Here is a 48,045-nt window from a genome sequence, read left to right as displayed (position 1 = left end):
CATACATAGCAAAAAACACTATGAATCTCCTACAAGAAAACTACAAGCTATCATTAAAAGCTTTGTACAAGTATTTGATCTGTATAAACCACACATCTCTGTTTTTTATCAGGAAAATGTTTATTTAAAAGCCAACTATGAAGAATTAATCAAAAAGAAACGAGACCAATTCAAAGATATTATTATCGATACCATCCGTGAAGGGAAAGGATGCGGAGAATTTCGTGAGGATCTATCAGAAGAAATCACTGGCATGGCCATCCTTGGTATGGTGAACTGGACCTATAAATGGTACAAAAAGTCAGGAGAAAAATCCATTGATGAAATTGGAGATATTTATGTTGACTTGATCATGAGGTCTATTTTAAATAATTCAAATGAAAGCGCTATTATTATAACGGAATAGTTTACACTGAAGGTTTATTTTTTAGTAACAAACAGACCAACCAGTCGGTCTTGTTGAATATATGAGGAGGGGAAGTAATGGATTTCAATTTAACAAAAGAACAAGCGATGATTCGCAAAATGGTTCGAGATTTCGCTGAAGGGGTAATAGGTCCAAGAACAATAGAAATTGATACAGAAGCAAAATTTCCTTTAGATATCTTTGAACAAATGGGTGAACTAGGATTATTAGGGATACCATTCCCAGAAGAATATGGTGGTTCTGGAGGAGATACTTTATCTTACGCTATTGCTGTCGAAGAAATAGGGCGAGTATGTGGGAGTACTGGACTAAGTTATGCTGCCGCAGTTTCTCTAGGGGCAAGCCCAATTTACTACTTTGGTACAGAAGAACAAAAAAGGGAATTTCTAACACCATTAGCATCGGGTAAAGCCTTAGGATCATTTGGACTAACAGAGCCGAATGCAGGCTCTGATGCAGGTGGTACGAAAACCACTGCAGTAGTGGATGGAGATGACTTCATTATTAATGGTGAGAAATGCTTTATTACGAATGCAAGCTTTGCCAAAACACTGATAGTTACAGCAGTAACGGGAAAAAACGAAAAAGGTAAGAACATAATCTCTGCTATTATCGTTCCAACAGATGCACCTGGCGTTACGATTACAAGTAATTACGATAAAATGGGTGTTCGTGGATCAGACACAGCGGAAATAGTACTGGATAACGTACGTGTTCCAAGATCTAATCTCTTAGGTGATGAGAAAAAAGGATTTAGCCAATTCTTATATACATTAGATGGTGGTCGAATCTCCATTGCTGCTCTTGGATTAGGAATTGCACAAGCATCATTGGAAAAAGCGCTTCAGTATGCTAAAGAACGTAAGCAATTCGGTCAATCGATTTCAAATTTCCAAGCTATTCAATTCAAGCTAGCTGATATCGCCATGGAAGTGGAACTGGCGCGAAACATGGTGTATAAAGCCGCATGGTTAAAAGATAATGATAAGCCGTTTACGAAAGAGTCTGCTTATGCGAAATTATTTGCAACTGAAACGGCATTCCGAGCTGCTAACCAAGCTATCCAAATTCATGGTGGATATGGCTATATGCGTGAATACGAAGTAGAGCGTTATCTACGTGATGCTAAACTTCTAGAAATCGGGGAAGGTACTTCAGAAGTACAGCGACTTGTCATAGCTAGACAGCTAGGATGCTAGTTATTTTTTAGGAAATATTCGGTTAGGAGTGGAGAGATGATTTCAAAGGTATTGATTGCAAACCGAGGAGAAATCGCATTACGAGTTATGAGAACCTGTAAAAAGATGGGTATCCAAACAGTTGCAGTGTACTCCGAGGCAGACGAGAAAGCTCCATTTGTTCAAATGGCAGATGAAAGCTATTTGATTGGACCGCCTAGAGTGAATGAAAGCTATTTAAATGCTGATAAAATCCTTGCCGTTGCAAAGGAATCTGGTGCTGATGCCATACACCCAGGCTATGGTTTTCTAAGTGAAAATGGTAGGTTTGCTGAGAAGTGTGAGGATGCTGGCATTATTTTTATCGGTCCTACAAGTAAGGTAATGGATTTGATGGGAAGTAAGATAGAAGCTAGAAAGGCAATGAAAAAAGCTAATGTTCCAATTGTTCCTGGAACAGAAGAAGCTGTTAAGTCGACTGAAGAGGCAATTGAGATAGCTAACACGATTGGTTATCCAGTTATGCTAAAAGCATCTGCTGGTGGCGGAGGCATTGGTATGCAGATTGTAAACAGTGATGACGAATTACGGAAAGCATTTGATAGTAATGCTAAAAGGGCAGAGACTTTTTTTGGTGATGGTTCTATGTTCTTAGAAAAAAAGATTGATCATGCTCGACATATTGAGATCCAGTTATTAGCTGATCAGCATGGGAATATTGTTCATTTATTTGAACGAGAATGCTCGATACAACGTAGAAATCAAAAAGTAATCGAAGAAGCACCTTCCGCTTTTATCTCAGAGTCTACTAGAGAAAGAATGGGAAAAGCAGCTGTAAGTGCCGCTAAAGAGCTGGGCTATACGAATGCTGGTACGATTGAATTTTTGGTGGATAGTAACCAGAACTTTTACTTTCTAGAGATGAATACTAGAATTCAGGTGGAACATCCTGTAACAGAAGAAATTACAGGCATCGATATTGTCGAACAACAAATCAATATTGCCAATGGGAGAGAACTATCCTTTACGCAAGAGGAATTACGAATTCATGGTCATGCTATCGAAGCACGGATATATGCAGAGGATCCAAAAACGTTTTTCCCATCACCTGGTTACATTTCAACCTTTGAGGTACCAGAAGGCGAAAACATACGACTAGAGTCGGCAGTTACAAGTAATTATGATGTAACACCGTTTTATGATCCAATGATTAGTAAGCTAATTGTGAAAGGGACTTCACGAGAGGAAGCTATTAATCTATTAAGGGAAACGTTAATGAATACTAGAATTGAAGGAATTAAGACGAATGTCCCGTTACTAATAGAAATTACCAATCACCAAGAGTATTTATCAGGTAATACAACAACTAAATTCATTGAAGAACATTTTAATTTATTGAAAAAATAAGTACTTAGGAGGAATTAATATGCAAGAAGTTAAAGCAATGATGGCGGGTAATGTATGGAAGATAGTAGTAGCTGTAGGTGATACCGTAGAAGAAGATCAGGATATTGTTATTTTAGAATCTATGAAAATGGAGATTCCAATCGCGGCTGAAGAATCCGGTACAGTTAAAGAGATTAAAGTTGCTGAAGGAGACTTTGTAAACGAAGGTGATGTTATCGCCATTATTGAAGCGTAAAAATCTAGGAGGTAATCATGAGTTTCGTAAACTTAGAGGTATTGGATAACCATGTCGCTATTGTTACACTTAATCGCCCAGAAGCTGCTAATGCTATGTCGAAAGCATTATTAGAGGATTTATATGGCATTATTCAGGAAATAGATCAAAACAAGCAAATATACTGTACGGTTATTACAGGTGCTGGTGAGAAAGCTTTTTGTGCAGGTGCTGACTTAAAAGAGCGAAGAGGGATGAGTAACGATCAAGTTATTGATGCGGTACGTTACATTGGAAAAACTGTTGATGCAGTAGAAAAGATGAAATCCCCTGTAATCGCTGCATTAAACGGGGTTGCATTTGGCGGAGGACTTGAATTGGCATTAGCGTGTGATATTAGAATAGCGACCGATACTGCAAAAATGGGGTTAACGGAGACATCATTAGCTATCATCCCAGGAGCAGGTGGAACGCAGCGCTTACCTAGACTAATCGGTATTGGCCGTGCAAAACAATTAATCTATACAGCAAAAGCAATAACTGCTGAAGAGGCAAACGCCATCGGTTTAATAGAAGGGATCACATCGCGTGATAGTTTACGTACAACAGTACTTGATCTGGCAAAAACGATTGCAAAGAACGGTCCAATTGCATTGCGTCAAGCTAAAACGGCTATTAACCAAGGAATGCAAGTCAGTCTCACTAACGCATTAGAGATTGAACATCTATGCTATAAAGAAACCATTCCGACAAATGATCGTCTAGAAGGGTTAGATGCCTTTAAAGAAAAACGAACCCCAAATTATCAGGGTAATTAACGAAGAAGGAGGTTTTATCATGTCCTATATAGAAGAATTACAAAAAAGGATAGCACACATCGAAAAAGGTGGTCATGAAAAATACCATCAGAAAAATGAAGAAAAAGGAAAGCTATTTGTCCGTAAACGGCTTGAACTATTATTTGATGAAGGTATAGATATTGAGGATGCATTTTTTGCAAACTGCATGGACGATTCCCTTCCATCGGATGGAGTCGTTACAGGAATCGGAAAAATTAATGGCCAGGACGTCTGTGTAATGGCAAATGATTCTACTGTAAAAGCTGGTTCTTGGGGGAAACGAACAGTAGAAAAGATTTTAAGAATACAAGAAACAGCTATGACACTAGAATTACCAATGTTGTACCTTGTTGATTCAGCAGGTGCTAGAATTACAGACCAAATTGAGATGTTTCCGGGTAGACGTGGGGCAGGACGTATTTTCCACAACCAGATTAAGTTATCTGGTCGTGTGCCTCAAATCTGCTTACTATTTGGACCATCGGCAGCAGGCGGAGCGTATATCCCCGCTTTCTGTGACATTGTGGTCATGGTTGATGGGAATGCCTCGATGTATCTTGGTTCACCACGTATGGCTGAAAAAGTAATTGGCGAGAAAGTAACACTAGAAGAAATGGGTGGCGCGAGAATGCACTGTTCTGTTTCTGGTGTTGGGGATGTTTTAGTAAAGACGGAGCCAGACGCAATTGACTATGCTCGAAAATATTTAAGCTATTTCCCGAAAAATTTTAGAGAAAAACCACAACCAATGGAACCGAAAGATGTAATGAAATTTGAGAAGTCAATAGAGGAAATCATACCAGAAAATCAAAATGCACCGTTTAACATGTATGATTTTATTAATCGAATCATTGACGCAGATACCTTTTGTGAGATAAAGAAAAAATTTGCACCTGAATTAATAACTGGATTATCAAGAATGAATGGTAAACCAGTTGGCATTATCGCCAACCAGCCTAAAATGAAAGGCGGAGTGCTTTTCCCAGATTCTGCAGACAAAGCAGCAAAGTTCATTCAATTATGTGATGCGTTCAATATACCGCTATTATTCCTAATGGATGTTCCCGGCTTTATGATTGGAACGAAGGTAGAACGGGCTGGTATTATTCGTCATGGAGCTAAGATGCTTGCAGCGATGAGTGAAGCAACTGTGCCAAAAATCTCTGTTATTGTGAGAAAGGCTTATGGTGCGGGATTATATGCTATGGCGGGTCCTGCATTTGAGCCAGATTGTTGTTTGGCATTGCCAACAGCTCAAATCGCTGTTATGGGACCAGAAGCGGCAGTGAATGCAGTATACGCGAATAAAATTGCGGAACTTCCAGAAGAGGATAGAGCTGCATTTATAAAAGAAAAACAAGATGAATATCGCGATGATATTGATATTTATCGTCTTGCTAGTGAAATGGTTATTGATGCCATTATAGAACCGAATAAACTTAGAGAAGAATTAATTCAACGTTACCGTATATATGATGCAAAGAATGTAGTCTTTACAGAAAGAAAACATGGTGTGTATCCTGTATAATGACGATGCCTCATTTGGAGAAATCCTTATGAGGCATTTTTAATTATCCACCGTTTATTTTGTAAACATATACTAAAGTATAAAAACCACATCTGTTCACCATAATTTTATTATGTAAACTAAAAGGGTTATCTATATTAAAAAGTAATAATTGGAACAAAATAATATTGTATAAGGTAAATTGACTTTGGAAATAAATTAGTGGTAATGACTGTTAATAGAAAGAATATGTAACAGCCATGGTGCAAGTATAACAAAACTGACACAAGATGGTGAGACGATGAAGGTAAAAGAATTTATGATAACCGATGTGATAAGTATCAAAGAAAACACTTCTATAAAAGAACTCTTAGAGATTTTAGTATCCTATAGAATCGGTGGTGTTCCGGTAGTTGATTCGAATAATAAACTTGTAGGCGTCGTAAGTGATGGAGATGTCATTCGTTACCTTAAGCCAAATAGCCAGACAGTGTTTGATATGTTTTCGATTGTTATGGTAAGTGAACCAGAGAAGCTTACAGATAAATTACAATATGCATTAGAAAAACCTGTTTCCATTATGATGAAGCGTAAAGATATTAAGACGATTGATGCTGAATGTGAATTAGATGATGCGTTAAGACTATTCTCGAAATATCATTTTAAGAAAATTCCTGTCCTAGATAATACCGAAACAGTAATTGGTGTCATCAGTAGGGGGGATTTACTTCGCCATATTACGAATGAAATTATCCTGCGTGATAATTCTTTATAAGTCCATTAGGTCCTCTAAATATAGTGTATTATTTCATAATAAACTGAACGTGTCACTTATCAAACGTTCGGTTTTTTTATTTACACGACATTACGTTATTTCCAATTTTAGTGTGTACTTTAATGGGTAGTAAAACCGTATAGTAATACGTTATAATAAACACATATTATATGGAACAAAGGGGTTAATTTAAAGGTGAGGGCAATTAAAGAAAACGCTTCCGTACTAGAATATGAGAATTTAATAGGTATTTACCATGTACTACAACAAAATGGTGATGTAAAAAATGCGAATAAAATAATTGATCTTTATAAGAAGAAGCAAATCGATGAATATGTACTCAGCTTTACAGGTCATTTTTCAGCTGGTAAATCTTCTATTATTAATGCAGTTATTGGTACAGAAATATTACCAAAGAGTCCCATTCCAACCAGTGCAAATATCGTTAAACTTACATCTGGTGAAGGGGTAGCAAGAGTATATTTTTATAATGATGAACCTATCGAATATGATGAACCTTACGATTTGGATATGATAAAAGAATACTGTAAAGATAAGGATATCATTAGCAAAATTGAAATTAGTTCTAAGCAGGACATCATTCCTAATAATTGTGCAATTCTTGATACACCTGGTATTGATGCAGCCGATGATACCGATAGAATCATTACGGAATCTTCCTTACATCTTGTGGATGTTTTGTTTTATGTGATGGATTATAACCATGTTCAATCTGAAATGAACTTAACCTTTTTGAAAAATATTCAATCTATGAATATTCCATTTTACATTATCATTAACCAAATTGATAAACATAATGAGAAAGAACTAACCTTCCAACAATTTGAGGAAAGTGTCAAACAAACGTTTGAACAATGGCGATTATCACCTGAAGAAATCTATTTTTCATCGCTAATGAAGATGGATTCACCTCATAATCAATTAGCAATGATAAAGGAAAAAATCAGCCAACTTTTCCATGATCAGCGGATACAACGAATTGATGCATCTGTTCGACACATCATGGCTGAACACAAGAAATACTTAGAAGAAATGCATCAGGTTGAGGCGTCAACATTATATCAAGCACAACAAGATGAGAGTGTTTTGATAAAAGTAGAAGACATACAGCATAAACTCGAGAGACTAGAAAATATTCCTAATGAACTTAAAAAAGATTATAACACTAATCTTGACCAAACTCTAAAAAACGCATACCTTATGCCGGCTAATATTCGTGATCAGGCATTGAACTTTTTAGAATCGCAACAAAAAGAATTTAAAGTCGGTCTAATCGGATCCAAGAAAAAAACTGAGGAGGAAAAAGCGCGAAGAATGGCAGATTTTCTGGCAATGGTTCAGGAAGGTATGCAAACAAATATACAATGGAAGTTACGTGAGAAAATAGGTGAACTACTAAGATCCTATTCAATTACAAATCATGGCATCCTAGCAAAAGTACAACATCTATCTGTTTCCTTATTAGAAGATGATTTAATGAAATTAATCAAACGGGGGGCAAAAATAAATGGTGACTATGTACTTAATTATACCAATGAGCTAGGACATCTAATCAAAACTAAATATCGAATTGCAGCTAGAAACATTTTAACTGAAATACTAGCTACAATAGAAGTTGAACTGTCAGACAAAATAAACCAATATCAAAATGAATTGAAGAAACACCAAAAAATACTACATTCGCTGGAACAATATAAGTTAATGGAACAACAATTGCATAATCGAATTAATCTCCTTGAGGAACAGCTTTATGCGCCAAATTACCCGAAAGAAATAGAGAATATCCTTGAAAAGAAGTTAGCACCAATTGATTATATAAAAGGAACTAATCAACTAAACATAAGTTCTAATCCAATCGAATTACAGGAACATTTAAATGAAACAGTTTCCGATAGTAATGGATCTGTACCTACAACACAACAGGTTATCAATGCTTTAGAAAAAACGATTCATTTTATACAAGAATTACCACCATTCCAATCACTTGTAACGGAATTAACTTTTAGAAAGGAAAAATTACAAAACCGACAGATGACGATTTCTTTATTTGGCGCGTTCAGTGCAGGGAAGTCTTCCTTTGCTAATGCGTTAATTGGGGAGGGAATATTACCATCATCCCCTAATCCAACTACAGCTGTTATCAATCGTATAATACCAGTTACAGAGCAATATAAACACGGAACAGTTCGCATCCATTTAAAGAATGAGGATACAATTAAAAAAGATTTGATTTCTATCTTAAAGTACTTTAATCCACCAGAGATGAATGACTTAGAGAATTTCATGGATTGGATTGATCAACATAAAATTCACCAGCAAGATAAACTCAGTAAGATGTTTCAATCGTATGTACTTGCAATTGTAAAAGGCTATAATGATCATCGAGATACATTGGGTCAATCTCTGACAATCGAATTATCTGACTTTGTAGGTTATGTAACGGATGAATCAAAGGCATGTTTTGTTGAATCAATTGACTTGTATTATGATTGTTCGATTACTCAAAAAGGCATTACTTTAGTTGATACACCAGGAGCTGATTCAGTCAATGCAAGACATACCAATGTTGCATTTGATTATATTAAGAACGCAGACGCTATCCTTTATGTCACCTATTATAATCATGCCATTACGAAAGCCGATAAAGACTTTGTTATGCAATTAGGAAGGGTAAAAGATTCATTCCAATTAGATAAAATGTTCTTTATTATTAATGCTGCTGACTTAGCTAAGGATGATTCAGAGCTGACCCTAGTTGTAAATTATGTAAAAGAGCAATTACAAAAACTTGGCGTTCGAAATCCAAGGTTGTATCCCGTTTCAAGTAAGGTTTCTTTAGAAGAAAAACTCGCAGCTAAACCAGTAAATCAACAGATTACTTCATTTGAGCAGGATTTTTATTCTTTCCTTGATCATGAATTATCTCAATTAGCTGTGAAGTCTGCCATACATGAAATAGAAAGGACAGAACGAACATTCCGTCACTACCTACAAAAAGCAAACTTATCGATACAAGAAAAAGAAAATTACAAATCTGAATTAGTAACTAGAAAAGAGCAATTAGTTAGCACAGTAACATCAACTGATGGCAGAATTTACTTTGAACGGATTCAGGATAAAATTTCCAAACAACTTCACTACGTGATAGAACGAAATAGTATAAGGTTTCATGATATGTTTAAGGACAAATTTAATCCGACTACTATCACAGAATCTGGTCGGAAAGGGATGGAACAGTTTGAAATCAATTTGATTGATTTACTAGATTATATCGGGTATGAGCTTCTACAAGAGGCTAGAGCAGTGTCGCTAAGGGTCGAAGCATTTATACAGGAACAGTTTGATAACCTTATCGAAGTATATCAATTGGCATGTACAGATATTGATCATGATTTTACAATTCCTGCATTCGAGATAGAGGCAATCCTAACACCCGAGTATAAGCAGCCGCTTCAACAATTGGATATACAAATTTTCCAAAAGGCGTTTTCCCTTTTCAAAGGTACAAAATCATTCTTCGAAAAAAACGAAAAGGAAAAGGTAAAAGAAGAAATTTATCGAATACTATTACCAGAAATACACCATCATATCCAACAATTACAACAGGAAATGATAAATGCATATGATACACAGTGGAATAAGCTGTTCGAACAGATGGGGATATTCTTACAGTCAAAAATAGAAGAATATGTTAATAACAGTTTAGCTGTATTAGATGATACAATAGATATAAATGTTTTAGAGCAAAAACAACTGAAAATAGTTGAATTATTGGCTAGTATACGATAAAGGACGTGTCAGAAAATGCAGCAGAAAATATTATTAGTAGACGGAATGGCATTACTGTTTCGGGGCTTTTTCGCTACATCTTACAGAGGAAACTTTATGCTAAACGAAGATGGGGTACCTACAAACGGAGTGTATCAATTTTTCCGCTATCTACTGGATGCCGTGGATACATTTCAACCATCTCATGTCATTTGTTGCTGGGATATGGGGAGCAAGACTTTTAGGACAACAATGTATGATAACTACAAAGCAAATCGCTCTGAACCTCCAACAGAGCTTATACCTCAATTTGACCTTGTGAGAGAAGTAGTGGACGCATTTGATATGCCGAACATAGGCATCGAGAACTTCGAGGCAGATGATTGTATTGGCACATTAGCAAAGCAATTTTCACATGATCATGAAGTGATGATATTGACAGGTGATCAAGATATTCTTCAGTTAATTGACCCGGGCATAAGTGTCATTATTATGAGAAAAGGCATGGGGAACTATGAAGTATTTGATAGTGAGAACTTCTATGAGAAGAAAGGACTCCAACCGAGACAAATCATTGATTTAAAAGGTTTAATGGGGGACACCGCTGACAACTATCCAGGTGTAAAAGGTATTGGTGAAAAAACTGCTTTGAAGCTTCTCCAAGAATACCAATCAATTGACGGTTTATTGGAAAATATTGATACTCTCCCTAAGGGTATCCAAACAAAAATAAAGTCAAACTTAGATTTGTTGCACCTATCTAGGAACCTTGCAGAAATCCGTTGTGATGTACCGGTAGAAGTTTCCTTAGAAAAAGCCCTATGGAATGTTAACCGAGAAAAGGTTAAACAAAAACTAACTCAATTAAAGATGAACCATTTAGAAAAGCTATTATCTTAAAGAAAGAAACCTGTATGTATTATACAGGTTTCTTTCCTACATACCGCTATTAACGGTTGTTGTTATTGTTGCGATTTTTGTTGTTATTGCGATTTTTGTTGTTATTGTTGTTGTTGTTATCTAAATTATCATTTAGAAACTCATTCGCAAACTCAACATTATCATTGTTGTTATTGTTGTTGTTATTGTTGTTGTTGTTGCGGTTATTGTTTTTCGCCATTTTTGACCCTCCTAATAAATTTTTAAAGTGAAATTATAACGATATAGTTCAATTTCACCTTACAGAATGTATGATACCCCGATAAACATTTTTAATTCGTTTTTTCGACAAAAATTTCATTTTATCTTTCACACCAGCTTGATGTAAAGATAATTTAGGATTTGTGTTATTTCTGGTCATGATGTTTAACTTATAACTCAGTATCTAATAGGAGATCTAATATGAAAAAGAATACAATCTTTATAATGGTTAGTACGCTTGTTACTTGTTGTCTGCTTGCTTTCATTGAACATGGGATTGAAACCAATTATCTTATCAAAACAGGTATTAAGGTTACACTCTTCTTCTTAAATGTTTGGATTTATATAAAGATATTTCAAAATTTCCGCTTTCGAGATGTACTAAGTATGGAAAAAATAACTCATAAAGAGTGGAAACGAATTGTAACCTTAGGTGCATCTTCAGCTTTTATACTATTGGTCGCTTATATCATATGTTTACCCTATATTAATCTGGATTCGATAATGGATGATTTAACGAATAGGTTAGGTATTACAACAACTACATATATAATAGTTGGAATCTACATCACATTTGGTAACTCGTTTTTGGAAGAGTTTTTCTTTAGAGGTTTCATCTTCTTTAATTTACCTAGAAGATTAGCATATCTGTTTAGTCCATTATTATTTGCTGCTTACCATATCCCAATGATCATGCTTTGGTTTAGTCCTTTGATTATTGTCATATGTTTTATAGGACTTTGGTTAATTGGTGTAGTATTTCACTTGGTTAATGAGAGAACTGCAACGATTTGGGCTTCTTGGATTATTCATATCTGTGCTGATGTCATGATTATCCTTATTGGGTTAACGTTATTTTACTAAATCTTAAGGATGTAAGACTTCTTACATAAAGTTCCAATTAAATTTATGCATTAGTACAGGGGCATTAGAAAAAATAGAAGCAGGGGATGACAATAATAAAAAATAAATTGAGGTGTATGTGAGATGCTAAAAAGAATTATTCCCTTGCTGTTAGTAGTATTGCTAGCCTTTCCAGTAGGCGCTAATGCTCAAATAAAAATGTTCAAGGAACCACCTTTTGATTTTTATAAAGTTTCCAAAGGAGATTCCTTTTGGTTTATAGCAAAACGATATGGTTTAGACTATCGCGAATTAATGCGATTGAATCCGAATGTAATCCCAACCAACATGCAAATAGGATCAGTTATTCGTTTAAGACCGACTGCAACTAGTCCAACAACCTTTGAAGAACAAGTTGCACAGTTGGTTAACCAAGAAAGAGCCAAACACGGGTTGTCTGCTTTGACTCACAGGGCAGACATTAAGAATGTTGCTGAGAAAAAAGCGATGGATATGATTAACTCCAATTACTTCTCGCATACAAGCCCCAACTATGGTTCTCCGTTCGATATGTTAAAAACATTTGGGATTCGTTATCGTACGGCAGGTGAGAATATAGCAAAGGGTCAAAAAACTCCGCAAGAGGTTATGAATGCATGGATGAATTCATCTGGACACAGAGCCAATATTCTAAATGGGAATTATGACTCCATTGGAGTTGGTTATTATAACGGAGCGTGGGTTCAAATGTTTACTGGTTCTTAAATAGAAGTAACAAGTTTAGGTCCATTTAGGGTATCCTGATTGGACCTAACTTATATAAGGGTGTGTATGCATGATATCGAAACTGATAGAAGAATTAGAGAAAAATCGAGACAATCATAATGCAATTCAAATGGAGAAGTATATGAGGAACTTATTTCCTTTTTTAGGAATCAAAACACCAGATAGGAAGAAGATTTCAACCGAGTTCTTTAAGGATTTAGAACTAAATAAAAAACCGTTTCAGGTCGATTTAGTCTTAGACTTGTGGGAAATGAAGGAACGCGAATATCAATATATTGCACTTGACTATATGGATAGAAATCTAAGTAAAATCGAACTAGAACACACTGATTTATTTCAAACACTTATTACTACTAAGTCATGGTGGGATACCGTTGATATGCTGGCACAAAAACCCGTTGGTCAATTAGTAAGACAGCATCCAGAAATAATTGCGAACAAGATTAATAAATGGTCAACAGATGAGAACATATGGCTTAAAAGAACAGCAATCCTATTTCAATTAAAATATAAGGAAGACACCAATGAAGATCTATTGTATACATACATAAAACGTAATGTAGATAGTAAAGAGTTCTTTATTCAAAAAGCAATCGGTTGGGCACTACGGGAATATTCTAAAACAAACCCAACTTCCGTTCAAGAATTTATAAAAAGTCATGAACTAGCAAAACTTAGTATTCGAGAAGGTAGTAAATACCTTTAACCATTATTTTGTAAAACGATTCGCATAGGAACTTGCAACAAATGAATCAGGCTTGATTTTAGGTTCAATGCCTAAGGATTCCATTCTTCCAACCATTTCATTTACAAAGACCCTTGTTTTGTTTTTAGTAGAGGAGCCAATATCGATATGACCTTCAATGGTAAAGGATGACCCTTTATAAATATGAGGGAGGACGATATTGATTAGCTGCTCTTTTTTCTCTTCTGTAAACATGGAAACAACCTCTTCCGTCAAAGTGGTCTCATAGGAAATTCGTTCATGTAAGTTCATCATTTTTCTTGGAACCATTACTTTACGTATGCATGCCCAAGCTCCTTTTGACTCACACTGAATGACTATCCCTGTTATAAATCGGGTATATGTGGTATGAACTTGGGAATCTGTTCCAAATATCAACCGGTATCTACCGGTAGGATCTTTTTTCATAAATCGTATGATATGATAATAAACCTCATTAAACGTCATACTCTTATTCGTTAGATTTTGAAAACTAAAGTCATATAATCTAAGATTTGTCATGATAGACCCTCCTAGGAATGAGCTTTATTCTTATTTTAGCAAAATTTCCAATGACTATTCTCTTCACCTTCACTTTTTACATATTCTTTATTATCTATTGCCCAACAGCTTGACGAATTTTCTCACCATCAGAAATAAGCTCTTATGTATAGAAATGCAGTGTATCCATAAAAGGTTCCGTTGCTTTATATCGTATTTAAATCCATTCCTATTACGGAAAAATCTGTAAATAGTAGATTATTTTTTATATTCATTATGTTATAGTTAATAAAAATACTATATTTTTTCATGAGAAAAATATTCAGTTCTGTATGTTACTAGGAGGGTCATTCGTGCGATTAATAAAGAGATTATCATTACTTTTATGCTTACTGTTTTTACTGGCACCAGTAGAAGTTCCTGCAGAAGATTCGTTAGAAATCTCCATTACCTATGGAGTAGATGGAAAGGTTCAATTAGGAAAGGGATACCCTGCAACTGTCACTGTGAAAAACAATGGTGAAACCATTTCGGGTGACTTAGTATTCTTTACGAATCCTAACTATGAAACGGCTGGAAATATGGTCGTACCCGTTGAATTTCCAAAAGGAGAGGAAACCACATTACAAGTTTCTATCCCAGGATTAAATGAAAACTATCATTATGGAACGCAAAATAACAAACAACAATTAGTCAAGTTTTATGAAGAAGGATGGGAAAGTGGAAAAGAGGTATCGTTAAAAGGGAACACTACGAAACGACCTACTTTCTTTCAAGAAAACAGAGTGGTTATTGGTGTACTGACAGAAAATCCTGACGAGCTTAATGTATTAAAAACAGTTAGATATAATAATGATTCTATTGAATTGTTGAATCTTACGAAAGAAAACCTCCCATCAGATGCTACAGCTTTAGAAATTTTCGATGTCATGGTAATTAATAATTATCAAGTTTCCACTCTCAATGATCAACAAGCACAGGCAATTCAGGATTGGGTCCGAGCCGGTGGTCATATCATGCTGGGAAGTGATCCGTTGTTAGAACAGCATGAAGCTTTACATAGACTCTTTTTAATGGAGATAGAAAAGCAAACCTCATTTGAACAATTTAAACTTTTTTGGAACCTCAGATGAGGAGGAACTACCAAATTTCAATAAAGTAGAAATCAATACAGGGAAGTTACTTGATAATGTAAATGTTATCTATTCGGACCATAACCTACCAATGGTCATGAATAAGTCATTCGGCTTGGGAGAAGTTACACAATTTGCATTTAATATTAGTAGTGAGACGCTAACAAAATGGGAGGACTATGACCAATTCTGGTCTAAATTACTTCAGAAGACAGTTGATAAAGATGTTAACAGGGCATATATGAGAGATGAGATTCCGTATCGCCTTAGCAATATCGTAGAAATATATCCATCTTCTTTCATCCCTGTAGAGGTATTAGTTACCTTATATATCGTCTATCTGGTATTACTAATACCAGGACTTTATTTCCTTTTAAAAAAGTTAGACAAACGGGAAATATCATGGGTCATCATTCCAGCTGTTGCGATTGTTTCTAGTATTGCTATATTCGTAGTAGGAGCAAAGGATCGAATCGGTGGTTCCCAAATTAATCATATAAGCGTCTTATCGATCGATGAAGAAGGTACTGCAAATGGTTATGGAGCATTTTCCATCTTAAGTAATAATGCAGGGGACTACCCCGTTACAATTAATTCAAGAGGATTTCAGCCATATCCGATGCAAAATTATAATTACGGTCCAGATGAAGCCGAGGGCAATCTTGCTATGATCGAAATTGGTAGACAGCAATCTAAAATAACCTTTAACGGAGTGGAATTCTGGTCTATCCGATCAGCAATGGGCAATATTCATTCACTTGAAACTGGTAAGTTGAATTCCGATTTATGGATTGAAAATAATAAACTAAAAGGGACTGTAAAAAGTGAACTAGCATTTGATTTAACAGATGCCTATTTATTAAGTGGTTCCAATTCGTATCCACTGGGAGAAATAAAAGCTGGAGAGACCACTGAGATTGAACTAGAGTTAGATACTAAAAACATTCAAAATCTCATTGGAGCCCCTCGAGCAAATATTGCTTCTAAGGTGATACCTGGTCATACATACTCTGGAGGATATAGTGGATATTCTGAACCACAAGACAAAGAAACAATTAAAGAGTGGAAGAAATATGAGCTATTAGATTCTGCTATGTATTTTGATGTTCAACCAAAGAACTTCAATAAGCCATTAATTGCTGGTTACGTTACAGAACCAATAATAGAATTGGAGTCCGATAAAAAAGTGAAATCAGTACAATCATTATCGTTGATTACACAAATGGTCGATGTCGAAATACGTTCTCTTGAGGCAGGAGAGTTTAAATTTAGTCAAAATACTATCATACCGGAATTGAGTGTCGATACTGCCAACTCTTCTACTGGCAATATTTATCATAACGGTTTACTTTATGGTGAAGGATATGTTGAAGTCGATCAAGGGAATTACCTCCTGACCTATCAAATCCCACTTCAACTAAACTTGGATAGTATTAAAGTAAACAAATTCAGATTAAGTCACCCGAGCTCGAATGAGGCAACATTCAGTATATACAATGTCAAAGAGGGAGAGTACAAAGCATTAGAAGGCAATCAAACCACATTTGAAGATAATCCAGGAGATTTCATAGCGGATGACGGAAAAATAGTAGTAAGATTTGAAAAAAGTGGTATGAATGATCCACTAGTACAAATACCGACTCTCAACTTGGAAGGAGAGTATAATCAATGATTGAAACAATAAATCTTACAAAAAAATATGGTTCTTTTACAGCACTCGATTCTTTAAACTTAAAAATTGCCAAAGGAACTGTTTTCGGTTTTGTTGGTCATAATGGTGCTGGTAAATCTACAACTTTCTCTATTTTAGCAACCTTACTAGCACCAACATCAGGTACTGCCTATGTGAATGGTTATGATGTGACAAAAGAACCTAAAAAAGTGCGAAATCATATCGGTTATATGCCCGATTTCTTCGGCGTATACGACCAATTTAAGACGGTAGAATATCTTGATTTTTATGGCGCCAGTTACGGAATACCAAAATCAGAAAGGGATAAATTAATCCCACAACTATTAGAACTCGTTAATCTAGCCAATAAAAAAGATGAATATGTCGATGTATTATCACGAGGAATGAAGCAAAGATTATGCCTTGCTCGTTCGTTAATCCATGACCCTGAAGTATTAATTTTAGATGAGCCTGCTTCTGGTCTTGACCCCCGAGCTAGAATCGAAATGAGAGAGATATTAAAAGAATTAAAGAAAATGGGTAAAACAATCATTATATCTTCCCATATTCTTCCTGAGCTTGCTGAAATGTGTGATGAGATTGGTGTCATCACTAATGGTAAATTGGTGGCATCTGGTTCCGTTGCATCCATTCAGAAGCAGCTACAAGCGAATAAGATTATTCATGTTCGTATATCGGGGCAACTAGACCAGGCTATAGCATTCTTTGAAGATGATCCTAAAATATCAGGAATTATAAAACATGATAAGTATGAAGATACATTATTATTTTCTTATACTGGAACGGACGAAGAGCAAATGGACCTACTAAAGAAAGCCATTCTAAAAGACCTGCAGATTGTTAGTTTTTCCGAAGAAGAGACAGATTTAGAGGATGTATTCCTAGAAATTACGAAAGGAGTAGATTTTTCTTGAAATCACTATTGATCAATCCTGTATTAAATAAAGAAATTAAGCTACGTTTTCGTTCCTTTAAAGGATTCTTAGGGGTATTCTTCTATTTAGTTGCATTAGGAATAATCGCAATTGGGTTTATAGTAGTGAACACGATGTATTCCCAGGTTGCCATATTTAGTCCCGAGCAAAGTCGAATCATGTTTATGGTACTTTCGGTTGTGCAAATGGCATTAATCTTATTTATGACACCTGGTTTGACATCTGGGGTGATTAGTGGAGAGCGGGAGAGACAAACGCTGAATATACTTTTAACAACACCACAGTCATCAACCAGCATTGTATTGAGCAAATTGATATCGTCTATCTCGTATCTCTTACTCATGATAATTTCTTCTATGCCACTGTATAGTATTGTTTTTTTATTTGGTGGGGTTTCACCATCGCTATTATTGACAACGTTTGGATATTACCTCATTACGATGATAACGATTGGAAGCCTAGGCGTATTATTTTCCACCTTAATACGAAGAACCATCGTTTCCACTATTGTTACGTATGGCTTAGCTTTATTTTTAACTGCTGGTACAGCATTTTTGACTATTGTATTTTTTGAAATGTTTTTCTATCAAAATTCACAAACGGTACTCCCTTATTTTACAGCAATGGTGAATCCAGCAATCATATTAATCTCATCGTTCGAACCTTATATGCTACAAGAAATACAACAACGTACGGGAATAGATTTCCCATTAGTTGCTAGCTTTATCATCACCTATGCAAGTATAACAATTCTATCACTTTGGATTAGTATCAAAAAACTAAGGCCAAAAATGAAGGCCAAAAAAGGATCGGGTAAACATGAATGAACAGCAACAGTTCTTTGCTTTACTAAAAGTAGCAAAACGAAAATTATGGAAGCAGCGAATAAGCCAATACGTTCATTTTAGCTTAGTTGCTGTTGCTTTAATAATGCTTGTTATCATGCTACTAGCAAGAATTGTTGTGATCACACATCTTATGGTGAAAATGAGTGTTATATTCTGCATCATGCTAATTGGTATCTCAATTTATGTTCTAATAAAGCGGCCAACTAATCAAGAAGCCGCTTCATATTACGATAGATTTGTCCTAGACAACGATATTACCACCACACTTCATTTTTTGGAAGATCAGACCGTTATGGCTGAACTACAACGCAGAACTACAATTGAAAAGATGAAGAAGGCTAGTATTGCAATAAAAGATGAAAAGATAACATTCTTCTATTGGAAACCGATTTTAGCCTTCGCTCTTTTTCTTACCATCACAGTAACTTTATCCTTCTTTCCGAATAACACAATGAAACTTGCAATAGAAAAAGAAATAGAAGAAGAAATAGTTGAAGATGCCAAAAAGAATCTAGAAAAAATAGCAGATGAAAATCAATCGAAAAAACTAAAGGAACTAGAAGATAAAACCAAAAAAGTGGAAGATAGTAAACAGCTATTAGAAGAACTACTAAAGCAAGAAGCAGCGTTAGGAAAAGAAAAGCAACGTGCTGAAGAAAATGAGGAGAAATTAAAAGAAGTGGCACAAAACTTAAAAGGACTAGATGAGTTATCGGATGCCTTGAAAAGCCTTGATTCCAAGAAATTAGATGCCGCAATGGAAAATATCAAAAATAATGAGCTAGAATCATTGCCGAAAGAAGATCAACAGGCATTAGAGGAATTATTTGCTGAAATATTAGCACAGGAAAATTCAAATTTATCGGAGATGACAGATGAACAGCTTGATGAATTGTTAACAGCATTGGGGGAGGAATTAAATAACCTCCTGGAGAGTGCAAACTCCGTTGATGGGTTAGCATCTCTACAGGAACAATTGCAAAGTTTAGCAAGTGCGCTACAGCAAACTATGTACCAAAATGGGCTCACGAATTCCAATCAACTTGCATTTGGGGAGCAACCTCAAACTAGTGAGCATAATCAGAATGAAAATCCAGGAACGCCACAGCAAGGTGATAATTCTGCTAATAATTCCAATAATTCTTCAAATGGAAACGGTGCAGGCAATGGGCAAGCAAGTGAAAACGGCCCTGCTAACGGTTCTGGATCAGGTAACGGATCAGGTTCAGGTAACGGAACTGGTGCAGGCAGTGGAGCAGGCTCCGGTAGTGGAGGTTCCGGTGCTGGAATTGGGCAAGGTTCAAGAGAGTTAACCATTCCTGAAAGATTAGAAGGAAAAGAGAATTTAGAAAAAGATTATGGTGAATTAGGAAAAGGAAGTAGTAATTTCCAAACCTCTAAAGATGGATTAGTTCTTAGAGGAAATGTTCGTTCATATGAGGAAGTCTATGGACAATATCGTGATACGTATCGAAATAGTGTCGATCGAATGGAGTTACCCACATACCTAGAAGACGTCGTAAGAGACTACTTTAGTGATTTAGACCCGAAAGGAGAATGAAGCTTGATAGATGTTGATGCAAAAGAAAGGGAGCTACAAGAAGTTGTAGAACAAATAGCAAATGTTAAAAAAGAGATTAAGACATTTATAGTTGGTCAAGATGAAATAATAGACCAACTTCTATGGACTATCTTCTCGGGAGGGCATGCTCTTCTTGAGGGGTTACCAGGACTAGGAAAGACCATGTTAGTTCGAACTGTTTCAGAGGCGATGGATTTAGATTTCTCAAGAATCCAATTCACACCTGACCTAATGCCTTCCGATATTACAGGTACGATGTTAATAGAGCCAAGCGAGGATGGAAAGAAACAAACCTTTTCGTTTCATCAAGGACCTATCTTTTCAAATATCGTATTAGCGGATGAAATTAACCGAGCTACGCCGAAAACACAAAGCGCACTACTGGAAGCAATGGGAGAAAAAACAGTCACTGTGATGGGAGATACGAAATCTCTGCCAGAGCCATTTTTCGTGTTGGCAACACAAAATCCGCTTGATTTAGAAGGAACATATCCATTACCCGAAGCACAAATGGACCGATTTCTAGTGAAAATAGATGTCCAGTACCCATCAAAAGATGAATTGAAACAAATCATCCTTCATACGACTGGAACGGAAACACCAAATATTAATAGAATAATAGACGGTCATAGAATTCAAGAAATACAACATCTTGCAAAGGAAATACTAGTATCGGAAGAAATGCTAGATTATGCTGTCAATATCGTTATGGCAACACATCCTAATCAGGAACAAAGTACCGAAAAAGTTAAGAAATATGTTCGTTATGGGGCTGGTCCACGTGGCTTACAGGCTTTAATACGAATATCCAAGGTGAGAGCATTAAGTTTAGGTCGGTTTCATGTATCCTTAGGAGACCTAAAGCAAGCGGCTAGGCCTGTGTTAAGACATCGTCTGTTCCTTAATTTTGAAGGAGAAGCAACAGGGATTACTTCAGATGAAATTATCGATGAAATTCTTAAGCATATTGGTGAGTCTTCATGAGTAGTGAATTGTTAACAAGTAAGGTGATGCACCAATTAGGCAAGCACCGTTTTCAAACGAAAAATATGAAACGTGGTCACCATAAAGGTGCAAGAAGGTCCAATAGACAGGGAACATCATTAGAGTTTTCTGATTATCGACAATATCAGCCTGGCGATGACCTTCGTCAAATAGATTGGAACATCTATGCTAGAACCAATAAGCATTACATAAAGCGGTTTCTGGACGAACAAGAACTAGTCATTTCGATATATGTGGATTGTACGAAATCCATGAGCACTATCCCTGAAAAATGGCGTTTCACCAAAAGTTTAGCAGCTGCTCTAGGGTATATGTCTCTCACTGCAGATGATAGAGTTGGAATATTTCCAGTTGGAGCAAGTAACCCTCCATTTTCTTATAGAAAAGGAAAAGCATTTGCTAATCGAGTTGTGCATTATGTTGATACGATTAAGTCGAGTGAAGCGACAAACACTTTTTCAGAATCAATACAACATCTAATACAACCCAAATCTAGTATATCCGTTCTTATAAGCGATTTATTAGAGCCGATTGAAACGATACAGATAGCTTTAAAAAAACTACAAGCCTATAAACAAGACCTCTATATTTTACGATTACTATCCCCAGAGGAAGTAGATCCGTTCTATCAAGGTGATTTGGAATTACTGGATAGTGAAACAGGAAAGAACGTGAATGTCACGATGAATAGAGCAGTAAAACTTAGCTACCAACAACGATTAACTAGCCATACGGAAAAACTGGAAAAATTCTGTTTTGAACTTGGCATTGGTTTTATACCCTGTCTAGTTACGGATTCCATTGAAGAAGTATTATTTCAAGAGTTATCGTCAAAAGGCTGGATTTAGAATGAGGTGATTCCATGAATTTTATAACACCAATCTATTTTATTTTAACGGTATTCGTCATCGGGGTAATTCTATTCTATTTATTCCGTAAACAATATGATAAACAAGTTATTCCCTCGACACTACTTTGGCAGCAGGTCATGCAAGAATGGCAAGCAACAAAATGGTGGAAAAAATTACAGAATCACTTATTACTATATCTGCAACTACTTATCTTGATCATTCTTATGTTGGCATTGACACGTCCATATTTCGGGCTGAATGAATTATCTGGTGATCATATTGTTGTGATACTAGATACTTCTGCAACAATGACCACTTTAGAAGAAGAAAAAATTAGTCGATTTGAACGCTCAAAACTTGAGATAGAAGAACTAATTGATCTGTTAGACAGTCAGATGATGACGGTAATACTAGCAGAAGAAACACCAACCATCCTGTTTGCTAATGAAACGGCAAAACAGGATATGCTTAGAAAAATAGATAGTGTAGAACCATCCTATCAATTTTCCGATATTCCAAAAGCTGTCCAACTTGCTGAACAATTACTAGCCGATACAAGTGGTGAAATCCATTTGTATTCAGATGGTGTTGTCAAAGAGGAAATGCCATCAGAGTTCCTTGAACACAGGTTAACTGTCCATAATATTGGAAAAACACGAAATAACATCTCGTTACATACTTTTGGTATTTCCAAGACAGAAGATGGCATTCATGGAATCATTACGGTTTTCAATGAACAAGAAACAGAAAGTGTTGTTCGACTTGGGATAGAGAGTGATGGGGAAACATTACATACATTTCAAAAATTAATAGAACCTGGGAAATTAGTACAGTTACCAATTCCTAATTTACCAGATAAAAGCTATTACAAAGCAGTTATTATGAATGATGATGATTACCTTGCTGATAATTCGTTAATAGCCTTTACAAAAGAAGATAGAGCGCCTTCCATCCATCTAGTTGGCGATGTAAATCCATTTACGACAAAGGCATTAGGCTATTTTAGCACGGATATCGTGCAATATGAAAAAAATACTAGTATAGAAGATAATAACGCGGTATATGTTCTGGAAGATATACCAGAGAAGGATTGGCCAAATGGACCGGCACTTGTTTTTTCACCAGTCGTGGAAAAAAAATTGCAGGTACAGGAAAAGACTTTCCTAAATGAACCGTTACAAATCAATCAAGAAGATCCACTCTATCAATATGTGGACATGGAGCAGGTTTATATCCAATCTAGTTTTCCTTATACATTCCCTGTACTAGATACCATTTTATCAAGTGGGAATAGACCGTTAATTAGTAAGGGCTATTATAACGGGAATCCGATTGTTTTTGTAGGTTTTGATATGGAAGATACCGATTGGCCATTACATGCTAGTTTCCCAATCTTTTTATATAATGCTATTAATTTTTTGAACGAAAAGCAGGATACATTAGGTTATGTAAAGCCACTTGAAACATTTTCAGTTACCCATGAAGTAGTCGCATCTAACTCCATGATTGTAAACGAAGACGGTAAAAAAATAGCGGAATTAGATTTGGATAAAGCCAGTATCCAAGCCCCAAGTTCACCCGGATTATATCGTGTGGTTGATGAAGTCAATGGTAACCGAACAGAAAAATTACTTGCAGTAACGCTTGATACACAAGAGAAATACATTCAGCCTGAAAAGGATTTTACACTAGAAGCCTCCAATGTTAATACGCGTGAAAATAATGAAGATAAACCGAATGAGATATGGCCCTGGCTTGTATTTCTTGCATTACTCATATTGTTCTTAGAATGGGAGGTATATCGTCGTGGGATTACACATTGATCAACCCTTGTTCCTCCTTTTATTCTTACCGGTTATTGTTGCCTTATTTTTCTTTTGGAAAACGACTAATTTTCATTCTAAACTCGAGAAGTACACGATGATGAGCATACGATTTTTAGTATATACACTCATTATCTTCGCATTAGCAGGACCACAACTGAAACATAATGTTGAAGGGGTTACAACTATATTTATTGTCGATCATTCCGAAAGCGTGAAGAATCAACAGGAAGAAATGTATGGCGCTATTGAACAAGCAATTAAAGCAATGGGACAAAAGGATTCCTATGGTATTGTTACAGTTGCTGAAAATGGGCAAGTAGCACAAGCTATTTCCAATCGGGAAAAAGGTATAGTTGCAAACAATATTGTAGAAGGTACTTCTTATACGAATTTAGAGGAGGGGCTACAGGTAGCTTATAGTATTCTTTCCTCTAATCATAATGGGCGTATCGTCTTATTAACCGATGGTAATGAGAATATTGGTGATGTAAAACAACAAATCGAACTAGTAAAATCACAACAGATTGAAGTCGATGTGATACCTTTTACTACTACTATTGATAAAGACATTGTTTTAGAAGACTTCGATGTACCTGAAGATTTATTTCTCGGAGAGCAAACAACGCTGAATACGACGATATCAAGTACAGTCGACACCAATTCACGAGTTAGGATCAGTAAGAATAACGAAGTCATTATTGATGAAGAGGTACAAATCAAACAGGGGACCAATGTATTGTCGTTTCAATACTTAGTGGAAGCTACAGGTACACATAGTTTTCGGGCGGAAATAGACTCGATAGATGATGGCATTCCAGAAAATAATGTCCGTCACTCTATTTCTAATGTTAAAGGAACACCAAGTGTTTTAATCGTTGAAGGGTCAGAGGGTGAAGCCAACAACATCGCTTCTGTTTTTCGTGGTTCTGACTTACAAGTAGATACCATTTCCCCAAAACTTATACCGACTGCCTTAACGGGAATGTTAGAATATGAGTCTATTATATTTAGTAATGTGTCAGCAACTGATGTAACCCAACAACAAATGGAAATCATCGAGAGTGCTGTAAGAGACTTTGGACTAGGATTTATCATGACAGGTGGAAATATGAGCTATGGACTGGGAGGCTATTTTAAAACACCTATTGAAAAAATCTTACCGGTTGAAATGGATTTGAAAGGCAAAAAAGAGCTGCCATCGCTCGGTTTAATCATTGTACTCGACCGTTCAGGTAGTATGAGTGGCTATAAGATGGATCTAGCGAAGGAAGCTGCAGCTAGATCTGTCGAATTACTACGTGAGAAAGATACACTTGGATTTATTGCATTTGATGATCAACCGTGGCAAATTATTGAAACAGGGCCGTTGGATGATAAGAAAGAAGCAGCAGAGAATATACGATCTATTACAGAAGGTGGAGGAACCAATATCTTCCCGGCATTAGCTCTTGCCTATGAACAATTGGAAAATCTTGATTTGAAGCGGAAGCATATCATTTTACTTACTGACGGACAATCCGCTACCAATATGGATTATTATGAGCTGATTTCAGAAGGGCTTAAGAGTAATATCACACTTTCAACGGTAGCAATTGGAAGTGATGCAGACCGTACATTATTAGAGGAATTAGCCCTTGAGGGTACGGGTCGATATTATGATGTTCAAGACGCCTCTACCATCCCAAGCATCCTTTCTAGGGAGACATTATTAACAACAAGAACCTATATTGAGGATAACCCTTTTTATCCTACCCTTATAGAAGGTACAGAGTGGAGTCCTATATTTGCGGATGGTATGCCACAAATGAATGTTTATATTGCGACAGAGCCTAAAGCAAGAGCCCAATCTGTTTTAGTTAGTGATAAAAATGATCCTGTGTTGACGAGATGGCAATATGGTTTAGGAAATACAGTCGCCTGGACTTCTGATGTAAGTGGGGAATGGGCAGGTGATTTTGTCACATGGGAAAACTGGCCAACACTTTGGAATGAAATCATGTCTTGGAGCTTACCAAATTACCAACAAGAGAGGTATTATATAGAGCAACAAAATAACGGTAAAGAGATTACATTACATGTCTCTTCAGAAGATGAAGATTTACTTCCTCTTGAAGCTACTATTATCGATGAGAATGGAAACGAGATAGAAAGTCAAATTAGGCCAACAGCACCAGGAGAACATGAAGTTACGTTCCAAGCAGACACAGGTATCTATTTTCTCCAATTATCGAAGTTAGATCAAGATAAAGTTGTCGGCACGTATCAAACGGGAATTGTTATTCCATACTCCAAAGAGTTTGAATTAGCGAGTCAAAATGATTCACTTTTAAAAGATATGACTGAAATAAGTGGGGGAATCATACTGAAAGAACCAGAGGAAGCTTTTCGGGAGCTACGTAATGAAAAAACCAATCAACAGCCGATATTTATGCAGCTCTTGCTTGCCGCATTTCTGTTTTTCTTTCTAGAAATAGCAATTAGAAGGTTTGGTTTACTTGCCATAATAAATCGATTCGCGAGATTCAGAGATAAAAGTGATTTAGAGGAGAAAGTGAAAAAAGAAAAGATCAATCAAACGTTTGAACAGCTTAAAAGAGTCAAAATAAAAGAACCGAAACAGAAATCTTCCGTAACGCTTAAGACGGATAGTGATTATTCTTCCAAAACTATAGCTGCTAAGAAGCACGAAAATAAACCTAGCAAACAGGAAAAACGTCCAGAGAATGTAGAATCGGATGATCGTATGAAGCGGTTATTGGATGCTAAAAATAGAAAGAATAGATAATCTTCAAAAAGTATTGACATTGCTAATAAGGATTCTATATAATATTTTCAATCAAATACGTAAAGCATTGAAGAGAAAAGTAAGTATACTAGGTTTTTTACAGAGAGCTCCTGCTGCTGAAACGGGGTAAAAATCGATATACTGAAGCAAATCTCAGAGCTTCATACTGGATTCATATGATGATAGTATGACGGTCTTCCACGTTACGGAGTGAGGTTAATAGTTATCTATTAACAAATAGAGGTGGTACCACGGATTATCAGTCCCGTCCTCAAGACATATGTCTTGAGGACGGGATTTTTTATTAGATTTATGAAGGAGTGGTTGTATTGGGACAGTAAGGAAAACAAAAAAACACTGGAAATATCCAAGCTTATTACTTTTGGGAATTGGTATTTCGAATATAGGGGAGTGGATCTATCTTTTATCATTAAACATCACTGTCCTAAACATGACGGATAATAAGTTGGCAGTTTCATTGCTATATATTATTGTTCCTCTTGCTACAATAGCTACAAATTTTTGGGGTGGTAGCTTGATAGATCGAATGAACAAGAGAAAATTACTCATTTCACTCGACTTCATACGTGCGGGATTAATTGTTCTATTACCTTTTATTCCAAATCTCATGTACATCTATATCATCGTGTTTTTCATAAACATGGCAAGTAGCATATTTTCAAGCACTTCCATTGTTTATATGACAAAACTAATTCCTCAGCAGGATAGAAAAAGCTTCAATACCCTTCACAGCTTAGTGACTTCCGGTGCCTTTTTCACTGGACCAGCTATTGCAGGGATACTATTTATTATTTGGGATTCGAACACAGCTATTTATTTCAATGCCATTGCTCTTTGTATCTCAGGTGTTATTATGTTGTTCATGCCTGATTTGGAGGAGAGTTTGGAAGTATCTCCTTATGATCGAATGTCCTTGCAATTACTTAGAAAAGATTGGTCTTCCGTTATACAGTTCAGTAAGCGCAATCGCTTTATTATCATTGTTTATATATTATTCCAAGGTGTCTTACTCATTTTGGCAAGCGCTGTTGATTCATTAGAAGTAGCGTTCTCAACGGAAGTTTTAGGTCTATCAGAAAGTAAATATGGATTTCTAGTTTCCATTTCTGGTGTTGGTATCATAGTTGGTTCTATTCTGAATGTTCTAGTGTTTAAAAGACTTTGTGTGGGATTTTTGATAGGAGTTAGTACGATATTCGTTTCTGCTGGATATGTCGTTTATGGTTTTTCTAATGATTTTGTACAAGCTGCTATCGGGTTTTTTATTCTGGCATTTTTCACCGCTCCAGCAAATAGTGGTTTTCTAACTTTTTATCAAAATTCAGTTTCGGTTGATATGATGGGGAGAATCAGTAGTATCTATCAATTCGTAAGTTCAGTATACATCGTTTTCCTTACAGTACTTCTGGGGATCATTGCAGAAGTTATTTCCATAAAAATAGCCGTACATATTGGTACAGTGCTGATGTTTTGCGTCTCGCTTATTCTCTGTTGGACTCTACATAAGAAGTTTGATCTTAACGTTAATTCTGGTGAATAAGTCCTACTATTGAGCGTAGAATTAGAATACCACAAACAACGCAATACTTTTTATATGTAAGACAATAGTATTGCGAGGCTTTTTATATACAAAATTAAAAGTATGTAGTTACTTATACTATTTCATTAATACTGATATCTTTGAAACAGAGTTAATGTTAAAATTTAGATAAGTTATTGTATATATTTACTAATTTAATATTAAGAAGAATTTAGGAGGTGGCGCGTATGGAGTCTTGTATTTTCTGTAATATAATCTCAAAAAAGGAAGATGCTTTTATCATTTTTGAGAATGCTTATGTATGTTGTTTTTTAGACAAATACCCTATCAACAAGGGACATATTTTAGTAGTTCCTAAGATACATTTTCAAGAGTTTAGTGAGGTTGACAAAGATAGTTTAAGTCATATTATTTTAGCTTCTCAAAAAGTAGCTACTTCTCTTGAAAGAATATTAAACACAGATGGCATAACTATAATGCAAAATAATGGAATTTTTAAGGATGTTGAACATTATCACATGCACATTATTCCTCGATTTTTAGATGATGGGTTTTCATGGGTAGAACCAGAAAATGTAGTAACTAAAGAAGAATTAATCTCAATAAGTAATAGCTTATCAGAAATATTGATTGATTAATGTCCTAAAATTTGTTTTTGGGAATGAAACTTTAGGAAGAACTATACATACGAGTTGTTGATCAAATTGACTACATTCATTTAAAAGGAGAAAAACTATGAAAATCGGTAAAAAGTTAGGTGAAGGTGCTAATGCAGAGGTGTTTGAGTGGGAGGACAATACAAAGGTTATTAAATTAGCGAAATCAAATATTAATCGAACTGATTTGGAGAGAGAATTTAATAATAGCCTCACGGTGTGGAACTTGGGATTAGCTGTTCCTAAACCCTATGAAATGATAGATTATCATGATCGTCCTGGAATAGTGTATGAGCGTATATTTGGGAAAACGTTAAGGGAACGGTTTTTCGAGAATTTAATACCACAGAATCATGTTGATAGTAACTTGGATTGGAATGACGCACGGTTATCTGCTCGCATATTGGCGAAAGTTCATAATACATTATCACATAAAGAAATTCCATCACAACAGAGGGATTTTCTAAAGAGGCAAATATTGAGCGTGAATTATTTATCAGAGTTTGAAAAAGAGGCGGTTCTCGATATTTTAAATAGTTTACCAGCCAAAGATAACATTTGTCACGGTGATGCGAACCCTAATAATCTATTGTTTTCAAACGAGCAGCCTATTTTAATAGATTGGATGAATGCTTCTAACGGTAATCCAGAAGCGGACTTAGCTGAATTTATTATCATGATTCGATATGCCATTCTTCCGCCAGAAACGCCATCAAATGCTCTGAAACTATTTGATTCGAATAGAGAAAAGATTATTGCAGAGTTTATGGAGGAATATACTAATTTAACTGGTACTACATACAATGAAGTTGACCCCTGGATTGTTCCAATAGCTGCTCGCAAATTATCTACAGATGGTATTTTTGAGGATGAAAAACTATTATTAGTAAATGAAATAAGAATAAGACTTGAAAATAAAAATTAGAAGATCTTATGTTATTTTAAAGAAGAGACCTCTAAATATATACGGTTACGCAAATTTATCTATAGGTTATTTATCGTTATAAATAACTGAATATTGAAACTAAAATATAGCTTCTTGCGTATGTTTAGTAAAGGGGGTATTCACATGAAAAAATCAATTTGGAACCTGCTGCTCATTGGTATGATTATAGCGCTATCTAGCTGTACTGATACAGATGTCTACAATGATAAAGATATTAAGAATTTTGTAAAGGAATACAAAACAAAACAATATGCTGTTGAAAATCCTTCTAATCCTCCCACAGCAGTTGAAATTGGAGAAAGAGTAAAACCATTTCTAACCGAAGAAGAGTATGATTACTTTTATAAGAGACGTTATTTCCATTTTATTAATGTTGTAGCAAAGAATACGGGTTATAAGAGTAAGGTACAAGATATCACACTTGAAAAAACAGAAGAAAACGAAGATGGTACGGTCGATTACGATTATGTATTAACAGTGGAGTACTATCATGATAATTTTTCGGAAGCAGTTGAAACAAAAGGTCAACTAACTATTCAATATAATGGAGAAAACTACAAAATAACAAGGGATTGGGAACAACCGAATCAATTTGTACAGGAAGCAATTTTAAAGACGAACAATAATGGGGGAGTTAAGCATTAAAACAAATGTGCATTTTCAAAAGGATTATGTTGATATAGATGGTCATAAGAACGGCATATTTATTGAGTCAACTGACTTTAATCATCCTGTTCTCTTGTTTATACATGGAGGACCTGGATTCCCACAATATGCAAGTATTAAACAATCAGGACTTGCATGGGCAGATCATTTTACCATTTGTTATTGGGAACAAAGAGGTACCGGAATGTCTTATAATTCTTCTACACAGGGCGAACTAACGTTAGAAAGTTTAGTTTCTGACGCATTAACGATAACCAATTATCTTAGAGGAAAATTTCACAAAGAGAAGATTTATATTTGTGGGCACTCTTGGGGAACGCTAATCGGAAGTATAGTCGCGAGTAAATATCCGAAATATTTTCATGCCTATATTGGTGTGGGGCAGTTTGGAAGGCATTTTGAATCAAATAGGCACACGTATGACTTTTTACTGGAAACTGCTAAAATACGAGGTGACAAACGAGCGGCAAAAGACATTCAATCCGTTACATTTGATAAGCATTTTTATAGAAATCAAGGATATCGTAGAATACTAGGTAGGTATCTTAATAAATACGGAGGTGGTGCGAAAAGAACGGGATATTCTAATTGGCAGGGTATAAAGGAACTTTTCACTTGTAGACAATATTCGTGGAGAGAACGTTTTAACATTCCGAAGGGGATTTATTTCAGTTATGATTCCTTATGTGAAATAATGGCAGAAGCGGATGCTACTTTATTGGCACCACGTTTTGACATTCCTGTTTTTATTATACATGGTTTACATGATTATCAAACTTCCTACAAAGAAGCAAGACGATTCTTTGAACAGGTAGAATCGCCAATGAAGAGATTTTATACATTTGAAGATGCTGCACACTCTCCGTTTTTAGAAGACCAAGAAAGATTTTTGCAAATTATTAAGACTGATATACTATGTTCTTAATCTAAATTAACTAGAAAATGATTACATCTTGGATATTTCGTCATTGAGATTAAAATGAAACTTTTTGAATGGATTCCCGTATAAAGTAGGTAACTTACATAGTATTAGATAGGGGGGATTTCGTTGCATAGAAAGCTAAGAAAGTCATCGACAGATAAGGCTTTAACTGGTGTATGTGGTGGAGTTGCCGAATATTTTGGGATATCTTCATTCGGTGTAAGGTTACTATTTATTGTTCTACCAGCTAATTACTTAATTTACTTAATCCTTGCTGTGTCATTACCTGATACTCTTCCATCTTTAAAATCAATACACTAGTCACAACTTAACTGGAGTGAGTAAAGTTTTAACTAGGCGATCGGAATAGATCGTCATTTTTATTTACGCTTTAATCAAACCAATAGGAGATGATTTGAATGATGAAGCGTGTAGATGTCGCCTATGTTCTTTTATACGATACTAATAAAGAAAATATTCTAATGGTGAAAAACAAAGGAGGTGACTCTTCTTACTACACACTTCCCGGCGGGGCAGTTGAAAGTGGTGAAACTTTAGAAGATGCAGCTATATGTGAAGTTAAAGAAGAAACAGGGTTAAACGTTCAACTTGAAGGAGTGCTTGCAGTGAGTGAAGCTATTTTTGAAGAGCGAGGTCATCATACAATATTTTTACTTTTAAAGGTAGAATTATAGAGGGAGAAATCAACATAACGTTTCCTGAAGAAATTGAGGAAGTTATTTGGATGGACGCTAATAAAGCATTAGAGAATGCCTATATACCAAGTAATATAGAAGGTTTAAAATATAGCAACTCTACTATTCCATATCTTCTTCGCGGAAGAGTTGATAATAAGCCTTAATATCGATTTATTCACTATAAAGTTAAGAGAATCTCAGATTCAGAAATATTTTTATCTATATTGAGTATGAATTTAAATTAGTTTAAACTACTCGTCACATTAGTTGACAAAGAGAGGTTCCTATAAAATTTATTCAGCTATTATTTTTATTATTACTATGGATTATCCCTATTCTCCTCATAATTAAAACTTATACAAAAATGGAGAAACGTGAAAAACAAAGAATACTTAAGGAATTTAAACAACCATTTGTTCTTCCGACAATTACATTATTAGTCTTGGGAATACTAATATTTAATTCAGGTTTAACTATATCAGGGAGAATTAAACTCGAAGACATTGCTACAAATGGGGGAAAAGGAAGTTATTTATAGTAGATTACTATTATGTTTACAAGAGTTAGAAACGCAATCTTAATTATCCTTCTTAAACAAAACTAGATTCCCTCGTAACTAATAGGTATAAAGGATTATTTTTAATAAAGAAATAGTTATTTCGATATATTGACGATTACCTAGATGAAAAGGCAAGCTAGATTATAGAATTGGAAAATAAAGGAGTGCGATCATTGCGTAAGCTAATTATATGGATTAGTATAAGTATTTTACTCATTCTCGGTGCTTGTAGCGAAAACGAAAAAAATAAAGAGGAAAATTTAAAAGCAAAAGAAGCTTCGACAAGTGAAAAAGCTGATGAAGAAAAGAAAGATAACGATAATGCCACAACCGAAATAAAAGAATATTCAATAGAAAATCTTGATGACCTCAAAAACTATAAAGGTTCTCTACTCAGTGACTTAACACTTGAAGAGGAATTATCTACAGAAACCGATGAGTTAATGAATTCAATAGAGGAAGAATTAAAGAAGGAATTAACCGAGTTCACGGAAGAAACTCAAAATGCTAAAGAACTAGAAATAAAATTAGCAAGTTTGCTTGCTAGCCCTAACTATGAAGAAGCTATTGACCCTGCACAGAGTTTTAAACCGACTTTTGAAGAACCATACTTACCTATTCCTAAAAAAGTAGGTAGTGGTGTAGAACAGGAAGACGAAATAGGAAAAGCGATTATTCTATTAGATGCCAGTTCTAGTATGTTGTTGAGTGTAGATGGAGAAGTCAAAATGGATATTGCCAAGGATGCTGTAAAACGTTTCACGGATGTTATCGGTCAGGATAGCGATATCTCTCTAGTTGTCTATGGACATAAGGGTTCTGAATCTAATTCCGATAAGAAGTTATCCTGTGAAGGCATTGAAGAAGTCTATCCAATGGGTGAATACAATTCCGATGAATTTGAAGGTTCACTGTCTACCTTTGAAAGTAAAGGATGGACACCACTTGCTGGAGCTATAAATAAAGCTGCTGAAATGAGCCAAAAATTAGAAGGAGCCATTACGGTATATATTGTTAGTGATGGTGTGGAAACTTGTGATGGGGATCCTGTAAAGGCAGCCGAAAATTTCGCCAAAGATAACGAAGGACGTTCTGTTAACATTATTGGTTTCAATGTTGATAAAGACGCTGAAGACCAATTAAAATCTGTTTCTGAAGCAGGAAACGGCGATTACTTTGCCGCAAATAACGCTGATGAAATCCAACAAACTATCGAGTATGAATGGTTACCTAGTGCCATAGACCTTGCCTGGGCCTTTACTAAAGCACCAGATCCATGGGAAGAATTAGCTGAGATGGACCGCTATAAGGTAGAACATCAGAGGATAAGGGACATTATTGCCAAAGAAGATGAACGATTTGATAAGGCTCTAAAAATGATCTATCAAGAAGAACTAATTCCGAGTGAGGCCTACGACGAACTTTCAGAATTAATATTAAATCGAAAACAAAAGAAAATCGAATTGAATGATGAGCTTAAATCTCAAAAATACGATGAAATTAAGCAAGTTTCCGATGACATTCGAAAAAGAGTAGATGAATGGGTAGAAGAAATGAGAAAAATCAAGGATGAATAATTAAGAGGCTTTTCTTAAGATGTATAAAAATGTAATTGCGGCCTAAACGTTATGAACACCTAACATTTGGGCTGCTTTTATTAATTCCGTATAAGTTAACCGCTACAGTCATTAGTAGCTTTAGTAAAGCTTTATATGTTAAAAAGTGAGCATATTATTTAGTAAAAATAGTAATTATAGATATAATAATAGACATTACTTTCCAACTGGCATAAGTCATATGCAGAAAAATTTAGATAATATAAATAAAGATTGGAGATTATCATGACATCAAAGACTAAACAAACAACCTATAAATACTACATAAACGGTGAATGGAGAGAAAGTCATTCCGGACAAACTATCGACATACATTCTCCATATCGTCCTGAGGTAGTAGGGCATATTCAAGCAATTTCACAAGATGAAGTTGATGAAATAATTAATTTAGCAAAGAACGCTCAGAAGGATTGGGCGGACGTTTCACTACAAGATCGTGCGAAGTACTTATATAAGTGGGCAGATGAACTAATTCTTATGCAGGATGAACTTGCAGAAATAATCATGAAGGAAGTTGGGAAGGCAGCTAATGACGCCAAGAAAGAGGTAGTACGTACAGCTGATTTTATCCGCTACACTGTAGAAGAAGCGCTTCATATGCATGGGGAAAGTATGCTGGGAGATAGTTTCCCAGGTGGATCTAAATCTAAGATTGCTATTATTAATCGTGTACCTCGTGGTGTAGTTCTAGCGATTTCACCATTTAATTATCCGGTAAACTTATCTGCAGCTAAAATTGCACCAGCATTAATGGCAGGAAACGCAGTTGTCTTTAAACCAGCTACCCAAGGAGCGATAAGTGGTATCAAGATGGTGGAAGCACTAGATAAAGCTGGACTACCAAAAGGGTTATTAGGTTTAGTAACTGGACGTGGTTCCGTAATCGGTGATTATTTAGTGGAACATAAAGGGATAAACATGATTTCATTTACTGGTGGTACCCATACCGGTGTACAACTTGCTAAAAAAGCAACCATGGTTCCATTAGTTCTTGAACTTGGTGGTAAAGACCCTGGTATTGTTCGTGAGGATGCAGACTTACAAGAGGCTGCAAAGCATATTATTAGTGGAGCATTTTCATACTCTGGACAGCGCTGTACAGCAATTAAACGTGTCCTAGTTCATGATAGTGTTGCTGATGAGCTTGTTGCTTTATTAAAAGAACAGGTTGAAAAATTATCAGTCGGCTCACCTGAAGAAAATAGTACTATTGTTCCTATAATTAATAAAAAGTCTGCAGATTTTGTTCAAGGTTTACTAGATGATGCGGTAGAAAAAGGTGCAACAGTGGTTATAGGAAATAGAAGAGAAGATAATTTAATTTATCCGACGCTTCTTGATCATGTTACAGAAGAAATGAAGGTTGCCTGGGAAGAACCATTTGGTCCGATTCTACCTATTATAAGAGTTACTTCTGATGAAGAAGCTATCCGAATTGCAAATGAATCAGAATTCGGCTTACAGGCAAGTGTCTTTACAAAAGATATAAACCGAGCGTTTACTATTGCGAGTAAAATAGAAGCTGGTTCAGTTCAAATTAATGGTCGAACAGAACGTGGACCAGATCATTTCCCATTTATCGGTGTTAAAGGATCTGGTATGGGAGCACAAGGTATTCGTAAGAGTCTAGAATCTATGACACAGGAAAAAGTAACTGTACTAAATATAGTTGAATAATTCTTTCAATGAACAAAGATAAGGGAAATATCCCTGTTTTTAAGGCTGTCGAGTAATGCTCGATAGCCTTTTCTAATGCAATAAAACCATAAGTGCTAGAATGTGAATTATACATAAGAGTATTGTTATTATCTCTTAGCAACACAAAAGATTTTCATATTTATTGAGTACTTTCATCAATTTTTCACATTAGAAGTATAAGATACTATTGCAGAGGGTTTGAAAGTGAGGACAGACAAATGGCTTTAGCAAGTAAATTAACGGCAATTAGTATTATTGCTCTAAGCTTTGCAATAGGATTTATATCTTTTTATCTACTTAGTGACCTATCTATCAAGCAAAAGAGAAAACATATAGAAGAATTAATATCGCAATTAATCAACTTCGTAATCTTTATCTGGCTAGGGAAGATTTTATTACATCTCTTTATATTTATATCGGATCCTTTATCAATTCTGGCATATCCTAGTGACTCAAAAGCGTTCTATTTTGCTATAGTTTCAATCACATTGTTGCTTCTATACAAATCAAACCGAAAAAAATAGAACGTACTTCCGCTCATAGAATCTTTTGTTCACTTATTTCTTATTAGTTCGTTTGTATACGAGTTTATTCAGTTCATTGTGGAAGAGAATACGTATTCCTTCGGCTATATAGTCTTACTAGCAGCTCTCATCGGTTTGTATATACTTCTCAAAGCGCGCATGTCTTTCATGGGACTATTAATAGTTATGGTTACAATTTGGTCAATTGGGATGATAATTCTAGCTATAGTTCAACCGTTTGTAACAGTTTTTGGCTATATGATGGAACCATGGTTTGTTGGAGTGTTTTTCGTTACAAGTATTGGTAGTTTAACTTATAAGATTAGAAAGAGGGATGCATAATGAGTATTATTGAGACAGATACGATATTACTGGTAGGAATGTTATTAGCGCTAGGAGCAGGTGCACTATCTTTCTTGTCTCCTTGCGTTTTACCTATATTTCCAGCCTATATGTCTTACATAACAGGAATTAGTGTGAAAGAGCTTCAGGGTGATAAGAGTAGTAAAATGGTTCGGCAGTTATTTATTCATTCTCTTTTCTTTTTGTTGGCCGTTTCTCTCGTATTTTTTAGCTTGGGAGCGAGCGCTTCTTTTTTAGGAAAATGGGCACAGCATCTTCTAATTGGAGAATCTGGATTACTCATTCAACGGATTGCTGGAGTTTTCATTATTTTGATGGGCTTTTTTATAGCAGGCTGGATTAATATACCAACTCTTATGAAGGAACGACGCTTTCACTATGCAAAAAAGCCAGTAGGTTACGTCGGAACTTTTTTTATCGGATTAGGATTTGCAGCAGGATGGACACCGTGTATCGGACCGATCTTTGGGTCCATATTGCTTCTATCTGCCAGCTACCCAGGACAAGGAATGCTCTACACACTCATGTACGTAGTGGGATTTGCATTACCATTTCTCATTTTAACTTTCTTTATAGGGAAGACGAAATGGATTGTAAGAAATAGTGGAATCATTATGAAAATTGGTGCAGCCATGATGATTATGATGGGATTAGTGCTTTTCTTTGGATTAATGCCACGAATTTCAGGGTTTTTACTAGATTTGGTACAAGATTCATGGCTGTCTAGATTAGGATAAATTCAGGAGGTATATGGAATGAAAAAGTGGATTCTTATTGTAATTGTTGTTGGTATGGTAGGGTGGGCAGTTTATGACTTTATCAATTCTAATAGTCAAACATCCGAAAAAATCGACAAAATGGATACAATTAAAGAAGTCGAGGCCGAGTCGGAAGGAGCGGAAAATACCGAGGAACCAGTTATCGGGTTAGAGGTAGGAAACATGGCACCTGATTTTCAATTACAAACTTTATCTGGAGACAACGTAAAACTATCGGACTTTCGTGGGAATCGTGTGATGATTAATTTTTGGGCAACATGGTGTCCACCATGTCGTGCTGAAATGCCAGATATGGAAAAGTTTCATCAAGATAAGGATGTTGTAATATTAGCTGTTAATTTAACAGACGCGGAATCCAGTATTGAAGATGTGGAGGATTTCTCTGATGAATATAAACTAACCTTTCCAATTTTAATGGATACAAATTTAGATGTAGCTGATCTCTATATGATACAGCCAATTCCAACCACATATATGGTTGATTCCAATGGTCTGATTAGTTACAAAGCATTTGGTGCGATGAATTATGATTTGATGGTACAAGAGTACGAAAAGATGGAATAATTTTTTATATAGTATAATGGGCAAGAGGTGAGAGGATGAAGCAAACCATACTTGTTGTAGAAGATGATAAGATGATACGGGAACTAATTAGAATTTATCTTACTAAGGCTGGTTATGAAGTCGTAGAAGCAGCTGATGGGGAAACAGCCAAAGAAGTATTTATATCAGAACATCCTTGTTTAATAATCCTTGATTTAATGCTCCCCAAACTTAGTGGAGAAGAATTTTGTACATGGGTACGTGAACAGGAACGTAATGAGGTATCGATTATTATGTTATCTGCTAAATCACGCATAGAGGATAGAATTAACGGATTAAAAATGGGTGCTGATGATTATTTAGTTAAACCATTTGAACCAGAAGAACTTCTCGCCCATATTGAAGCAGTACTACGTCGTACTGGTCAGTTCTGTCAAAAGATTACCCATAATGGATTATGTATTAAACCTCGAAAGGGTGAGGTATTACTTTTCGATAAAGAAATAACCTTAACGAAGCATGAATTCAATCTATTATATTACTTTATGGAGAATCCGAATATTGTTATCTCTAGAGATAATCTTGTGAATCAATTATACCCTTATGCTGATAAACTAGTACTAAATAGAACGATAGATGCTCATATCAAAAAAATACGAAAAAAAATTGAAGAAAATCCTTCTGAGCCAAAGAGGATCATAACAATTCGAGGAATGGGGTATAAATTTGTTACGGAATAAATTTAAAAATTTACTTGTTCCTAAACAATTACTGTTTCGATTAACCTTTCTCAACATAATTGTTATTACGGCCTTTGTCGGTTTTAGTAGTTGGGCAATCTATAATACGGCTTGTGTACTAGCAGAAGGATTCGTAACCATGAGTAACCAAAAACAAACCCAATTTGAAGCTACACTGTTTCAATACTTATTGATTTTCAGTATCTCTACGATTGTTATCGGTAGTCTCACACATTTTTACTTAACAAGGAAACTAATCCATCCATTGAGACAGCTTATCCATTCCACTAAAAAGATGAAAAAAGGAGAGTACCCTAATCCTATTGAAGTTAATCATGAGGGAGAAGTTGGTGAGTTAATTAGTCATTTTAACGAATTAGTAAAACAATTAGAGACAAATGAGGAACGCCGACTAAAGCTTGTATCCGATCTATCGCATGAATTTCGAACTCCATTATCAAACTTAAACGGTTATCTACGTGCATTACAAAATGGTGTGATTAAAGGAGATGAGAAGCTATATCAATCTCTCTATGAGGAATCTAGAAGAATTATTCGCTTAATAGAGCAGATGGAGCAACTCAAGGAATGGGACTATCGTTCTAGACAGACTTTTTCAGAAAAGTTTCCTGTTAATATAAGACAACTAGTGGAACAATCTGTTGAAATGTTTCGATGGACATCAAAGCAAGCAAATATAAACGTGCGTGTAGATGTTGCACCTAGTATACTAACTCTTAATAGTGAAGCGATAACACAAGTCATTAGTAATTTACTTGATAATGCAATTCGCTATTATGAAGGGACTGGGCCAATTGTTATAGAGGGTATGATTAGGGAGTCAGGATACATGCTCTGTGTAACTGGTCCTGGAAAACCTATCTCAATTGCGGAACAGGAAAAGATTTTTGAACGCTTTTATCGTATTGATCATTCTAGGTCACGAGAATTAGGAGGATCTGGATTAGGACTCGCTATTTCTAAAGAAATTATTGAACGTCATCGAGGTACTATAGGAGTTTCATCGGACAAGAATCAACATACATTTTGGTTCAGATTGCCAAGGAAGTAAATGGCTAGTATGAACTCAGTTCACTACTATTCATACCAGCCATTTTAATGTAACTATATTTTTTACTTAGATTGTTCAAACGATTTCTTCGTCAAAATTTATGAAGTGACAATTATTAATAATTACAGTTGAAACTGTGGTAAATAATCTTTATGTGCTTCTAGCATCTCATCAAGAATTTGTTTAGCAACTGTATCAGAGGGGACGAGTGGATTAATCGTCATTGCGAGTAGCGCTGTTTGGTAATCACCAGTTACTGCTGCTTCTGCTGCAATTCTTTCAAATGATTTAATTTGTTGAACCAGTCCTCTTGTAGCTACTGGTAAATCACCAATGCCAATTGGTTTAGGGCCATCTTTTGTAATGACACAATTTATTTCGATAGCAGATTCATCTGGAATACTAGCAATGGCTCCATTATTTATCGTGTTAACTGTTTGGATATCTTTACGATCATTATAGATAGAGTCAATCAAACTACATGCTGCATCACTATAATAAGCTCCACCTCTATTCTCCAATTGAGGAGGTTTGATTGCTAGTTTTTCATCGTTATATAGCTCAAATAATTCTTTTTCCAACTTTTGTACAACTTCTGCACGTGTTCCTTCTGCCTTTGCAGCGTTACTTTCCTCTTCAAACATTTCATCTGTTTTATAGTAATAACGGTGATAAGGACATGGAATTGCTTGTAGTGCTTTAATAAAATCAGGTTCCCATTTTAAATCGATAATATTTTTCATGGTACCACTTGACGAATCGTTTGAAGTGAGTTTATCAATATACTGCTCGGTATATAGCTCTCCATCTAGATAAACATTCAAACCATAAACCATGTGATTCAAACCCGCAAGATCCATGTGGACTCGTTTAGGATCAACATCTAATAGTTCTGCAACACTCATTTTCATCATAACAGGAACATTACATAAACCAATTACTTTCTTCCAATTACTATGGCGAAGAACTGCTTCGGTCACCATACCAGCGGGGTTTGCGAAGTTAATTAACCATGCATCTGGACACAATTCCTCCATATCCTTAACGATATCCAAAATCACTGGGATAGTTCTTAACCCTTTGAATAAACCACCAGGTCCATTTGTTTCTTGTCCAATAACACCATATTTTAGAGGAATGCGTTCATCTTTCGCACGGGCGTCCAATAATCCTACACGTAATTGTGTTGTAACAAAATCTGCATCCTTTAATGCTTTACGACGATCTAATGTTAGGTGTACTTCAATTGGTAAGCCTGCTTCCTTAACCATTCGCTTAGCTAATCCGCCAACAATATTTAATTTTTCTTCACCTTCTGGAATATCTACTAACCAAATTTCACTGATCGGTAAACTATCATATCTTTTAATGAATCCTTCGATTAGCTCTGGAGTATAACTTGAACCTCCACCAATTGTGACAATCTTTATTCCTTTGTTCATTGTTTTTCCTCCTCGTAAACTTATTTACACCACCAATACTAGAGGAACAAAAGGGAATAAGATATAGATTTTGAAGCATTAGATTCATGTTTCAACGATAGTTTTTTGTGTCAAAAAAGTAACGCTGTGTTTTTTATGTGAATTATAAAAAGAAGTTACGTAAAAGATTGATTGAGGGAGAATTAGACCGTTCATGCAAAATCGATAAATAAGTCGTTTATATGCGTACACAGGATATAGCAGACCAATCTCTTGTATCTACTTCAACGTTAATGCAATATTGTAAAAAATATAGGAGGGAGAATTGTAGGGGTGCGTGTTTCTAAAGCTATATAGTAGTAGGACAATCTACTAGTAAAAACCTGTTTTTGAAGATTGACACCAAAAACAGGTTTTTTGTATTATTGCTTTTTACTGTAATAATCAATATACCCTTCGGATAGTTTATCTAACGATCCGTAGGTCTGTTCCAAAGCTTCGATGGCATACTGGTATACGATTTTTTCTCTATCGATATTTTCTTTATCTATGATATCGTTTGCCTTCAAAAATTCTACCATTTCTAAGTATTTTTCTATTCCATCTGTCTGAATTAAATAATTCGTAATAAGGAAGCCTATGTTATAAATATCGATAGAGTCTTCGGTATAATTGATGTCTTTGAGATTTGCAATAGGTTTTATTTCTTCCGTGTTTTCTAAAATTACTTTCTCTCTATCAGCGGTATTCCCATAATCTAATTGTAGTTTTCCGGATTCATCTGTCGTGACTGCACTAGAAATAAATATAGCTAATCCTTCTTGCATAAACGGCGGAGCATTATCATTAGAAATATCTGCAAGCATGGTATGAACAATTTCATGTTTTATGAATCCATAAGTGACCTCATAATCTCCTTGAACAACAAACTTTAGTGAGGTAAATGGAACCGCTACCCCGTAAAGAGTTGGCCAAGCTGTCGATGCGGAAATTTCCTCAACAGAGTCATAGAGTTTGATATTTATTTCGCTTGGATTCCAGTTAAACGTTTGATTATATAGATCTACAATCTCTTTAACATCTGCTAGTACTTTATCCGCATAACTATCTAAAGAAGGTAGGTAGTACAAATTTATCGGGCCATCCGTAATTTTCTGAAAAGGTAGGTCGTTCATCTTCCATGTACCGTTAATATTATGGATTGGGTAAGTAATATGGTTACTTATATTCTGATCTTCGTGTTGCATATTAATTTTTAATTCTAAGTTTCCCTTATCTAAGGACTCTAAAGTTACATTATTAATAACTACGGAAACATCCCAACCTTCACTTTTCTTTTGTTCAATTTCATTAAGCCATACTTCTTGTTCCTTATAAAATAGCTCATTCGTTCCATCTTGATAGGACATAAAGGTAGCTTTATTATTTTCCTCAATTGCTTTTATCATTTCTTCAAAATAGTTTTTTGCATCAAGTTCTTCGTTTTGAATCTGACTGTTATCTTGATCACTCTGTGTATCCTCCTGATTCACTTCATTCACCTGTTCTACTTTAGCTTCTTTATTCTCTGTTTCTTTTGTATCTACAGACGGTTGTGAATCGCAGGCAACAAGCAACATGCAAAATACAAGTACAACTATCACTTTAAACATTCAAAAATCCCCCTAGATTTAATTTGAATTGATTAACTTTATTTTTAGTAATATTCTTATTGGAAGTTAGTTACTTTTAAAAAACTGATTGCAAATATCCTATGAAGTCTAGAAATGCAGATGCAGCTAAAGATGAATTAGAGGAAAATTTAACTATTAACGAAATTGTACAACAATTCAGCAAACAATTAAAGGCTGTATTATTAGAGGAACTATTTGTTGAATGAAAGATAACTAAAAAGGACTAAGGACTAAGTGCCAAATTTATTAATGGAATTTGGGGAGATGCTCAAACAATAAAAAATTGTACATATGACCAATTTGAGAAAAAACACTTAAATGGGAAAATTTTGAACTAAAAACACACGAATCCATAGTAGATATCCCTTACAGTATTATTTGCTATTGGAAGCAAGGTTAAAACAGGTTGAGCAAAGTTAAAATTTATTATATATTTTCAGAATGTTATAATATTATTAAGGTAGATGTTATTAACTACAGGAGTAGTTTAATTGAACAATCGTCATTAGCATTTTTCTACAACTAACCATATTGTAGAAAATATAAAAGAGAAAGGGAGTAAGGGAATAGTATGAAGGTTCTTATCTTGGGAGGTACTCGATTTTTAGGAAAAGCTTTCGTAGAAGAAGGATTGAAAAGAGGTCATGAAATCACATTGTTCAATCGCGGGACCAATAAAGAAGCATTTCCCGATGTGGAACAGCTTATCGGTGATAGGGACGGAGATGTATCACAGCTCGAAAATAAGAAATGGGATGTTGTAATGGACACATGTGGCTTCGCTCCTCATCAAATAAACAATATTGCATCTGTTCTCGGGACTAGTATTGAACATTATACATATATTTCAAGTATCTCTGTTTATAAAGATTGGATTCCGTTCAATATTGCGGAAGACTATCATTTACAGTCCATTCCACCAGATCAAATGAAAAACGTATTGAAAGACGTTGAAGAAGGGAGATTGTCTCCTTATGAGCATTACGGTCCATTGAAAGTGCTATGTGAAGCAGAAGCAGAGAAATATTGGCCGGGACAAGTGTTACATATTAGGGCAGGTCAACTAGTCGGGCAGTTTGACTATACGGATCGGCTCCCATACTGGGTTCAACGTGTGGCGGAGGGCGGAAATATAATGGTGCCTGGAAGTCCGTACCGTCCAATTCAACTAATCGACGTGAAAGATATAGCAAGATGGGTCTTTGATATGATGGAAAAAAGAAAAGCTGGAACGTTTAATGTTACAGGCCCAGATCATGAATTGACGATGGAAGAGCTGCTAAACACGTGCAAAGTGGTTACAAACAGCGACGCTGAATTTGTCTGGGTAGATGAACAATTTGTGTTGGATCATCAAATACAACCGTGGACCGAAATGCCGTTATGGATACCTGAACATTTCCCGTTAGAAGGAGAAACTAAACCCTGGAAAATGTGTATTAGTATAAAAAAAGCGTTAGACGCTGGGCTTTCTTTTAGTCCTATTAAAGAAACTATACATGATGTGTATCAATGGGAACTATCAAGACAAGATTCAAAAAGAAAAACAGGTATATCTCGTAAAAAAGAGCAAGAGTTACTAGATGCTTGGTTCCAAAAAAACAAATAGGACAGGGGATGAAATTCAAAATACTTTGACCGTCTTGGCAATAATTCACTTTAATATGAAGAGGGTTTCGTTATCGTAAGGGTATCTCGTACATTGTTGTAGCCCGAAGTTTAGTTGTGAACATAGTTTAAGATGATGATTGTGCGGTATTATTTCTTGTAGAACTAACTGTCAGGTGAGTTAAAAATGCTATAATTAAATGAATTTAACTTATAAAAAGGGGTCATTATTGTTTTGGAAGCAAAATATATTTATTTCTACGAATTCGGTAGTCCTAGAGATGTGTTAAATATTGAATTTAAAACTATAGAACCCCCAAGAGAAAATGAAATTCTTGTTCGAATGTTGGCACGACCTATCAATCCTTCTGATTTAATTCCTATTAGAGGAGCTTATTCGCATCGAATTTCTTTACCTAGTATTCCTGGTTACGAAGGTGTTGGGTTTGTTGAGGATGTAGGCCCTTTAGTTTCAAAAGACCTTATTGGTAAACGGGTTTTACCTCTACGTGGGGAAGGTACATGGCAAGAGTTTGTTAAGACAACAGAAGAATTTGCGGTTCCTATACCTGATTCTATTGACGATTTAACTGCTTCTCAAATGTATATTAATCCCGTTACTGCATGGGTAGTTTGTACGGAAGTCTTAAAATTACGACCGAATGATGTTTTATTGGTTAACGCATGTGGATCTTCTATTGGGCATATTTTTGCTCAATTATCCATGATTTTAGGTTTTCGATTAATTGCAGTGACTAGAAATAATAAGTATACAGAGGAATTACTTCATCTCGGTGCTACCAATGTGATAGACACGTCTATAAGTCGACTGCGTGAAACCGTTATGGAATTAACAAGTGGAATGGGTGTAGATGCTGCTATTGATTCTATTGGGGGTTCGGATGGTAATGAATTAGCTTTTAGTGTTCGCCCTAATGGTCATTTTTTAACGATCGGTCTTTTATCAGGGATACAAGTAAATTGGGAAGATATTGTAAAAAAAGCAAATGTGAAAGCGAATATATTTCATTTGCGGAATTGGAATAAAAATATATCAGCAAAAAAATGGCAGGAAACATTTAATCATTTAATACAGCTAATAGATTGTAAAAGGTTATTTTTGAGTATGGCCGATTATAAGTATGACCTGACTGATATCAAAAAAGCAATTGACACTGTTGAATTTAATAAAACAAAGATAAAAGTATTTTTAACAAGTTACTAATCCGAGCACTGAACACAATTCTCACTGCGATTTGCGCTACAGTACCTACGTTGGTGGTAATTTCTATGCTGGTTATAATGGCACTATTTTAGATAAGGCTGAATTTAGAATTGGTGACAACTGTATGATAGGTCTGATTGTAGGGAGCTATACTGCTGGTCATTCTATAGAACCCAAGGAGGAAAAATTACATACCTCAAATAATAAATTTTAAAGATAGTATGCTAGTGGGGTAATTTAGTAAGAAGGACTTAGAATATTTGGTTTCATTTGATTACCTGATCAAATGAAGGAGAGTAGGTTATGAGTAAAAGTAAATAGAAGTGGTGAAGATCTATGGCGATTAAAGTAGAAATACGTAGACCCTAAATTGAGGATATAATAGAGTTTCATTCCCTCTTTAGAATTGTTGTTAACGATACTATTATTAAAGGAAGTATAAGTGAGAAGTTGAATGATATAAATGATGAAATCGATGTTAAGGAAAAATACTTGGAAAGTGATTTAAAAGCAATGGAGAGAAACAATATTTCTTGATTGCATTAGATGGAAATTGAATTATTGGCTCCATTGAATATGGTCCTGAAAGTGAATTCATATGTAATTGTACAATTAACACTTACAAAGGGTTAATTGAGGTAGGTAGAGTATTTTTTCACCCTAACTATCAGAGAATGGGTGTAGGAAATTTGCTGTTGACTACGATGTATTCTACTTTAAAGAATAATGGTATAGAAGAATTTTGTTTAGATAGTGGTTATGGAAGTGCACAGCAAATATGGAAAAAGAAATTTGGAGATCCTGATTATTTGTTAAAGGATTATTGGGGCAAAGGAAACGATCATTTGATTTGGAGGATTAGGATTAACGATTTGTTATAAGGTTGAGAAGGAAAATTAAGTGTTTCTCTTGAATAAAATTATTCATCTGATTTGTCAAAGAAGGGACTCAAACTAAAGGCTACATCTATTAAAATTTCAAACTATTTACTAGTTAACATAATCTTTATTATAGGAAGTAACAGATAAATCAACAAAATTCATCTCATAATTAAAGTATACTTGTGATAGTGAGACAAATAATAAAAATCGCTATAAATAATACAAAATGATTTATAGCGATTTTTAACGTTATTCTCCAATATACATGGCATTAGGTCTAAATATCGTATTGTTTTGTGATTGTTCTATTGCGTGTGCGCACCAGCCAACAATTCGAGCTGAACTGAATATTGCTGTAAATAAACTTGCATCAATATCTAATGTCTTCATAATTGCAGCTGCGTAATATTCCACATTTGTATATAATTTTCGGTCTGGTTTTGCTTGATTTAAGATATTTATTGTTTCTTTTTCGGTCTTTAATGCTAATGTGATCCATTCCGGTAAATCATCTAGTTTCATTATGATCTGCTTTAAGCTCTCAGCACGTGGATCGACTGTTTTATAGATACGATGACCAAATCCCATAATACGCTCATTTTTTTCTAGTTTATTGTGTATTACTTCACAAATTCTATCTTCAGAACTAATTTCCTCTAATAATGCTATAACTCCAGATGGTGCACCACCATGCAATGGGCCTTTCATGGTACCCAATGCACTGGTTATGGCAGATGCAAGGTCACTTTCAGTTGAAATAGTAACTCTTGCTGCGAATGTGGATGCATTAAGACCATGTTCCATCGTTAATATTAGATATGTTTCAAGAATTTTAGCATTGGTTTTGTTACGATTACCAGTTATCATGTAGATAAAATTTTCTACATGCCCTAATGATGAATCGGGACTAATGACGGATAATCCTTTGCTGTAACGATAACGATAAGCAATTAACGTAGGCATGATAGCGATTAGCTTTGTAGCCGTTTTATAGATATCCGCATCTTTCTCTATATCCATTGCTGATACAATCGTTCTTAAAACATCCATTAACTCCATATCCTCTGGGAGTTGTTGAAGGATATTCACTATATAGTTTGATAACT

General features: G+C 35.3%; 43 protein-coding genes, 2 pseudogenes and 1 other annotated feature. Of the genes and pseudogenes, 40 read left to right on the top strand and 5 right to left on the bottom strand.

Annotated features, from left to right (window positions below; all coding sequences use genetic code 11):
- The 9 genes from G5W_RS20745 to G5W_RS0107910 form a co-directional block, all read left to right on the top strand.
- Nucleotides 1-406, top strand: a 406-nt coding sequence (locus G5W_RS20745; RefSeq protein WP_010095663.1) for a TetR-type transcription factor C-terminal domain-containing protein, incomplete at its 5' end; no start/stop codon positions are given.
- Nucleotides 407-483: 77 nt separating this feature from the next.
- A complete protein-coding gene (locus G5W_RS0107945; RefSeq protein WP_010095662.1) occupies nucleotides 484-1,626 on the top strand; it encodes an acyl-CoA dehydrogenase family protein in 1,143 nt (380 codons plus the stop codon).
- A 36-nt stretch (nucleotides 1,627-1,662) separates the two neighbouring features.
- Nucleotides 1,663-3,012, top strand: a complete 1,350-nt coding sequence (locus G5W_RS0107940; RefSeq protein WP_010095661.1) for an acetyl-CoA carboxylase biotin carboxylase subunit — start codon at nucleotides 1,663-1,665, stop codon at nucleotides 3,010-3,012.
- 19 nt (nucleotides 3,013-3,031) lie between these two features.
- Nucleotides 3,032-3,247: an acetyl-CoA carboxylase biotin carboxyl carrier protein subunit gene (locus tag G5W_RS0107935; protein WP_010095660.1), complete on the top strand. Its 216-nt coding sequence runs from the start codon at nucleotides 3,032-3,034 to the stop codon at nucleotides 3,245-3,247.
- A gap of 14 nt (nucleotides 3,248-3,261) precedes the next feature.
- Nucleotides 3,262-4,044 carry an enoyl-CoA hydratase gene (locus G5W_RS0107930; protein WP_029191061.1) on the top strand — a complete coding sequence of 261 codons (783 nt, stop codon included), beginning with the start codon at nucleotides 3,262-3,264 and terminating at the stop codon, nucleotides 4,042-4,044.
- Nucleotides 4,045-4,063: 19 nt separating this feature from the next.
- Nucleotides 4,064-5,593, top strand: a complete 1,530-nt coding sequence (locus tag G5W_RS0107925; RefSeq protein ID WP_010095658.1) for an acyl-CoA carboxylase subunit beta — start codon at nucleotides 4,064-4,066, stop codon at nucleotides 5,591-5,593.
- Nucleotides 5,594-5,873: 280 nt separating this feature from the next.
- Nucleotides 5,874-6,347, top strand: coding sequence for a CBS domain-containing protein (locus G5W_RS0107920; protein WP_010095656.1), 474 nt, complete (start codon nucleotides 5,874-5,876; stop codon nucleotides 6,345-6,347).
- Nucleotides 6,348-6,542: 195 nt separating this feature from the next.
- Nucleotides 6,543-10,157: a dynamin family protein gene (locus G5W_RS0107915; RefSeq protein WP_010095654.1), complete on the top strand. Its 3,615-nt coding sequence runs from the start codon at nucleotides 6,543-6,545 to the stop codon at nucleotides 10,155-10,157.
- 15 nt (nucleotides 10,158-10,172) lie between these two features.
- Nucleotides 10,173-11,036: a 5'-3' exonuclease gene (locus G5W_RS0107910; RefSeq protein ID WP_010095653.1), complete on the top strand. Its 864-nt coding sequence runs from the start codon at nucleotides 10,173-10,175 to the stop codon at nucleotides 11,034-11,036.
- Between the two features lie 49 nt (nucleotides 11,037-11,085).
- On the opposite strand, the gene G5W_RS23950 is transcribed toward G5W_RS0107910, so the two are convergent.
- The gene (locus tag G5W_RS23950; protein WP_010095651.1) at nucleotides 11,086-11,256 is read right to left on the bottom strand and encodes a hypothetical protein; all 171 of its coding nucleotides are present in this window, start codon (nucleotides 11,254-11,256) and stop codon (nucleotides 11,086-11,088) included.
- 221 nt (nucleotides 11,257-11,477) lie between these two features.
- On the opposite strand from G5W_RS23950, the gene G5W_RS22760 reads away from it, so the two are divergent.
- From G5W_RS22760 to G5W_RS0107890, 3 genes are all read left to right on the top strand, one after another.
- Nucleotides 11,478-12,140: a CPBP family intramembrane glutamic endopeptidase gene (locus G5W_RS22760; RefSeq protein ID WP_010095650.1), complete on the top strand. Its 663-nt coding sequence runs from the start codon at nucleotides 11,478-11,480 to the stop codon at nucleotides 12,138-12,140.
- Between the two features lie 123 nt (nucleotides 12,141-12,263).
- Nucleotides 12,264-12,884, top strand: a complete 621-nt coding sequence (locus G5W_RS0107895; protein ID WP_010095649.1) for a CAP domain-containing protein — start codon at nucleotides 12,264-12,266, stop codon at nucleotides 12,882-12,884.
- A 70-nt stretch (nucleotides 12,885-12,954) separates the two neighbouring features.
- Entirely contained in the window at nucleotides 12,955-13,611 is a 657-nt protein-coding gene (locus G5W_RS0107890) for a DNA alkylation repair protein (protein ID WP_010095648.1), read from the top strand.
- 3 nt (nucleotides 13,612-13,614) lie between these two features.
- Here G5W_RS0107890 and G5W_RS0107885 read toward each other — a convergent pair whose 3' ends face one another.
- On the bottom strand, nucleotides 13,615-14,151 hold the full coding sequence (locus G5W_RS0107885; RefSeq protein ID WP_010095646.1) for a ribonuclease H-like YkuK family protein: 537 nt from the start codon (nucleotides 14,149-14,151) through the stop codon (nucleotides 13,615-13,617).
- A 332-nt stretch (nucleotides 14,152-14,483) separates the two neighbouring features.
- Between G5W_RS0107885 and G5W_RS0107880 the strand changes: the two genes are divergently transcribed.
- The 24 genes and pseudogenes from G5W_RS0107880 (at nucleotide 14,484) to G5W_RS0107755 (ending at nucleotide 40,131) form a co-directional block, all read left to right on the top strand.
- A complete protein-coding gene (locus tag G5W_RS0107880) occupies nucleotides 14,484-15,263 on the top strand; it encodes a hypothetical protein (protein WP_029191060.1) in 780 nt (259 codons plus the stop codon).
- Nucleotides 15,229-16,935: a hypothetical protein gene (locus tag G5W_RS0107875; RefSeq protein WP_029191059.1), complete on the top strand. Its 1,707-nt coding sequence runs from the start codon at nucleotides 15,229-15,231 to the stop codon at nucleotides 16,933-16,935. Before G5W_RS0107880 ends, G5W_RS0107875 begins: the two co-directional genes overlap by 35 nt.
- Nucleotides 16,932-17,870: an ABC transporter ATP-binding protein gene (locus G5W_RS0107870; RefSeq protein WP_010095645.1), complete on the top strand. Its 939-nt coding sequence runs from the start codon at nucleotides 16,932-16,934 to the stop codon at nucleotides 17,868-17,870. The genes G5W_RS0107875 and G5W_RS0107870 overlap by 4 nt, the downstream gene beginning before the upstream one ends.
- On the top strand, nucleotides 17,867-18,718 hold the full coding sequence (locus G5W_RS0107865; RefSeq protein WP_010095643.1) for an ABC transporter permease: 852 nt from the start codon (nucleotides 17,867-17,869) through the stop codon (nucleotides 18,716-18,718). Before G5W_RS0107870 ends, G5W_RS0107865 begins: the two co-directional genes overlap by 4 nt.
- Complete coding sequence (locus tag G5W_RS23750) at nucleotides 18,711-20,300, top strand: hypothetical protein (RefSeq protein ID WP_010095642.1); 1,590 nt, start codon at nucleotides 18,711-18,713, stop codon at nucleotides 20,298-20,300. The genes G5W_RS0107865 and G5W_RS23750 overlap by 8 nt, the downstream gene beginning before the upstream one ends.
- A gap of 3 nt (nucleotides 20,301-20,303) precedes the next feature.
- Complete coding sequence (locus G5W_RS0107855; protein WP_010095641.1) at nucleotides 20,304-21,305, top strand: AAA family ATPase; 1,002 nt, start codon at nucleotides 20,304-20,306, stop codon at nucleotides 21,303-21,305.
- Entirely contained in the window at nucleotides 21,302-22,174 is an 873-nt protein-coding gene (locus tag G5W_RS0107850; RefSeq protein WP_010095640.1) for a DUF58 domain-containing protein, read from the top strand. Before G5W_RS0107855 ends, G5W_RS0107850 begins: the two co-directional genes overlap by 4 nt.
- A 14-nt stretch (nucleotides 22,175-22,188) precedes the next feature.
- A complete protein-coding gene (locus tag G5W_RS0107845) occupies nucleotides 22,189-24,000 on the top strand; it encodes a vWA domain-containing protein (protein ID WP_010095639.1) in 1,812 nt (603 codons plus the stop codon).
- On the top strand, nucleotides 23,984-26,788 hold the full coding sequence (locus G5W_RS0107840) for a VWA domain-containing protein (protein WP_010095638.1): 2,805 nt from the start codon (nucleotides 23,984-23,986) through the stop codon (nucleotides 26,786-26,788). The genes G5W_RS0107845 and G5W_RS0107840 overlap by 17 nt, the downstream gene beginning before the upstream one ends.
- Nucleotides 26,789-26,846: 58 nt before the next feature.
- Nucleotides 26,847-27,064, top strand: a binding site (T-box leader).
- A gap of 106 nt (nucleotides 27,065-27,170) precedes the next feature.
- Nucleotides 27,171-28,349: an MFS transporter gene (locus G5W_RS0107830; protein WP_157998040.1), complete on the top strand. Its 1,179-nt coding sequence runs from the start codon at nucleotides 27,171-27,173 to the stop codon at nucleotides 28,347-28,349.
- 227 nt (nucleotides 28,350-28,576) lie between these two features.
- The gene (locus tag G5W_RS0107825) at nucleotides 28,577-28,987 is read left to right on the top strand and encodes an HIT family protein (RefSeq protein ID WP_010095634.1); all 411 of its coding nucleotides are present in this window, start codon (nucleotides 28,577-28,579) and stop codon (nucleotides 28,985-28,987) included.
- A gap of 97 nt (nucleotides 28,988-29,084) precedes the next feature.
- Nucleotides 29,085-29,930, top strand: a complete 846-nt coding sequence (locus G5W_RS0107820; RefSeq protein ID WP_010095633.1) for an aminoglycoside phosphotransferase family protein — start codon at nucleotides 29,085-29,087, stop codon at nucleotides 29,928-29,930.
- 144 nt (nucleotides 29,931-30,074) lie between these two features.
- On the top strand, nucleotides 30,075-30,596 hold the full coding sequence (locus G5W_RS0107815; protein ID WP_010095632.1) for a hypothetical protein: 522 nt from the start codon (nucleotides 30,075-30,077) through the stop codon (nucleotides 30,594-30,596).
- Nucleotides 30,577-31,542 (top strand): alpha/beta fold hydrolase, encoded by a 966-nt coding sequence (locus G5W_RS0107810; RefSeq protein WP_010095631.1) that lies wholly within the window; start codon nucleotides 30,577-30,579, stop codon nucleotides 31,540-31,542. Before G5W_RS0107815 ends, G5W_RS0107810 begins: the two co-directional genes overlap by 20 nt.
- Before the next feature lie 123 nt (nucleotides 31,543-31,665).
- Nucleotides 31,666-31,860: a PspC domain-containing protein gene (locus G5W_RS0107805; protein ID WP_010095630.1), complete on the top strand. Its 195-nt coding sequence runs from the start codon at nucleotides 31,666-31,668 to the stop codon at nucleotides 31,858-31,860.
- 101 nt (nucleotides 31,861-31,961) lie between these two features.
- A pseudogene (locus tag G5W_RS23215) lies at nucleotides 31,962-32,401 on the top strand (NUDIX hydrolase).
- A 568-nt stretch (nucleotides 32,402-32,969) separates the two neighbouring features.
- The gene (locus G5W_RS20735; protein WP_010095624.1) at nucleotides 32,970-34,373 is read left to right on the top strand and encodes a vWA domain-containing protein; all 1,404 of its coding nucleotides are present in this window, start codon (nucleotides 32,970-32,972) and stop codon (nucleotides 34,371-34,373) included.
- A gap of 264 nt (nucleotides 34,374-34,637) precedes the next feature.
- Nucleotides 34,638-36,089: an NADP-dependent glyceraldehyde-3-phosphate dehydrogenase gene (locus G5W_RS0107785; protein ID WP_010095623.1), complete on the top strand. Its 1,452-nt coding sequence runs from the start codon at nucleotides 34,638-34,640 to the stop codon at nucleotides 36,087-36,089.
- A gap of 239 nt (nucleotides 36,090-36,328) precedes the next feature.
- Nucleotides 36,329-36,634, top strand: coding sequence for a hypothetical protein (locus G5W_RS22755; protein WP_010095622.1), 306 nt, complete (start codon nucleotides 36,329-36,331; stop codon nucleotides 36,632-36,634).
- A 186-nt stretch (nucleotides 36,635-36,820) separates the two neighbouring features.
- Nucleotides 36,821-36,976: a hypothetical protein gene (locus G5W_RS23745; protein WP_010095621.1), complete on the top strand. Its 156-nt coding sequence runs from the start codon at nucleotides 36,821-36,823 to the stop codon at nucleotides 36,974-36,976.
- Nucleotides 36,976-37,734 (top strand): cytochrome c biogenesis CcdA family protein, encoded by a 759-nt coding sequence (locus tag G5W_RS0107770; RefSeq protein WP_010095620.1) that lies wholly within the window; start codon nucleotides 36,976-36,978, stop codon nucleotides 37,732-37,734. Before G5W_RS23745 ends, G5W_RS0107770 begins: the two co-directional genes overlap by 1 nt.
- 18 nt (nucleotides 37,735-37,752) lie before the next feature.
- Nucleotides 37,753-38,340 (top strand): peroxiredoxin family protein, encoded by a 588-nt coding sequence (locus G5W_RS0107765; protein ID WP_010095619.1) that lies wholly within the window; start codon nucleotides 37,753-37,755, stop codon nucleotides 38,338-38,340.
- Between the two features lie 35 nt (nucleotides 38,341-38,375).
- Nucleotides 38,376-39,059, top strand: coding sequence for a response regulator transcription factor (locus G5W_RS0107760; protein WP_010095618.1), 684 nt, complete (start codon nucleotides 38,376-38,378; stop codon nucleotides 39,057-39,059).
- Entirely contained in the window at nucleotides 39,046-40,131 is a 1,086-nt protein-coding gene (locus tag G5W_RS0107755) for a sensor histidine kinase (protein ID WP_010095616.1), read from the top strand. The genes G5W_RS0107760 and G5W_RS0107755 overlap by 14 nt, the downstream gene beginning before the upstream one ends.
- Nucleotides 40,132-40,253: 122 nt before the next feature.
- Here the strand turns inward: G5W_RS0107755 and G5W_RS0107750 are convergent, their stop codons facing one another.
- Nucleotides 40,254-41,573 carry a 6-phospho-beta-glucosidase gene (locus G5W_RS0107750; RefSeq protein WP_010095614.1) on the bottom strand — a complete coding sequence of 440 codons (1,320 nt, stop codon included), beginning with the start codon at nucleotides 41,571-41,573 and terminating at the stop codon, nucleotides 40,254-40,256.
- Between the two features lie 401 nt (nucleotides 41,574-41,974).
- Nucleotides 41,975-43,204: a hypothetical protein gene (locus tag G5W_RS0107745; RefSeq protein WP_010095612.1), complete on the bottom strand. Its 1,230-nt coding sequence runs from the start codon at nucleotides 43,202-43,204 to the stop codon at nucleotides 41,975-41,977.
- Nucleotides 43,205-43,305: 101 nt separating this feature from the next.
- On the opposite strand from G5W_RS0107745, the gene G5W_RS24475 reads away from it, so the two are divergent.
- The 4 genes and pseudogenes from G5W_RS24475 to G5W_RS22080 all read left to right on the top strand — a co-directional run bounded on the left by G5W_RS24475 (nucleotide 43,306) and on the right by G5W_RS22080 (nucleotide 46,939).
- Entirely contained in the window at nucleotides 43,306-43,431 is a 126-nt protein-coding gene (locus tag G5W_RS24475) for a hypothetical protein (protein ID WP_010095610.1), read from the top strand.
- 365 nt (nucleotides 43,432-43,796) lie between these two features.
- Nucleotides 43,797-44,834, top strand: coding sequence for an SDR family oxidoreductase (locus tag G5W_RS0107735; protein ID WP_010095608.1), 1,038 nt, complete (start codon nucleotides 43,797-43,799; stop codon nucleotides 44,832-44,834).
- A 234-nt stretch (nucleotides 44,835-45,068) separates the two neighbouring features.
- Nucleotides 45,069-46,058 carry a zinc-dependent alcohol dehydrogenase family protein gene (locus tag G5W_RS0107730; protein WP_010095607.1) on the top strand — a complete coding sequence of 330 codons (990 nt, stop codon included), beginning with the start codon at nucleotides 45,069-45,071 and terminating at the stop codon, nucleotides 46,056-46,058.
- A gap of 369 nt (nucleotides 46,059-46,427) precedes the next feature.
- Nucleotides 46,428-46,939 (top strand): annotated as a pseudogene (locus G5W_RS22080) (GNAT family N-acetyltransferase).
- Between the two features lie 249 nt (nucleotides 46,940-47,188).
- Here G5W_RS22080 and G5W_RS0107715 read toward each other — a convergent pair.
- Nucleotides 47,189-48,045: citrate/2-methylcitrate synthase (locus G5W_RS0107715; protein ID WP_010095605.1), on the bottom strand; the 857-nt coding region annotated here is incomplete at its 5' end.

The sequence above is a fragment of the Ornithinibacillus scapharcae TW25 genome (assembly GCF_000190475.1).
Taxonomy (GTDB): domain Bacteria; phylum Bacillota; class Bacilli; order Bacillales; family Amphibacillaceae; genus Ornithinibacillus; species Ornithinibacillus scapharcae.
This window is presented reverse-complemented; position numbering and strand designations above follow the sequence as displayed.

What these genes read in the sequence shown, in the direction of transcription:
- G5W_RS0107945 (WP_010095662.1), top strand. Translation starts at nt 484, where the DNA reads ATGGATTTCAATTTAACAAAAGAACAAGCGATGATTCGCAAAATGGTT.
- G5W_RS0107940 (WP_010095661.1), top strand. Translation starts at nt 1,663, where the DNA reads ATGATTTCAAAGGTATTGATTGCAAACCGAGGAGAAATCGCATTACGA.
- G5W_RS0107935 (WP_010095660.1), top strand. Translation starts at nt 3,032, where the DNA reads ATGCAAGAAGTTAAAGCAATGATGGCGGGTAATGTATGGAAGATAGTA.
- G5W_RS0107925 (WP_010095658.1), top strand. Translation starts at nt 4,064, where the DNA reads ATGTCCTATATAGAAGAATTACAAAAAAGGATAGCACACATCGAAAAA.
- G5W_RS0107920 (WP_010095656.1), top strand. Translation starts at nt 5,874, where the DNA reads ATGAAGGTAAAAGAATTTATGATAACCGATGTGATAAGTATCAAAGAA.
- G5W_RS0107910 (WP_010095653.1), top strand. Translation starts at nt 10,173, where the DNA reads ATGCAGCAGAAAATATTATTAGTAGACGGAATGGCATTACTGTTTCGG.
- G5W_RS23950 (WP_010095651.1), bottom strand. Translation starts at nt 11,256, where the DNA reads ATGGCGAAAAACAATAACCGCAACAACAACAACAATAACAACAACAAT.
- G5W_RS22760 (WP_010095650.1), top strand. Translation starts at nt 11,478, where the DNA reads ATGAAAAAGAATACAATCTTTATAATGGTTAGTACGCTTGTTACTTGT.
- G5W_RS0107895 (WP_010095649.1), top strand. Translation starts at nt 12,264, where the DNA reads ATGCTAAAAAGAATTATTCCCTTGCTGTTAGTAGTATTGCTAGCCTTT.
- G5W_RS0107890 (WP_010095648.1), top strand. Translation starts at nt 12,955, where the DNA reads ATGATATCGAAACTGATAGAAGAATTAGAGAAAAATCGAGACAATCAT.
- G5W_RS0107885 (WP_010095646.1), bottom strand. Translation starts at nt 14,151, where the DNA reads ATGACAAATCTTAGATTATATGACTTTAGTTTTCAAAATCTAACGAAT.
- G5W_RS0107870 (WP_010095645.1), top strand. Translation starts at nt 16,932, where the DNA reads ATGATTGAAACAATAAATCTTACAAAAAAATATGGTTCTTTTACAGCA.
- G5W_RS23750 (WP_010095642.1), top strand. Translation starts at nt 18,711, where the DNA reads ATGAATGAACAGCAACAGTTCTTTGCTTTACTAAAAGTAGCAAAACGA.
- G5W_RS0107850 (WP_010095640.1), top strand. Translation starts at nt 21,302, where the DNA reads ATGAGTAGTGAATTGTTAACAAGTAAGGTGATGCACCAATTAGGCAAG.
- G5W_RS0107845 (WP_010095639.1), top strand. Translation starts at nt 22,189, where the DNA reads ATGAATTTTATAACACCAATCTATTTTATTTTAACGGTATTCGTCATC.
- G5W_RS0107825 (WP_010095634.1), top strand. Translation starts at nt 28,577, where the DNA reads ATGGAGTCTTGTATTTTCTGTAATATAATCTCAAAAAAGGAAGATGCT.
- G5W_RS0107820 (WP_010095633.1), top strand. Translation starts at nt 29,085, where the DNA reads ATGAAAATCGGTAAAAAGTTAGGTGAAGGTGCTAATGCAGAGGTGTTT.
- G5W_RS0107815 (WP_010095632.1), top strand. Translation starts at nt 30,075, where the DNA reads ATGAAAAAATCAATTTGGAACCTGCTGCTCATTGGTATGATTATAGCG.
- G5W_RS0107810 (WP_010095631.1), top strand. Translation starts at nt 30,577, where the DNA reads ATGGGGGAGTTAAGCATTAAAACAAATGTGCATTTTCAAAAGGATTAT.
- G5W_RS0107785 (WP_010095623.1), top strand. Translation starts at nt 34,638, where the DNA reads ATGACATCAAAGACTAAACAAACAACCTATAAATACTACATAAACGGT.
- G5W_RS22755 (WP_010095622.1), top strand. Translation starts at nt 36,329, where the DNA reads ATGGCTTTAGCAAGTAAATTAACGGCAATTAGTATTATTGCTCTAAGC.
- G5W_RS23745 (WP_010095621.1), top strand. Translation starts at nt 36,821, where the DNA reads ATGGTTACAATTTGGTCAATTGGGATGATAATTCTAGCTATAGTTCAA.
- G5W_RS0107770 (WP_010095620.1), top strand. Translation starts at nt 36,976, where the DNA reads ATGAGTATTATTGAGACAGATACGATATTACTGGTAGGAATGTTATTA.
- G5W_RS0107765 (WP_010095619.1), top strand. Translation starts at nt 37,753, where the DNA reads ATGAAAAAGTGGATTCTTATTGTAATTGTTGTTGGTATGGTAGGGTGG.
- G5W_RS0107760 (WP_010095618.1), top strand. Translation starts at nt 38,376, where the DNA reads ATGAAGCAAACCATACTTGTTGTAGAAGATGATAAGATGATACGGGAA.
- G5W_RS0107750 (WP_010095614.1), bottom strand. Translation starts at nt 41,573, where the DNA reads ATGAACAAAGGAATAAAGATTGTCACAATTGGTGGAGGTTCAAGTTAT.
- G5W_RS0107745 (WP_010095612.1), bottom strand. Translation starts at nt 43,204, where the DNA reads ATGTTTAAAGTGATAGTTGTACTTGTATTTTGCATGTTGCTTGTTGCC.
- G5W_RS24475 (WP_010095610.1), top strand. Translation starts at nt 43,306, where the DNA reads ATGAAGTCTAGAAATGCAGATGCAGCTAAAGATGAATTAGAGGAAAAT.
- G5W_RS0107735 (WP_010095608.1), top strand. Translation starts at nt 43,797, where the DNA reads ATGAAGGTTCTTATCTTGGGAGGTACTCGATTTTTAGGAAAAGCTTTC.